This is a genomic window from Nonomuraea sp. NPDC049141, assembly GCF_040648415.1.
In the GTDB taxonomy this organism is placed as follows: Bacteria; Actinomycetota; Actinomycetes; order Streptosporangiales; family Streptosporangiaceae; genus Nonomuraea.
In genome coordinates this window covers 344056-400010 of record NZ_JBEZDR010000001.1, presented here as the reverse complement: position 1 = coordinate 400010, position 55955 = coordinate 344056, and the positions used below count along the sequence as shown (strand labels likewise).

Genomic DNA, 55955 nt, shown 5'->3' with positions numbered 1-55955 from the left:
ACAATTGCAATCCGCTGAACACTATTCCGGGCTGCGTCGACTAGCTGTCGGCTCAGCGTCGGTGCTCGGTTCGTCGCGGGGCCAGATTTGCCTGCCTCGAGGAAGATCTCTGATGCCGCCACCTTCCGGGATCATGCCCCACAGGAAGGGGATCAGATACTGAGGCGGTTCGCCCAGGAGCCCGGCCAGCTCGTCCTCGGTGACGGTGAGGGTGAATGTCGCGCCTGGCCGCCCGGAGTTCCATCCTTGTTCGACGGCTCGCCGGACGCATCCCGCGACGAGGACGGGGCGGACCACGATCGTTCGCTCTCCGTTCCAGTTGTCCGGCCGGGCGCAGGAGAGGGTCACCGTGAGAACGCTGCCCGGCTCCTGCGCTCGCTCGACGGCGAAGGTGAGGGGACTGGAGCCGGTGCCATCGCGGAACGTGGGCTTGTGGCTGACCCGCCAGCGGAAGACGGTGCCGTCGACGGTGATGAGCCGTGACCCCTTCTTGGGCATCGCCACAGCGGCCTCCAGAATCAGCGAGAGTGATGCGGGACGCCCGCAAGCCTAGGGGGAGGGCTGGGTCTTCATGGCGCGGTGGACCGCCTCGAGGAGGGTGGCGGCTCGCCGGTCCGGTACGCCCTCTTGGATGTGGTTCATGACATAGCCGAACGCGAGGCCGCTCGCCGGGTCGGCGAAGCCGAGCGATCCGCCGTAGCCGGGGAACCCGAAGGCGGTCGGGCTGTACCAGAAGGCGTCGGGTGTCGGCAGCCCGAAACCCGTGCCGATCCGGACGGGAACCCGCAGGATGCGGTCGACACCACTGACCTGCTCCGCGGTCGCCGCGGCCAGGGTCTCGGGGGAGAGGATGCGCTGCCCGTCGACCTCGCCGATGAGCGCGGCGTAGAAGCGGGCCAGTGCGCGGGCCGTGCAGATGCCGTTGGTCGAGGGCATCTCGGCGGACTGCTCGTCGGGGTCGTTGTGGTCCAGCGGCGGCGTGATGACGCCCATCAACGACCGCACGGTCAACGACGTCGGGTCGGCGAAGGCTCTCATCACCTCGCGTACGGATTCGGGAAGGGTGTCCAGGTCGAGGCCGGCCATGGCTTGCAGGTCGGGCGGGTCGGCGATGATCCGGCTGACCCGATGCTGCTCGGCTTTCGGCAGCCCGATCCACAGGTCCAGGTCGAGCGGCGCGGCGATCTCTTCGGCGAGGAACGTACCGATGCTGCGGCCGGTCACCCGGCGAACGACCTCTCCGACCAGCCAGCCGTAGGTGTGCCCGTGGTAGCCGTGTTCGGTGCCCGGCTCCCAGGACGGGCGCTGGGCGGCCAGCGCGGTCACCATCGGCTCCCAGGCGATCGCCTGGGCCGGGGTGATCGGGTGGTCGATCGTGGGCAGGCCGGCCTGGTGGGTGAGCAGCCAGCGGACGGGGATGCGGTCCTTGCCGTTCGCCGCGAACTCCGGCCAGCAGTCGGCTACGGGCGCGTCGAGGTCGAGTTCGCCGCGCTGGGCCAGCAGGTGCGCGCAGGCGGCGGTGATGCCCTTGGTGGTGGAATAGACGACCTGCAAAGTGTCGCGCTCCCAGCGGCGGCCGGTCTCGGGATCGGCGATTCCGCCCCAGAGGTCGACGACTTTGCGACCGTGCAGGTAGACGCCTACCGCCGCGCCCACTTCCTGGTTGCCGGCCAGATTGGCCGCGAACGCCGTACGCACTTCTTCGAATCCTGGTGCGGTCTCCCCGCCGATTTCGGGCATGCGTCATCGCCTTCCGGTCTTTGTGGTGGTGCCGGGAACCGCTAGCTGCGCCATTTCTCGATGAGCCAGGCGCAGAGCTCCGGCTCGGTCATCTCGGGAAACTCTTCGGTGAACGTGAGGAGCGTGCGCAGCGCTTCGCCCCGCTCCAGGCCACGCGCCGCCGCGTGCTTGAGGTACTCCTGACGTGCGGCGGAAGGACGGCCTCCGCCCGCGCCGCGGCCTGGCAGGCCGTTGCGCCACTGCACGATTTCGTCCAGTCGGTCAGCCCGCCAGCCGGGAACCCCGTCGATCTCGACGTCGGGCTCGGGAAACGGATGACTCGAATCGCTCGGATAGCGGGAGCGCCACTTGTGCACCGCGTGCCGGCTCACCCCCAGCGCCTCGGCGATGCCGACTCCGCCGAGGTAGTGCTCGGTCATGATGCACCAACTTGTCTGTACGGCCTCCTTGGGATCCCATCAGTACCACGCCTCGAACATTGTCTCTTGCGGAGACGACGATAGACCGGGCAAGGAATATCGTCAACGGCGGAGACGAAGTTTTCCGAGAGGCATGAGCGCGGGCTGAGGGGAAGATGAAGAAGCGTGATGACCGAACGCGCCGCGCTTTCCCCCTCGGAGCAGGCGACCATACGAGAACTGCTCGACGCGGACCGTCAGAAGACCACGGCCCGCGTCGCCATCCTGGACCGTGACCGGGAGGAGATCGTCACATCGTCGGCGTTGACCGCCTCCGACGACGAGCACGACCCCGAGGGAACGTCCACCGCCTTCGAGCGGGCCCACGTCCAAGCCCTCCTCGACCAGGCCCTGAACCACCTCGCCGAGCTGGACCTCGCCTTCGAGCGGCTACGCGATGGCACCTACGGGAGCTGCGCGAGATGCGGGCAACGCATCGCCTTCGAGCGCCTGATGATCCTCCCGGCCACCAAGACCTGCGTCAGCTGCGCTTCCGGCCGCCGCTGACCTGCGCCGCTACCTTGTTCTCGGCAATAGCCAAACTGTCCGTTGAGATCAACGAGACGAAAGGTGATTATCCGGACATACAGCTTCTGCTCAGTGGCCGCAACAGCGCAGGGTCCCGCTCGGTAAGGATGGCCACTTGGGCGTCGCCGAGTACGTCGTCGTGGTAGATCTGGCAGAGCCGCACTGTGTCATCACTCGTATTCAGCTGTATTAGATGGCGCCGGTATCGATGAGATACAGCTCCGTCAAGCGACCTGTGCACCATCGCCCTTGTCCAGGGCCGAGAAGTCGATCTCACCCGCCGCGACCATTGCACGCATACGAGCTACGGCCGCTGCCCGTCTGCGTCGGTCAACGACCTCTCGTAGGGCGGCGTTGACCGGGTCCTTCTTGGGTGAGGTGCCGAGCAACCTCGCGGCCTCGGCCGGTGCTTCGTCATCGAGGTCGATCAGGGTTTGGCCATGATGCCAGCTCGCCTTTAGTCAGTAGATCATGTGCGTCGGGACCTCAAGGTCTTCGCTCTCGTAGAGCTGAGCCATGGCCTCGGGGTTGTCGGCGGCGCAGGTCGTGGCGATCACGTCCATGAGCGAGTCGTAATCGGGACCGGTGGCGCCCTGGTAGGAGGCCTCCATGCGGCCCCATTCGTCCCACGGCAGCATTTCGATCTTCTGCAGGGCCGCCAGGTCGCGGATCGCGTTGCCGCGGATTTCGGCCACGCCCCACGCGTGCGCGACTCCCGTGACGCCGAACGAGTCAGGGTCGGCTGAGCCTTGTCGATAGAGGCTCCAGGCTTCGCCGCCGGTCAGGAACTCTCCGGTGGCCAGGTCTTCGGGGGCGGTGACCAGGTTTTGGCTGCCGAGGATCTCAGTATCGATACGCACCCAACGTTGTTCGTCGATACGCCAGTACTCCGTGATCCAGTGGTCGACGCTCTTGCCGGGGACGAAGTACGTGGCGAAGCCGCAGCGGGCGCGAGCGGGGATGCCCTGGAGGCGGAGAAGGGCGCAGCTGAGAAGGGCGAAGTGGCGGCATGTACCTACCACTCGCAGGTGCGCGGGCCGTGGGACATCCAGTGGGGCGGGGTCGAGGCTGGTGAGCGATCGGATGATGTCGCTTGTGCTGCGGAGGTTCTTCTCGGCCAGGCGTTCCTGGGGGACCGGCAGGGAGGCGGCATCGTGGGGTTGGATGACGAGGCCTTGGGCGATCTTGCAGATGCCGACCGGGGTGGTCGGGAGGCCTTTGGTGAGTGGTAACTGATCGGTATCAAGGCGGGTGAAGACACCTGGACCGCTGTAATCAATTGCGCTCGCTGCCATGTCGGCACTGTAGCGAGGGTCACTGACAAGCCAGTGGAGCCGCGACTGATTGTCCAAGGGAGGGAAGGGGAGGGGGAGAAAGGGAGACCATGGACATCGCGGAAACCGGGGTGCGGATCCCGGTCGGTGACGTGGCGCTGGACGCCGATGTCGCCGTGCCCGGTGAGCCGCGCGGGGTGGTGCTGTTCGCGCACGGCAGTGGCAGCGGTCGGCACAGCCCGCGCAACCGGTACGTCGCGGCGCAGCTCCAGGCCGCCGGCCTGGTCACCGTGCTGGCCGACCTGCTGACCGCGGCGGAGGAACGGCGTGACGCCGTGACCGGTGAGCTCAGGTTCGACATCGGCCTGCTCGCCGGCCGCGTGGCCGCGCTGACCGACTGGGCCGGGGCCGACTCCAGGACCGCGGACCTCGGCATCGGGCTCTTCGGCGCCAGCACCGGCGCCGCCGCGGCCTTGGTCGCCGCGGCGGAGCGGCCCGATGCGGTGCGTACCGTCGTCTCCCGAGGGGGTCGGCCCGATCTGGCCGGCGACTTCCTCGCCGAGGTGCGCCAGCCCACTCTGCTCATCGTCGGTGGTGACGACGCGGTGGTCATCGACCTCAACCGCTGGGCGCGGCAGCGGCTGCCCGGCGAGGTCCGGCTGGAGATCGTGCCGGGCGCGTCGCACCTGTTCGCGGAGCCCGGCACGCTGGAGGAGGTGGCCCGCCTGGCCACGGACTGGTTCGTCACCCGGCTGTGAAGGCCCGCCGACCGTCCGTCAACGCGGGAGGAGGCCCGCCGACGGTCCGTCAACGCGGGGGGAGGCCCGCCGACGGTCCGTCTGCGCTGGGGGAGGCCCGTCGGCGTCCGTCTATGCCGGGGCGGGGCCTGTGAGATAGCGCTGGATCGTCGGGCCGAGCCAGGCGACCGTCTCGTCGCCGGACATCTGCCGCGCGGGCGGGAAGGCGAGGATGTACCGCACCAGCGCGATGCCCAGAATCTGAGCGCCGATCAGCGCGGCGCGGGTCGGTGTCTGCTCGGGGTCGCCGGTCAGCTTGACGACCAGCGGGGCGAGCTGCTCGGCGAAGATGGCGCGCATGCGTTCGGCCACGGCCTCGTTGGTGACAGCGGTACGCAGGAGCGCCTGCAGCGCGTCGTCGGCCTCCCAGCGGTCGAGGAAGTGGCGCACCAGGGCGGCGCCCACCTGCTCACGGTCGATGCCGGTCAGGTCGGGCAGGCGCAGGTCGAACTCGGCCGCCACGGCGAACAACTTCTCCTTGCTGCCGAAGTACCGCATGACCATCGCGGGGTCGATCCGCGCGTCGGTGGCGATGGCCCGGATCGTCGCCCGCTCATAGCCGTCCGCGGCGAAGCGCTCGCGGGCCGCGGCCAGGATGAGCGCCTTGGTCTGCTCCGAAGATCTCCTCATGTCAACAAGTGTAGGCCAACGCCTGTTGACTTCCAATTCGCCCGGGGTTAGCGTTATGCCAACAAGCGTTGACCAAGGAGGAGCGATGGTTTCGGACGTACTGATCGTTGGGGCCGGGCCCGTCGGGCTGACCGCGGCGATCGTCCTGACCCAGCAGGGTCACCAGGTCACGATCGTGGACGCGCAGGCCGAGAGCCTCAACACCTCCAGAGCCGCCGTCGTGCACCCGCGTACCCTCGAACTGCTCAGGCCGTACGGCGTGGCGTCGGCGATGACCGCGCACGGCCTCCACACCCCGCGCTTCACCATCCGCGACCGGGACCGCGTGCTCGTCCCGGTGCCCTTCGACGGCCTGGACACGCCCTTCCCCTACACCTTGATGATCTCCCAGGCGGACACCGAGGCGTTCCTGCTTGCCAGGCTGGCGGAGCTCGGCGGCAAGGTGCTGCGCCCCGCCACGGTGACCGGCATCGAGCAGGACGCCGAAGGCGTCACCGCCACCCTCGACGACGGGCAACGGATCCGTGCCGCCTACCTGATCGGCGCCGACGGGATGCACAGCATGGTCCGGGAGAGCGCCGGGATCGCCTTCGACGGCGGCGCCTACGAGGAGTCGTTCACGCTCGCCGACGTGCGCCTTTCCGGTGGTGTTCCGCGGAACGAGGTCATCCTCTACTTCTCACCCGCGGGGCTGGTCGTCGTCGCGCCGCTGCCCGGCGGGTCCTACCGGATCGTCGCCACGGTGGACCAGGCGCCCCAGCGGCCCGATGCCGCGTTCGTCCAGCGGCTGCTGGACGAACGCGGGCCCGAGGCCGAGCCCGCCGTCGTGCACGAGGTCCTCTGGGGATCGCGCTTCCGCGTGCATCACCGCATCGCCGCCACCTACCGCAAGGACCGCGTCCTGCTGGCCGGCGACGCCGCGCACGTCCACTCTCCCGCCGGCGGCCAGGGCATGAACCTCGGCATCGACGACGCCGTCACCCTGGGCGAGACCCTCTCCCGCGTGCTGCGGGGCGCCTCGCCCGACCTGCTCGACGGCTACGCCACCGGCCAGCGGCCGCAGGCCGAGAAGGTGGTCGCCCTGGCCGGCACGCTCACCGCCCTGGCCACGGCCGCGTCCGGGAAGCGGCTGCTGCGTAATCTGGTCCTGAGGCTGGCGGGGAAGATCCCCGCCGTTCGGCACCGTCTGGCCTGGCAGCTGTCCGGCTTGAACCGCCGATGAGCTCGCGGGCGGCTGACCGGACGTCCGATCCGGCGAGCCGCCATGACCGGCTCCGTTGCCCGCCACCCCGGCGAGCCATGGCCGGATTCCTTGCTCGCGACTCCGGTGAGCCATGGCCGGCTTCGTTGCCCGCGACTCCGGCGAGTCATGGCCGGCTTCGTTACGCGTCCCCGGCTTCCGAGGCCGTCCCGCCCAGCCGCAGCATCACCTTGCTGCTGCCGCTCGACGGGTCGGCGGCGACGGCGAGTGCCTCGGCGGCCTGGTCGAGGGTGAAGCGGTGGCTGATGATCGGGGAGACGTCGAGGCCGTCCCGCATCGCGTCCAGGGCCTCGTCGATCTCCTCGGCGAAGCGGTACGAGCCGATCCAGGTGATCTCCCTGGTCACCAGGTCGCCCAGGGCCGCGAGGGCGGGCGTCCCTGGGAGGTTACCGACCTGGACGAGGGTGCCGCCGCGGGCCGTCGCCCGCAGGACGGAGCCGAGCGCGGCCGGCGCCCCCGAGGCCTCGAAGACCAGCTCGACATCCTCGGGGAGCGCCGCGTCGCCGCTGACGTCGAGGGTCTCGTCCGCGCCCATGGCGCGGGCGACGGCGAGGGAGGTCTTGGCGATGTCCGTGGCGATGACCGTGGCCGCTCCGCGGTGTTTCGCGGCGGCCACGACCAGTGAGCCGATCGAGCCGGCGCCGTTGACCAGCACGGTCTTCCCACGCAGATCCCCGGCGCGGGACACGGCGTGCATCGCCACGGCCAGAGGCTCGGCGAGGGCGCCGTGCTCGGTGCCGACGCCTTCGGGCAGGGGCCGGACCTGGGCCGCGCGGACCACGCGGTACTCGCTGAAAACGCCGTCGGTGTGGGGATCGAAGGCGGCCGATCCGAAGTAGCGGATCCGGGGGTAGAGGTTCGTACGGCCGGCGAGCCGGTCGGGCAGGCGGCCGTCACCGATCAGCTCGGCCGGGTGCACGGTGACCGGCTGGCCCACCGCGAGACCGCGGACACCCGGGCCGAGGCCGGCGATCCGGCCGGCCACCTCGTGCCCGAGCACCAGCGGGTGCCTGAGTACGGCGGTCCCGGAGGCCCCATGCTTCCAGTACGTGATGTCGGAGCCGCAGATCCCGCCCCATTCCATGGCGAGGAGGACCTCCGCTTCCCCGGGCACCGGATCGGGGCGTTCGTCGATCCGGAGGTCGCCGGGGCCGTGCACGACGACGGACTTCATGCTGCGTCCTCCAGAAGGACCAGGTCGCGTCCGCGGGTCTCCGGGGCGAGGATCGTGGACAGCAGGGTGATGAGGGAGTAGACGACGAGCATCGCCGCGATGGGCCACCAGCTACCGGTGACGGCGGTGAGGGTCGCCGCGACGACCGGGCCGATGGCGGTGGCCAGGATGCCGCCGATCTCCTTGGCGAGGGCGAGCTGGGTGAAGCGGGTCCGGGAGCCGAACAGCTCGGCCATCGTGACGCTCTCCAGCGAGAACAGGCTCAGGACGCCGATGTTCAGCCCGAAGATCATGCCCAGCATCAGCGCGGCCGTGCTGCCGGAGGTGATCAGCAGCATCATCGGGAACGCGAAGGCGACGGTCAGCAGGGTCACCGCGATGTACATGGGGCGGCGGCCGAACCGGTCGCCGAGCAGGCCGACCAGCGGCACGGTGGCGAACCCCAGCAACGAGCCGTAGACGATGGCGCTGGTCGGGATCGACCGGTCGACAAGCAGCGTGGTGGCGAGATAGCCGACGAGGAAGGTCTGGACCAGGCCCGAGTTGCCGGCCTGACCGAACCTCAACCCAAGGGCCAGGAAGAACGCCTTGCCCTTGCGCTGCCGGAGCCCGGCCTCGAGAACGCTCTTGTTCTCCTCCTGGAAGACGGCCTCGGCCTCGGTACGGGACATCGCGACGCCGTCCACGACGTCGGGCCGCTCTTCGAAGACCGGGCTCTCCTTGAGATTGCGGCGTACCCATACCGCGAACACCATGAGCACGAAGCTCAGCAGGAACGGCAGCCGCCACCCCCACGTGAGCAGTTGCTCCTCACTGAGGACGGCGAGCAGGATCGCCCACAGGCCCGACGCCGCCAGCGTGCCGGTGTTGGTGCCGAGCGACACCAGCGACGCGACCAGGCCGCGCCGCTTCACGGGGGCGTACTCGGCGAGCATGACCGTGGCTCCGGCGATCTCCGCGCCGGCCCCGAAGCCCTGGATGAGCCGCAGGACGACCAGCAGGATCGGGGCCAGGATGCCGATCACCGCGTAGGTCGGCAGGACGCCGATCAGCGTGGTCGACGCGCCCATCAGCAGGATGGTGGTGATCAGGACCTTCTTGCGGCCGATCCGGTCGCCCATCCGGCCGAAGTAGATGGCGCCGGCCAGCCGGGCGACGTATCCGACGCCGTAGGTGGCCATGGCGGCGATCAGCCCGATCGCCGGGCTGACGTCCGGGAAGAAGATCTTGTTGAAGACGATGGCGGCCGCCAGCGAGTAGAGCTGGAAGTCCATGAACTCCATCGCCGTGCCGAGCCAGCCGGACATGGCCGCCCTGACGAGGTCACGGGTCGTCCTTGTCACGGGGCCCGCGGGCTCCGTCTGTGTGCTGTCTTTCATGGGAACTCCGTGGTGGGTTCAGATCTCGACGCGGCCGGCCCGCAGTGCGGGGAGCCGGGCGGCGGTGCCGGAGACGAGTGCGCCGTCCCCGGCCAGGTCCGCCGCGCCCAGCACGCTGAGCAGCCGGCGGATGGTGTCTTCGTGATCGGATGTCTCGTGCCAGCAGGCCGCCAGCTCTGCGGCGGCGGGGTCCGTCGTGCCGAACAGCTGCTCGCCGCCGGCGGGCCGGGTCGCGTTCGCCCAGGCGGCGAGCGCGAGCTCGAGCGTCGGAGTGGCGGCGGAGGCGGCGCGCAGCGAGCGGAGGGCGCCGAACCAGCGTTCCGGGATCTTCCGGGAGCCGTCGGAGCCGATCTGCCGGAGCAGGTGCCGCATCCCGGGGTTGCGGAACCGCTCGACCAGGTCGTCAGTGTACGTGGCCGGGTCCGGCCCGTCGGCGGGCAGTGTCGGTGCGAGCTCCGCGCCCAGGGCCCGGACCAGCCGTTCACCCCAGCCGGTCGCCATGACGTCGGCGATCGTCGCGCAGCCCGCCGCCGCCCCGAGATAGGCCATGGCCGAGTGGGACCCGTTGAGCAGCCGCAGCTTCGTGAGCTGGTACGGCCCGACGTCGGGGACGAACAGGGCGCCGTCGAGCTCCCACGGCGGACGCGGGCCGGCGAAGGAGTCCTCCAGAACCCACTGCCGGTACGGCTCGCCGACGACCGCCACCTCGTCGCGCACGCCGAGCGCGCTACAGGCCGCCGCCCGGTCCGCGTCGGTCGTCGCGGGCACGATGCGGTCGACGATCGTGGCGGGGAAGGCGACCGAGGTGGCCAGCCAGTCGAGGACGGCCCGCCGGTCCGGCCACGACGAGGCTTCGACGAAGCCCCGGACCACCGTGCCGAGCGCGGCGCCGTTGGCGGCCATGTTGTCGCAGGACACGACGCTGATCGGGGCGCCGTTGACCCGCATCCGCGCGGCGAGCCCCGCGGCGAGCCGGCCGACGACCGTGGTGATGTCCGCCGTCCGCCGCGCCGCGAGGTCGGCGGCGATCAGCGGTGCGCCGGTGTCGAGCTCGCCGGTGCCGGGGCGGCGGTAGTGGCCGTTCTCGGTGATCGTCAGGGTCAGCACGGTGACGTCGGGGTCGGCGAGCAGGTCGTCGACCCGCTCGGCGTCCGGGCGCAGCCCCAGCGCGTCGACGATCGACCCGACCGCGCGGGTGGCGGTGGTCGCCGGGTGGCGTTCGGTCACCGAGTACAGGCAGTCCTGGGCGCGCATGGCCCTGACCACCCGCGTCGAGTTCGGGGCCACGGCGACGATGCCCCACGGCTCGCCGCCGCGGGCTGCCGCGTTCTCGGTGTAGACCGCCTGGTGGGCCCGGTGGAAGGCGCCGAGGCCGAAGTGCACGATCCGCGGGCGAAGCTGCCGGGGATCGACGGCCGGGCGCAGCTCGGGAGCGATCCGGTCGAGCGTGGCGCGGCTCAGCGAGGGCGCCGTCAAGGTCTTCACCAGTCATGCACCGAACCGTCGAGGCGCCGCGCGACCGGCAGGTAGCGGGCCTCGTAGGGGAAGCGCGCGGCCTCCTTCTCGTCGTACTCGACGCCGAGGCCGGGCTCCTCCGACGGGTACAGCATGCCGTCGGAGAGCGTCACTCCGCTGCGGAAGACCTCCGCGGTCTCGTCGGCGTGGCCCATGTACTCCTGGATGCCGAAGTTCGGCACCGAGATGTCGACGTGCACCGCGGCGGCGAGGGTGATCGGCGACAGGTCCGTCGCCCCGTGGGAACCGGTGCGGACCTGGTAGAGCGCGGCCAGGTCGAAGATCCGGCGCAGGTGCGTGATCCCGCCGGCGTGGACGACCGTGGTGCGCACGTAGTCGATGAGCTGCTCGGTGATGAGGTGCTGGACGTCCCAGATGGAGGTCAGCGCTTCCCCCACCGCGATCGGTGTCGTCGTGTGCTGCCGGATGAGCCGGAACGACTCCTGGTTCTCGGCCGGGGTCGGGTCCTCCATCCAGAACAGCCGGCAGTCCTCGACCCGCTTGCCGAAGCGGGCCGCCTCGATCGGGGTGAGCCGGTGGTGGATGTCGTGCAGGAGGTGGAAGCCGAAACCGAAGCGCTCGCGTACGGCTCCGAGATAGGTCGGCGCGAACCCGAGGTAGGCCTCGGTGTCCCAGGGCTGCTCGTCGGGCAGCGAGCTCGCGGCCGGCTCGTACACCTTGCCCTTGCGGACCCCGTAGGTGCCACCGACGTCCGGGACGGCGGCCTGGGCGCGGACCGCCTTGTAGCCGAGATCGAGGAACCGCTCGACATCGTCGAGCAGGGCGGGGACGTCCGCGCCGCTGGCGTGCGAGTAGACCATGACGCCGTCGCGGGAACGGCCGCCGAGCAGCTGGTAGACCGGCAGGCCGGCGACCTTGCCCTTGATGTCCCACAGGGCCGTGTCCACGGCGGAGATCGCCGTCATCGTGACGGGGCCGCGGCGCCAGTACGCGCCACGGTAGAGGTACTGCCACATGTCCTCGATGCGCGCCGGATCCTTGCCGATCAGCAGGGGCACGAGGTGCTCCTGCAGGTAGCTCGCGACGGCGAGCTCACGGCCGTTCAGGGTGGCGTCGCCGAGGCCGGTCACGCCGTCCGACGTCGTGATGCGCAAGGTGACGAAGGTCCGCCCCGGGGAGGCGACGAACACCTCGGCCCGCTCGATCTTGCTCACAGGTCCCACTCCTTCGGACAGCCTTCATCGTGGTCGCACAGTACTGATATACAAGCATCTGTCGCACAGATGCGCAATACCAGTTGTGCGCCCGCGGATCGGCTGCTCGCTCAGGCGTCCCGCGCCGGTAGGGTGAGCGTGTGGCCGGATCGAATCAGCGGCGGACCAGCCGACGCACTGTCTACGAGGCCCTGCGCCGCAAGGTCCTGACCCTTGAGCTCCCGCCGGGGACGGCCCTGTCGGAGAACGAGCTGGCGGCCTCGCTCAAGGTGAGCCGCACACCGGTCCGGGAGAGCTTGATCCTGCTGTCCGAGGAGGGCCTGGTCCAGATCTTTCCCCAGGTCGGTTCGTTCGTCTCACGTGTCGACCCGGCCAGGGTGGCCGACGCGCAGTTCCTGCGCGAGGCCGTGGAGATGGCCTCCCTCGACGACCTGCCCGCCGAGCTCGACGCCCAGCTGGTCGACGAGCTCCGGCGCAACCTCAGGGAGCAGCAGCAACCGGGCCTTGATCTCGAGGGGTTCTTCGAGCTCGATGAGGCCTTCCACCAAGGCCTGCTGCGGCTGAGCGGGCATGGCAGCGCCTGGACGACCGTGGCATCGGCCAAGGGCCATCTCGATCGCGCGCGCCGGCTCGGCCTCCACGAGACCCCGGCGACGGACTTCGCCGCCCAGCACGTCCAGATCCTCGACGCGGTGCTCGCCGGCGACGTCGCGCTGGCCCGCACGGCCATGCGCACCCACCTGAGAGCCGTCTTCAACGACGTCGAACGCATCCGGGAGCACTCGCCGGAGCTGTTCGCGACGGATTCGGGATCGGCTCCGGTACGCCGCAACGTCGTCGTCTGGGAGTAGCCGCCGGGCTTGAGTCTCCAGTAAGGGGAGACGCGAAGGTGAGGGCATGGACGGCGACACGCGCTACTCGATCGGTGACCTGGCCCGGCGGACCGGGCTGACGGTCAAGGCCATCCGGTTCTACTCCGATCAGGGGATCGTGCCGCCGGCCGACCGCAGCCCGGCCGGCTACCGCCGCTACGGCATCGACGCCCTCGCCCGCCTGGAGCTCGTACGGACGCTGCGCGACCTGGGGCTGGATCTTCCCACGATCCGGAAGGTCGTGGACCGGGAGATCTCGCTCACCGAGGTCGCCGCGGCGCACGCCGACGCGCTGGCGGTGCAGATCCGCACGCTTCGGCTGCGGCGCGCGGTGCTGACGGTGGTGGCCAGGCGCGGGTCCACACCTGAGGAGATGGATCTCATGCACAGACTGGCCAAGCTCTCCGAGGACGAACGCCGGCGACTGATCGGCGACTTCCTCGACACCGCCTTCGGCGGCCTCCCCGAGTTCGCCGGGGCCATGCGCTCGATGACCCCCGAGTTGCCGGACAATCCCGAGGCCGAGCAGGTCGAGGCATGGGTCGAGCTGGCCGAACTGTCCCAGGATCCGGACTTCCGCGCCGGTATGCGGCGCATGGCCGAGCAGTACGCGGCCGAGCGGGCGCAGGGCGACACCGCGGTCCTGCGCCGCGGCTCCGCCGCGATGGTCCGTGAGGAGGCCGGCCCGGCCGTGGCGGCCGGCCTCGACCCCGCCTCACCCCAGGCCGACGCGGTCGTCGCAGCGGTCACGGCTCGCTACGCGGACGTTTTCGGCTGCCCCGACGACGACGGCCTCCGGCGGAGGCTGTTGGCGCGGCTGGAGAGCGCGAACGATCCTCGCCGGGAGAGATATCTCCGGCTGCTCGCGGTGATCAACGGCTGGTCGGCCCCGGAGAGCCTGGCGCCGGTGCTCGACTGGTTCGTCCGAGCTCTGCGTGTCCGGATGCCGGAGTAGCGGAGAGCGCACGACGGATCGTCAGGGATAACCCCTCGATCCATCACTATATGCATTAATCTAGCAACCGTGAGTAACAGAGTCGATGTCGGCGCCCCTCATTTTCGCCGTACGATCATCCGCGTGCTGCACCGCATCGGCCGGCGTGGGGCCTCCCTGGCGTTCGTCGGTCTGCTGAGTCTGGCGATCGCCGCTTCTCTGGCGTACGTACCGGCTGACCAGCGGGTCGCCCCCGGATACGCCATGCTGGCCTCCATCGCTCCCCTGGGCGTGTGGGCGCTGGTCTGGTGTGCCACCGGCGCTCTGTGCCTGGTGCAGATGTTCATGCGCTCGGATCGCGTGGCCTTCGCCGTCGCCACCGCCCTGCTCATGTTGTATGGCCTGGTGTACCTGTTCTCCACCTTCACCGGTGCCAACCCGCGTGGGTGGGTCGGCGGCGCGGTCTGGCTGGCTTTCGGCGGCTGGATCTCGCTGATCGCCACCTGGCCCGAGGCCGTCGTGGTGAGCCGCTTCCCGGGTGGCGAGGCCGAGCCGGGGGCCGAGCCGGAGGCCGTCATCGTCGCCGACGGCGCCGGGGTCATCCAGTCGTGGAACCCCCAAGCCGCGATCCTGTTCGGCTGGACCATCGACGAGGCGGTCGGACGATCGCTGACGATGCTGATGCCGCCCCGCTTTCGCGCCCAGCACTCCGCCGGACTCGCCCGGGTGCGCTCCTCCGGTCGCTCGGACCTGGCCGGGCGGATCATTCCACTGGTCGGCCTGCACCGCGACGGCACCGAGTTCGCCATCGCCCTCACCGTCAACGCCTGGCACAGCGATGACGGAGTCACCTATACCGGCGTGATCCGGCCCATCGGAGGCGGCAGTGTCCAGCCTGAGTAACCTCCTGATCCAGTTCTCCGTCGGCATCGTCCCGCTCGGCGTGGCCTATCTCGCCTTCCGCTCCGCCACCGACGCCAACAAGAAGACGCAACAGACCGCGCTGCTGCAGGCCGAACGCCACGCCGAGCTGGAACGCTCCAAGGTCGACGCCGACGCCTACGTCCGCGCCAAAACGATCTACGAGGACGCGCTGACCCAGATGGAGCGGCAGGTGGACCGCCTGCAGGACCAAACCACCCAGCTCAGCGCCGACCTGGCCAGCGAACAGACCGGATCCGCGGCGATGCGCGAGCAGATCCGCCAGTTCCAGGCCCAGATCCGTGCCCTCGAACGCACCGTGGCCGCGCTGCGCGGCCAGCTCATCGAGGCGGGGCTGTCCCCCGTGTCCGGCTCCGAGACCACCGGGCCGCACATGATCGGCGGCCCGCCGCGCCCTCGACCGGCCGAATGAAGCGGCCGGATCTTGTCGGTTGCGGTCGCTAAGCTCGGCGCCACCATGAACAAAGAGACTGAGACCCTCCTCGCAGTCCTCAACAGTCAGCGCGATCACGTGCTCGGCATCCTGGACGGCCTTCCGGAGGATGCGCTGCGACGGCCGGTGCTGCCGTCGGGCTGGACGTGCCTGGGGCTGGTGCGGCACCTCGCCCTCGACGTCGAGCGATTCTGGTTCCGCGCCGTCGTCGGCGGCGAGTCGGTCGAGCTCGAAACGGGGGACGCCGCCTGGCAGGTGGCCCCCGACGTGACGGCCGAGGCGGTGTTCGGCTCATACCGGCGGGAGACGGAGCTGGCGAACGCCATCATCGCCGCCACCCCGCTCGACGCCCCACCGGTCTGGTGGCCCGATGACTTCTTCGGCGACGCGCCGCCCCGCGACCTGCGTACGATCATCCTGCATGTGATCACCGAGACCGCGTGTCACGCCGGGCACCTCGACGCCGCCCGAGAGCTGACCGACGGCAGAACCTGGCTGGTCCTGACGTAGCCGCGCCCATCTGGTTCGCCGGGGCCGGGCGATATTCGAAACGCTCGGCTGGGTGGGGTCGGTAGGGTGGCGGGCGTGAAAGATCGGCCGGCGGGGCTTGATGAGCGGGCGTTGCGCGACCTCCTGGGCGCGTGGGGGATCGGGGCTGTTTCGCTGGACTACGCGCCGGTCGGGTTCGGGGACTACCACTGGGTCGCGGCTGATGCCGATGGGCCGCGGTGGTTCGTCACGGTCGCGGATCTGACGCAGAAGGGTCTGTTCGAGGAAGGCTCCGCGGAGAGCGGGCTGCGGCAGGCCATGGACACCGCCGTCGCCCTGCGCGAGCAGGGGCTGGACTTCGTCGTCGCGCCCCTGGCCACCGGCCGGGGCGAATCACTTCGGCTGCTCGGCCAACGGCATGCGGTGAGCGTCTTTCCGCTGGTACGCGGGCGCACCGGGGATTTCGGCGAGAGCCTGGCGGCCGGCGAGCGCGCCGCGGTCGTGGAACTGCTCGCCGAGTTGCACCGTACGGTGCCGCCGGCTTCGGCTCCCGTGCGGCCCCTGCGCATTCCGGCGCGGGATCGGCTGGAGGACGCCCTCCGGGAGACGGGCGGGGTCTGGCAGGGCGGGCCGTACGCGGAACCCGCCCGAGCCCTGGTGGCCGAGAGCGCCGGGAGGTTACGGGAGCGGCTGGACGAGTTCGACCGGCGGGCCGATGAGGTGAGCGGCGAGCACCTCGTGGTGACCCACGGTGAGCCGCATCCCGGCAACCTCGTGCTGGCCGACGGCGGCCCACTGCTGGTGGATTGGGACACGGTGGGGTTGGCGCGGCCCGAGCGGGATCTGTGGCTGGTCGCCGACGGGCCGGAGGATCTGGCACGGTACGCGGACATCACCGGGCGGCGGCCCGATCCGGAGGTCATGGACCTCTACCGGCTGCGCTGGGCCATCGAGGACGTGGCCCTTTACGTGGACGACTTCCGCGGGCCCCATGAGAGCGGCACCGACAGCCGCCAGGCGTGGGAGGCGCTCACCGGCACCGTAACCGACCTCTGTGGCCAGTACGGCTAGGCCTCCAGCGTGCGCAGGGTCGGGTCGGAGATCACCAGGTCGGCGGTCGGGCGGGTGCCGGTGACCAGGATCGCGTTCCGCTGGTCGGTGCCCATCACCCAGGCCACGGCCGCGTCGTGCTCCTTGCCGAACTGTTCGTGGCGGGCGACGAGCCGCCGCACCCGTTCGGTCTCGTCGAGATCGCAGTACCAGACCTCGTCGAGCTCGGGCCGGACCCGCGCCCAGTCGCCCTGGTCCAACAGCAGGTAGTTGCCCTCGGTGACGATGAGGCGGGCGGTCCGCGGGATCGGGATGCTGCCCGCGATCGGCTGTTCCAGGTCGCGTTCGAACGCGGGGGCGTAGATCACGTCGTCCTCGTCCGCGCGCAGGCGGCGCAGCAGCGCGGCGTAGCCGGCGGCGTCGAAGGTGTCAGGGGCGCCCTTGCGGTCGCGGCGGCCGAGCCGGTCGAGTTCCACGTCGGCGAGGTGGAAGCCGTCCATCGGCACGTGCGCCACCCAGTCGAGCGCGGGCTGGTCCTGCCGCAGCAGCCGGATCAGGTGCTCGGCGAGCGTCGACTTGCCGGCTCCGGGGCTGCCCGTGATGCCCAGCACCGCGCGGTGGCCGTCGCGTACGAGGGAGCGGGCTCGGGCGGCCAGGTCGGTGAGGGTCGTCATCGAGACTGGCTCGCGTGCAGCTGACCGGCGATGAAGCCGTGGGCTTGGCGGGCCAGGTCCTCGCCGTCGGACCACAGGTTGCGCCAGACGGCCAGGTCGTTCGACAGGCCGCGCGCCACCACGGCCGAGGAGAAGGACTCGAAGGTGATCGGCCCGCGGTAGCCGATGTCGGCCAGCGCGTGGAAGAACGAGGTGAAGTCCAGGTGCCCGGAGCCGAGATAGCCGCGGTGGTTCTCGCCGATGTGGACGTAGCCGAGCCGGGATCCGACCTCGCGTACTGGCCGTACGAGATCGTCCTCTTCGATGTTCATATGGTAAGTGTCCAGGTGAATGAGGACATTGTCCTCCCCGATGTCGTCCGCGAGCCGGAGCGCGTCGTGCGCGGTGTTGATGACGTTGGTCTCGTAGCGGTTGCAGATCTCCAGGCCGAGCGTCATGCCGCGCCGCCGCGCCTCCTGCGCCAGGCCGCGCAGCACCGACACCACGTTGCGGCGCCCGGCGTCGGTGAGCGGGCGGTCGTACTTGCCCAGGGCGCTGTAGAGGGCGCCGGTGAAGTGCGTGCCGCCGAGTTCGCCGGTGATGGCGAGCGAGTCCTGCAGCAGCTTCTCGCCGCGCGCCACCACGTCGGCGTCGTCGCTGGAGACGTCGGCGTCGAAGGCGAGTCCGCGCGAACACGCCACGCCGAGACCGGCGGACCGCAGGGCGTCGCGCGCGGCCGGGACGTCGAGGTTGATGGAGTCGTGCAGCGACAGTTCGAGCAGGTCGAAGCCGGTCTCCTTGGTCTTGCGGATCGCGTGCTCCACCGACGCGGGCGTGGTGTCGCCGGCCCAGACGAGGGCGTGCACGCCGATGGGGTTGGTCGTGGTGGCGGTGAGGGTCATCGTGGTGCCTTCTGTTGATCGTTGGTGGGGGCTCACTGGCTGACGGCGCCGGTGACGAGGGAGACGATCTCCTCGCCGTTCGTCTCGGACGTACGGCGCCCGCCGACGCAGCGGCCGGCGCGCATCACCCAGACGTGGTCGCTGAGCCGCATGACCTGCGCGAAGTTGTGGCTGATGAGGAGCACTGTGTGCCCCTCGTCGCGCAGCCGCAGGATGAGCTCCTCGACCCGGGCCGTCTCCTGGACGCCGAGCGCGGCCGTCGGCTCGTCCATGATGACGAGCCGGGAGCTGAAGCCCGCCGCGCGGCAGATGGCGACGGCCTGGCGCTGCCCGCCGGACAGCCGCCGGACGCGGGACTTCACCGCGGGGACGTTGACCGCGAGCGTGGAGACCATCTCCCGCGCGCGGGTCTGCATCGCCCGCCGGTCCAGGAACGCGATGGGACCGAACCCGCGGACGAGCTCGCGGTTGAGGAAGAGGTTCTGCCACACGGTGAGGTCCTCGACGAGGGCCAGGTTCTGGTGGACGGTCTCGATGCCGGCCTTGCGGGCGTCGTCGGGGGAGTGGAAGTCGCTCTCCTCCCCGTCGAAGATGATGTGGCCGTTGTCGGGCCGGTGGATGCCGGAGATACAGCGGACCAGCGTGGACTTGCCCGCGCCGTTGTCGCCGACCAGGGCGGTGATCTCGCCTTGACGCAGGGACAGCGAGACGTCGGCGAGGGCGCGGACGTTGCCGAACGACAGGGACACGTTCCGGGATTCGAGCAGGGTGTTCGTCATCGTTGGAACCTTGTCAGGAGCGCGGCCAGCACCACGACGATGCCGACGGCGAGGGGCTGGTAGAACTGCGAGACGCCGAGCAGCGTCAGCCCGTTGACCAGCGCGATGAGCAGGAGCGCGCCGATGACCGGGCCGATGATGCTGCCGCGCCCGCCGAACAGGCTCACCCCGCCGAGCACGACCGCGGCCACGGAGTTGAGCAGGAAGGCGGTGTTGGCGGCGGGCTCGGCCGCGCCGATGCGGGCGACCAGCAGGATGGCCCCGAGCCCGGCGAGCGCGCCGGAGATCGTGTAGACGGCGATCTTCACGCGCTGGGTGCTGATCCCCATGGCCGTCGCGGACTCCGCCGCGCCGCCCGTGGCCAGCACGTGCGTGCCGAACCGGGTGTGGAACAGCAGGACGTGCCCCAGCACCGCGACGACCGCCGCGATGACGAACGACCAGCCGAAGATCCCGAGCCCGCCGGTCGACAGCCCGAGCAGCGTCGCGTCGATGATCGTCACGGGCTTGCCCTCGGAGAGGATCAGCGCCAGCCCGGAGGCCGCAGAAAGGGTGCCGAGCGTGACGATGAAGTCGGTGATCTTGCCCCGGGCGATGATCACCCCGTTGACCACGCCGACCAGGCCGGAGGCGACGACGGCCGCCAGGCACGACAGCGCCAGGCCCATCCCCATCGAGTAGACCTGGCCGAAGGCGACCGCGCCCAAGGTCATCGCGGAGGCGATCGACAGGTCGATGCCCGCGGTGGCGATGACGAACGTCTGCCCCACGCTGAGGATGATCAGGATGGCGGCGGCGACCAGCATCGACGCGATGTTGCCCGCGCTCAGGAACGTCGGGTTCAGCGCCTGGAAGACGATCACTAGGACGATCAGCCCGACGAGGGCCGCCCACTCGGCCCAGAAGCCGACGTCCTTCAGACGCGCGGTCCAGGCCTCGTGCTCGGGTGCGGCGATTGCAGTGTTTGCCATCTCTGTCCTACTGGATGAGGCTCTTGAACGGGTCGGCGTAGGTGCCGAACGGCTTGGGCGTCGCCGCCAGAGCCTTGTCCGCGTTGTCCTTGGTGACCAGCTCGACCGGGGACTTCACCGTGCCCGGCAGCGGCTTGCCCGCCGTGGCGGCCTGGCACGCCTCGATGCCCATCAGGCCCATCGCGTACGGGTACTGGGCGACGGTGCCGTCCAGCGTGCCGGCCTTGACCGCTTCGAGGGCGTCCTTGATGCCGTCGACGCTGATGACCTTCACCTTCCCCGTCTGGCCGGCGTTGGCGATGGCCCGCGACACGCCTAGCCCCATGTCGTCGTTGGCGACGAAGAAGCCCTTCAGGTCCGGGTGCGCGCGCAGGAGGTCGGTCGCGGCGGTGAGCGCGGTCTGGCGATCCCAGTTGGCGGCGACGGTCTGGACGACCTTGAGCTTGGTGCCGATGCCCTGCTGGAACCCCTCGACCCTGGCGCCGCTGGTGACGTCACCCGCGATGCCGCCGACGACCGCGACGTCACCGCCGGAGGGCACGAGCTGGCTCATCCGCTGCCCGGCCATCTTGCCCGCCTCGCCGTTGTCGGTGCCGATGTAGGTGGCCAGCTTGACGTTGGCGCTCCTGGCCGCGCCGGGGTCGACCGGACTGTCGATGTTGACGATGGGCTTGTTCTGCGCGGCGATCCTGGCCAGGCCCTGGATCAGGTTGGTGCCGGTGATCGGGTTGACCACGAAGCAGGTGAAGGGCTGCCCGCCCAGGCCGTTGAGCTTGTCCGCCTGTCCGGTGGTGTCGGTGATGGAGGTGGCCGCCTGGACCGTGAGGGCCACGCCGCCCGCCTTGGCCTGCTCGTCCATGCCCTGCTTCATCGTCTGGAAGAACGGATTGTCCAGCCCCTTGATCACTGCGGCGACGTTCGGAGTCGCGGCGCCGGCGGTCGAGACGGTCGGACCCGCGGACACGCTGGAGCCGCACGCTCCCAGGGCCAGTGTTCCGGCCGCCAGAACGGCGGTGATCGCCGTCGCTCGCCTGCCATGCGAGGTCGTGTGCATCGGATGCCCCTTTCGGCGTCGATGGGATGACCGTATGGCTACTTCCGAAGACTGACAACCCTTCTTTCGACTTTTTAAGACGAAACTTTCTTGACTTACGAGTACTCGAAGTCACCGATAGAGTGGTCCAATGGCCATAACAGGCGTGTCCGCGCTGCGGATGGGAGTCAGCTCAGGGGAGATCCTCGGCTTGTTCCGCGACATCCCCGACGGGCTCACGAAAGCCGACGTCATGCGTCACACCGGCCTGTCGCGCACGACGGTCAACCAGCGCCTCGACGGACTGCTGGCCGCGGGACTGCTCATCCCCGCGCCCACGGAGGCGCGCACGAAGGGCCGGCCCGCCGGCCAGTTCGTCGTCAACCGCGACCGGGGTGTGCTGCTGGTGGCCGACGTGGGCGCCACCGGCCTGCGCACCGCCGTGTGCGACCTGGGCGGAGAGGTGCGGGCCGAACGCGACGTCCGCGCCGATGTGACGACCGGTCCGACGGCGATCCTCACGATCGTGTCCGAGCTGTTCGCCGAGCTGCTCGAGGAGCGCGGCCACGTTCCCGGCGACGTGCTCGGCATCGGCATCGACGTGCCCGGTCCGGTCGACTTCGCCAGCGGGCGGGTGGTCAGCCCGCCGATCATGACCGGCTGGGACCGCTTCGACATCCCGGGCTGGTTCACCGCCCACTACAACTGCCCGGTGCTGGTCGACAAGGACGTCAACGCGATGGCCTTCGGCGAGCAGCGCCTGCGCTACCCCGGGGTCCCGCACCTGCTCATGGTCAAGATCGGCACCGGCGTCGGCACCGGCCTCATCGCGGGCGGCCAGGTGCACCGGGGGGCCGACGGCGCGGCCGGCGACATCGGCCACATCCAGGTGGTGGTCGACGACGTGGCCGAGCCGCCGCTGTGCCGGTGCGGCAACGTCGGCTGCGTGGAGGCGTACACAGGGGGCTGGGCGCTCGTCCGCGATCTCCAGGCGGCGGGCCGCGACGTCGCCACCGTCGACGACGCCGTGCGGCTGATCCGCTCCGGCGACCTGGTCGCCGTACGACTCGCCCGGCGCGCGGCCCGCATACTCGGTGGCGCCATCGCCGACACCGTCAACCTGTTCAACCCGCGCATCATCGCGATCGGCGGCCAGCTCGCGCACACCGACGAGCAGTTGTTCGCCGGCATCCGCGAGATCGTCTACCGGCGGTCCCTGCCGCTGGCCACCCGCAATCTCCAGATCGTCCGCAGTGATCTCGACCCCGACGCGGGCATACTCGGGCTCGCGCAGCTCCTCGTGGACGGGATCTACTCTCCCCAGAGGGTCCAGGAACTCGTCGATCGCGGTGGCGCGGGCAGTAAGATCATGCTCCCCGTCCCCGACGGAGAATGAGACATGCGGAAATACGTGATCTTGGGCGTTCAGGGCAGCGGCAAGGGCACCCAGAGCACCTTGCTGGCCACCGATCTCGACCTGGTGCACATCAGCGTCGGCGACATCTTCCGCTGGCACGTCAAAAGCCACACCAAGCTCGGCGCCCAGGTCCGCCGCCTGGTCGCGGCCGGCGAGCTCGTGGGCGACGACCTGGTCGAGGCCGTCGTCAGGGAGCGCCTCCAGCAGCACGACTGGAACTACGGCTTCATCATCGACGGCTTCCCGCGCAGCCGGCGGCAGGCGGAGTTCTTCCTGGAGAGCTACGACATCGACGGCGTGATCCACCTCGACCTGCCCGACGACGAGGTGCGGCGGCGGGTCCTGGCCAGGCGGCTGTGCTCACGCTGCGGCATGGACTACAACCTGATCGCCCACCGGCCGGCGACCGAGGGCAGGTGCGACGTGTGCGGCGGCGAGCTCGTCACCCGCGAGGACGACGCCCCTGACGCGCTCGCCACGCGGCTGCGCGAATACCACGACAAGATCGACCCGGTCGTGGAGCTGTTCCGCGGCAAGGAGTACGTCACGACGGTCGACGCCCGCGACGACAAGGTGACCGTCCAGCGGAGCATCCGCGCCCGCCTCCAGCTCCCGCCGTACGTTCCGGAAAAATCAGGGGGCGAAGTCGCGGCCGAGTAGCTGCCGGGCGACGACCAGCTTGGTGATCTGGGCGGTGCCGTCGGCGATCTGCAGCGCGATCACGTCACGCAGCCGCTGCGCCTGCCGCAGTTCCTCCGAGTAGCCGGCCTGCCCGAACGTGAGCAGCGCCTGCTGGACGGCGTCCGCGGCCATCCTCGGCACCCACCACTTGACCATGTTCGCCTCGGTCGTGTGCGGGAGCCCCTGGTCCTTGCGCCACAGCGCCTCGTAGCAGAGCGCTCTGCCCGCGCGGAGCTGCGTGGCGTACTCGACCAGGGGGAAGCTGAGCCCCTGGAAGGCGCCGAGCGGGCGGCCGAAGGCGGTGCGCGTGCGCGCCCGCTCCAGCGCGTCGTCGATCGCCGCCTGAGCGGTGCCCGTCGCCATCAACGCGATCAGCGCCCGCGAATAGTCGAAACCCCGCATGACCTGGACGAATCCGAGGCCCTCGCCGCCCACGATCGTCTCGGGCCCGGCGGACAGGCCGTCGAAGGTCAGGTGGGCGCGGCCCACGGCGCGGTTGCCGAGGTCGGTGAACGCCTCCCGCTTGGCGGCGGCCAGGTCGGCGAGGAAGGCGGTGACGCCGCGCGCCCCCTGACCGCCCGTCCTGGCGAAGACCAGGCCGTGCGTGGCGGTCATGCCGAGCATGATCGAGGTCTTCTCGCCGTGCAGCAGCCAGGCGCCGTCCTGCGGTGTGGCGCGGAACTCGATGGCGGCGGCGTCCGATCCGTGCTCGGGCTCCGTCAGGCAGATGGCCGGGATCAGGTCGCCCGAGGCCAGGGCGGGCAGCCAGTCGCCCCGCTGCTCCGGCGAGGCGTTGGCCTGGAGGATGTCGGCCACGAGCGCGGCGTTGAGCACCAGGTAGCAGCTGTTCACGTCGACGCGGGCCAGCTCTTCGAGCACCAGGCCGGTGGTCACGGCGTCGGCGCCCGAACCGCCGTACTCCCGGTGGACGCGCAGGCCGAGCAGGCCCATGCGGGCCAGCTCGCCGGGCAGCTCGGGGCGCATGGCCGCGGCGCGGTCGTCGGACTGGTAGTGCGGGGCGAGGTGCTCGGCCGCGAAGTCGCGCACCCGGGCGCGCAGCCGCTCCTGCTCGCCGTCGAACGCGAAGTCCATGCGTCAGCCCATCCGTTCCCGCAGCTCGAACTTCTGCACCTTGCCCGACGCCGTCTTCGGCAGCTCGGCCACGACCGTCAGGCGTTCCGGCCAGAACTGCCGGGCCATGCCGAGCCGTTCCAGATGCCCCTGTACGTCGGCGAGCGACGGCGGCTCGCCATCCGGGACGACGAAGGCGCACGCCCGCTCGCCGAGCCGCTCGTCGGGATAGGCCACCAGCGCGGCCTCCTTGATCCGCGGGTGCCGCCACAGCGCGGCCTCCACCTCGACCACGGGGATCTTCTCCCCGCCCCTGACGATCAGGTCCTTGGCCCGGCCGGTGATCCGGATGCCGTCGTGGCCGTCGCCCCTGGCGAGGTCGCCCGTGTCGAACCAGCCGTCGGTCGTGAGGGCCTCGCCGTACAGGTCCGGGCGCTTCCAGTAGCCGACGCACTGGTTGGCGCCGCGTACCTGCAGCCGGTCGCCGGCGATCCGGACCTGCATCCACGGCGCGGGCCGGCCGTCGGAGCGCGCGGCGAGATCCGGCGGGTCCTCGGGGCGGGTGATCGTGACCGTGGCGTTCTCCGTCATGCCCCACAGCGCGTACATGCGCACGCCGAGCACCTCGCCCGCCTCCTCCACCACCTTGGGCGGGATCGGTGACCCGCCGCAGGCGAAGGAGTCGAGGGTCTTCAGGTCTCGGGGGCGGGCCCGCTGCGCGGCGATGGCGTCGACCACGAACGTGGTGGCGCCCATGCCGAAGTTGACGCCTTCCGACTCGACCAGGCCGAGCATGACGTCCGGGTCCCACACGTCCTGGAACACCGCCCGGCCGCCGAGCTGGAGCGGCATCAGGAAGCAGTAGAGGTAGCCGGCCTGGTGGGTGAGGGGCGATCCCATGTGGACGACCAGGTCCTCGTCCAGCCCGAGGGCCTCCGCCTCGGTGCGGATGCCGGCGTACAGCGTGTTGTGGGTGTGCATGACGCCCTTGGGCTCGCCCGTCGTGCCCGAGGTGAACATCACCTGGGCCAGGTCGTCCGGGCTCGCCTCCTGCGGCCCGAGCCGGACGTCGCGGCCGGACATGAAGACGTCGTCGAAGTCGAGCGGGCCGCCGCCGATGGTCACCGCGTGCCGCAGCGTCGGCACCTCCTTGGCGATCTCCGCGAGCATCCCGGCGTGGTCGAAGCCGCGGAACGACGCGGGCGCGACGCAGACCTTCGCCTCCGTACGTTCCAGCATGAAGCCGACCTCGCGTTTGCGGAGGATCGGGATGATGGGGTTGACCGCCGCGCCGACCCGCATGCAGGCGAGCGCGAGCGGCGGGAACTGCCACCAGTTCGGCAACTGGAGCGCGACCACGTCGCCCGGGCCGACGCCCAGCTCGGTCAGGGCCCCGGCGAACCGCTCCACCAGCCGGGACAGATCCGTGTACGTCAGTTTGACCAGGTCGTCGGCGCCCGCCTGATGCGCCGTGATCGCCACGCGCCCGGGGAAGCGCTCCACGGCCCGCCGGAGATCGTCCAGGGGCGTGGTGTCGCGCCACCAGCCTTCCCGGTAGCAGTGCTCGGCGTCGCTTCGCCACTCCATGCGTCCTCCTACCGGTCGTTCAGGTGGTAGCCGTACCTGCCCATGAGCGGCAGCGCGGCCAGGGTGCTCAGCGCGACGCTCGCGGCCGGCAGGGCGGTACGCCAGGCCTCGTCGGGCCTGATGGCCACGGGCCCGGTACGCAACCGGTCGGGGTTGCCCGTCACGGTGTGGTTGACGCCGAGCCGGGCGGTGCCCCCGTCGATCACCGGGCCGGGCGGCGGGAGACCCGCCCACGCCATGACCCGGCCGATCGTCTCGGCGGGGCGGGCGGCGAAGTCCTCGTACCTGAGCCGGAGGCACCTTTCGGGGAAGGCGCTCGCGATCCACTCCGACGCCGCGTTGAAGCCGGTCCAGTACGTGCTGCTGCGCAGGGGGCTCATGGCCGGGATGTAGCCCTTGGCGCGGTGCCAGGAGTACGCGGTCGCCCTGGGGTCGCGCACCATGTGCAGGACCTGGGGGCGCAGGTCGGGCAGGCCCATGAGGTGGGCCGCCTCGGCGGGGAACTTGGAGGTGTCGACGATCAGCTCGGCGCCGAGCACCTCGCCGATCGCGGTGTAGAGCCGCCGTTTGACCTCGCCGACGCGCCGCACGTCGCGCGGCCGCGGGGCCAGGCCGCGGGCCTCGCGCAGGCGCTCGCGGGTGAAGCGGGTGCGCAGGTGGGCGTTGTGCAGCCGGATCATCTCCGTCGCGATGGCGTGGCCGTCCACCTTGAGCAGCACCTGCCGCCACACCTCGCAGTCCCGCAGGTCCTTGCCGCAGCCGCAGGTGCTGTTGGTGCCGGTGCAGAGCACGCCGTTGGACCACAGGTAGTTGAGCTCGCCCACGTGCGCGACGCCCGGCAGCTCGTTGAGCAGGTTGCCGAGGAGTGTGCTGCCCGACCTGCACCAGCCCGTGACGTAGAGCACCCGCGGCGTCATCGGCTCGCGGCCCGTCCGGCGGTGGCGGTCTCTCCCGCTGTGGCGGTCTCGGCGGCGGGCCTCCCGGCGGCGGCTTTTCTGACAGCCGCCACCAGGCGGTCGCAGTCGGCGCGGGTCAGATTGGCCGAGAGCGGGATGTCGATCGCCTCGCTGACGTAGCGCGCCGAGGCCGGGAAGAGGCTCCGCGCGGCGTGCGCGTCGTCGCCGAGCAGGAACCGCCAGTTCCAGAAGGCGCGGACGTTGACGTCGTCGCGGTCGCCGAGCGCGCGAGCGTCGACCCCCTCGGCCGCGACGGCCGCGGCGAACGCCGCGCACTCCCGCGGCGTGGCCCCGGGCAGCCGGAAGACCAGCGCCTCGCCGAGGTACGCGCCGGGCGCCACCGGTTGCCGGAGCGCGATCCCGTCGAGGTCGGCGAGCCGCTCGGCCACGTAGCCGTAGTTGCGGTGATGGGCGGCCAGCCGGTCGGGCAGCCGCTGGAGCAGGGCACCGGCGAGCGCCGCCCTGATCTCGTCCATGCGGAAGCTGAAGATGGGGAACGCCCGGTCGTCGACGTCCGGGACCTGGCCAGGGAAGTGGCGGGCCATCCGGCCTTCGTACGCGCCGCTGTAGACCACCGCGCGGGCGTACGCTTCGGGGTCGTCGGTGAGGAGGAAGCCGCCTTCTCCGGTGTTGAGCGACTTGTCGGACTGAGTGCTGAAGGCGCCGAAGTGGCCAAACGTGCCCAGGTAGCGGCCATCGAGCCGCGCGCCGAGCGCGGGCACCGCGTCCTCGACCACGAAGGCGTCGTACTCCTCGGCCAGTCGGCATATTTCCGGCATGTCGCTGGCGAAGCCGCGCATGTGCACCACCACGACCGCCTTGGCGCCCTCGTCCAGCACCCGGCGCAGGTCGCGCACGTCGAGGTGCAGGTTCTCCTCGCACTCCACGAGCACCGGCCGGTGCCCGGCCAGCAGGATCGCGCTCGGCGTGGCGGCGAAGGTGAACGCGGGGCAGGCGATCGGCGAGCCGGCGGGCAGTTGGAGCGCGAGCAGGCTCAGCGTGATCGCGGTGGTGCCACTGGCGCAGGCCAGCGCGTGCCGGGCGCCGAACACCTCGCACAGCCGCCGTTCGAAGAGCCCGGTAAATGTCTCCTCGTGCGGTCGGAAATCGTAACGGAAGAACAGCTGGGCGCGGAGCGCCTCCATGGCTGCGGCGAGGTCCTCCGGGCTGAGGAAGACATCACCCTTGTCATAAGTGGGCCAGGTGGTCAGGGGTGGATTCACCGGTCCCTCGAATCTGTTGTGCAAATAGCGTAGTGAATTGCGCGGTGGAGCTAAGAGCCGACTATCGCCTCAGATCCCGGGAAAGGCAACCCCCCTCGCGTGTGTCACAAATGCGTGATAAGCCGTCGAAGAACCCAGGCCCGAGAAAGGAACAAGCCCGTGACGGTCTCCGCACTGAACGCCGCGTGTCCCGATCGGGTGGTCGGCCCCGGCCACCCCGCTTATGACGAGTTGCGGCTGCTCTTCAACGGCATGCACGATCTGCGGCCCCGGCTGATCTGCCTGCCGCGCGACGTCGCGGAGCTGCGCGCGGTGATCCGCACCGCCCGCGAGGGCGGCCTGGTCACGGCGGTGCGTGGCGGCGGGCACAACGTCGCCGGGTACGCCTCCGTCGACGACGGGCTGGTCATCGACCTGCGGCTGATGAGCTCGGTGACGGTTGATCCGCGAGAACGCACCGCCACGGTGGGCGGCGGCGCCACCTGGAGTCAGCTGGACCTGGCCACCACGGCGTACGGCCTGGCCACCACGGGCGGCACCTTCGACACCACCGGCGTCGGCGGCCTGACCCTGGGCGGCGGCCTCGGTCACCTGATGGGCAGATATGGCCTTACCTGCGACAACGTGCTCTCCTATCAGCTCGTCACGGCCGCCGGGGAGGTGGTCGAGGTGGACGCGGAGCGCGATCCCGAGCTCGACTGGGCGCTGCGCGGCGCGGGTCACAACTTCGGCGTGGTGGCGGCGTTCCGCTTCCGGATGCACCCGGTGGGCCTGCTGTACGGCGGCTGCGTCGCCTACCCGCGCGCCGAGCTCGGCCCGGCCGTGCGCCTGTTCCGCGACCTCATGCTCGACGCGCCCGACGAGCTCAACTGCACGCTGCTGCTGAAAAGGTACGGTCCCACACACGTTCCGGCGGCGGTGATCTGCGTGGCCTACAGCGGCGAGGACGAGGGATACCGGACGGCGTTGGAGAAGCGGCTGCACGGGCCGGAGATCCTCGACTGGCAGCTCATGCCCAGGTCGTACCTCTCGCTGCAGGCCACGCTCGGCCGTCTGGCGTTCGGGCTGCGGCACTACTGGAGCGCCCGCTTCGCCGACGCCCTGCCCGACGAGCTGGCCGAGGCGCTGGTCGAACGGTTCTTGGCCGGCCGGTGGCTGGGGCCCTTCAGGGACGGGATCCTCGTCGAGGCGCTGCACGGCGCGGTGCGGCGGGTGCCCGCCGAGGCCACGGCCGTGCCCTTCCGGGGCGCGGGCTTCAACGTCACGGGCACGGCGATCTGGGCCGACCCGGCCGCCGACCAGGAGCAGATCGCCTGGGCGCGGTCCGTCGCGGAGGCCGCCGAGCCGTACGGCCGCTGGGGTGACGGATACATCAACTATGCGTCCACCGGCGAGCGGGCCAGGAAGACCTTCGGCGAGACGGCCTTCGACCGGCTGACCTCGGTGAAACAGCGGCTGGACCCGGACAATTTCTTCCGCGGCAACTACAACGTCGCGCCCTCGGCCGTCCGTTGAGCCGCGTCCACCGGCTCAACGATGCGTCGCCTCCCGGGTCATCGCCAGGTGGACGCCGTCCAGGGCGCCATGACCTTCACTGGTGGCACTCCGGTCCTTCACCGCCAAGGAGTTCTCGTGATCGTCCTCGGATACAACGGGTTCGGTAAGGTCGCCGAACTCTTCGCACGTTATTACGGGTCGACGGGAATCGACCGGCACATGCTCTACGGTCACGATTCCTCGGCGGCCCTCATGGTGGACGGAGAATTGGTCGCGGCCGTCGAGGAGGAGCGGCTCAATCGCGAGAAGAAGACCGCCAGGTTTCCGGTCAACGCCATCGAATGGGTTTTAAGGGAGGCCGGGAAGTCATTCGACGAGGTTGATGTCTTCGCGCATTCCTGGCGTTTCTCCCAGGACGTCATGAACAACATGATCGCCGAGATCGTGGACGCCGACGCGCCGGTGGACAAGAAATTCGCCAGGCTGCGGCGGCTCGACGACACCTACACCCGGATATTCAGCGAGGCGGCCATTCTCGCCGACTTCCACGAGCACACGGGATACCCGCTGACGGCCGAGAAGCTGGTCACGGTGCCGCATCACATAGCTCATCTGATGACGGGATACCACCTGTCCGGAGGTGGGGACGCGGCGTTCGTGGTCAGCGACGGCCGGGCGGAGTGGCTGTCGGCGATCCTCGGCGAGGTGCGCGACGGCAAGGTGCAGGTGTTCGACGACGCGACGGTCGATGGGGACAACTCGCTCGCCCTGATGTTCGCGGTGCTGACCAGGTATCTCGGCTTCGTCCCCAACAACGACGAGTACAAGGTCATGGGCCTGGCCGGCTACGGCCCGCCGCCGGAGCCCAACCCGCTGCTCAAGCACGTGGTGGAGCTGACGGGCGACGGCCGCTACACCATCCCCTACGCGCCGCGGGCCGTACGCGCCTACTACGCGCTGTTCGACCGGATCTTCGGCACGGACCCGGACCACCGGGAGGACTTCGACGTGCGGGTCCGGGTCGCCGGGGCCGCCCAGGAGATGGTCGAGGCGGTGACGGCTCACCAGGTACGCGCGCTGGAGGAGCGCAGCGCGCTGCCCCGGCTGCTGTTCGAGGGCGGGCTGGCGCTGAACTGCGTCAACAACACCAAGCTGCTCGAAGGGTCCAGGTTCGCCGAGATGGACGTGAGCTTCGGCGCCAGCGATCCGGGCGTGGCCATCGGCGCCGCCTTCTACGCCAGTCAGGAGGCGGGCGACACGCCGCGGGTCAGCGGCTCGCCGTACCTGGGGCCCGCCTATGGCGATGCGGAGATCCGCGCCACGCTCGACGCCCACGCGGGGCGCGTCGAATGGCGGGAGCTCGCTCCGGGCGACGTCGCGCGGGAGACGGCGGAGCTGCTGCGGGAGAAGTGCGTGGTCGGCTGGTTCCAGGGACGGACGGAATACGGGCCGCGCGCGCTGGGCAACCGCAGCATCCTGGCCAATCCGCGGTTCGGCGATATCAAGGACATCATCAACGACCGGATCAAGCACCGGGAGCCCTTCCGGCCGTTCGCGCCGGTCGTCCTCGAAGACGTGGCCCCCGAGGTGTTCGAGCTGGGGAAGAAGCGCGCCTCGCCGTACATGACGTTCGTCTTCCCCGTACGGCCCGGCTACCGCGACCTGATTCCCGGTGCCACGCACGTCGACGGCACGTCCAGGATCCAGACGATCCGTGAGGATGACAACCCGCTGCTGGCGGAGTTGCTGCGTGCCTTCACCGAGCTGACCGGGGTGCCCTGTCTCATCAACACCTCGTTCAACGTGGCCGGCGAACCCATCGTGTGCTCACCGGCCGACGCCATGGACTGCTTCCTGAAGACCGAGATGGATTACCTCGTGCTCGGACGGTTTGTAGCCACCAAATCAGCTCAGCGTTGACAACCATTTCAACGGGGAGGGACAGGCATGTCTCCTGGCGAGGAGTTCGCGTGGGCGGTGGCCGGCTCGCGGAACGGCGGTGACGTCGAGGTACCGTACCGGCTGGCGCTGACCGAGGCGTTCCCGCTGTTCAAGACCCGGCCTCGCTACACGGTCCGGCACCTGCTGAAGAGCGTTCCGGTGGGCGGCGGGCAAGTGCCCTATGTCCACGAGGCGCCGCCGTCCCGGCTGGAGCCGTCGGGGACGTCGTACGACAAGACACCCGAGTCGGCCTTCGCCTCCAGCGTCCGCGTGGCCGACCTGACCGAGGTCAAGGTCGGCGTACCCGTGCCCAAGGGCGTGCTCGACGAGCCCGGCCTGCTCGCCGCCTTCGTCGACTACCGCGTGCTCGTCCGGCTGTCCACGGTCGAGAACGAGATCCTGCTGCACGGCTCGGGCGACGGCGCCATCGACGGGCTGCTGCACCTGGCGGACTCGCGGCACGCGCCGTTCGACGGCGATCCGGAGGACGTGCTGACGGCGGCGGCGGCCGAGGTCGAGGAGACCGGCGGCTCGTGCGACGGGATCGTGACCCATCCCGGCCTGTACTGGAAGCTCGTCCGCGACGGGACGCTCGACCGGCTGGCGACGGCCGGCATCCGCGTCTCACGCACCCGCATGATCGGCACGGGGGAGGCGCTGCTCGGCGACTTCCGCGCCGCCGTGACGCTGCTCGACCCCGCGGCGTCCACGCTGCGGCTGCGCAGGGACGCCGAGGTCATCGAGGCGAGCACGCGCGTCGGGCTGGCCGTGCACCTGCCGCAGCATTTCCTGCTGGTCTCGTGAGAGGTGTCTGGTTATGGACCTTGGGTTGAACGGACGGGTCGCGCTCGTGGCGGCGGCCAGCAGCGGGCTCGGGCTGGCCGTGGCCCGCACACTGGCGGCCGAGGGCGCGCACGTCTCCATCTGCGCCCGCGAGCCCGACCGGCTGGCGCGGGCGCACGCCGAGATCGACGCCGCGGGACCGGGACGGGTGCTCAGCACCAGCGTGGACGTGCGCGACGAGACGGCCGTCGCCAAGTGGGTGCGGCGCACCGCCGACGAGTTCGGCTCGCTGCACATCGTGGTCAGCAGCTCGGGCGGGGTGCCGCACGGGTCGCTGGAGGAGTTCGACGTGCCCGTGTACCGGCGGGCGCTGGAGGACAACACGATCCCGCACGTGAGCGTCGTGCTGGCCGCCCTGCCCCACCTGGACACCGGCTGGGGCCGGGTGCTGATGCTCACCTCCGAGGCGGTACGCCAGCCGCTGCCCCTGACCGGCCTGTCGGCCGTCGCCCGGCTGGGCGTGCTGGGCTTCGCCAAGGGGCTCGTACCGAGCCTCGGCCCGCGCGGCATCACCGTGAACGTCCTCGCCCAGGGCTTCCACCGCACGCCCGCGCTCGACCACCAGTTCGGCGACGAGGCGGACGCGGCGCTGGCGCGGGTGGCCGAGGGCCTGCCCATGCGCAGGATCGGGCGGCCCGGCGACTTCGGGGCGATCGCCGCGTTCCTGGCCAGTGAGCACACGTCCTTCATCACGGGCGTGGTGCTGCTGGTGGACGGCGGAAACACCCGCGGCCTATGACCTGGGCGCGGACGTTCGCGGGGCTGGTGGCCGCGCTGTTCGCCACGTTCACGGCGTTCGGCGCGGCGGTGCCGGTGATCCCGCGACTGGTGACGGAGGAGCTGGGCGGCACCCCCTTCGCCGTCGGTGCGGCCTTCACCTCGACCGCGGCGGTGACGCTGGCGCTGCGCCCCTACGGCGGGCAGCTCGCGCAGCGGTTCGGCAGCCACCGGCTGATGCTGGCCGGGGCGGCGCTGGCCGCCGTCATCGGCGCCATGTACGCGCTTCCATGGGGCCTGCCGGGCCTCATCGCCACCCGGCTGATCATGGGCGTCGCCGAGGCGCTGCTGTTCACCGCTGGGTCGGTGTGGACGGTGCAGCTCGCGCCCGAGAGCCGCCGGGGTCAGATCGTCGGATGGTACGGCCTGGCCATGTGGGGCGGCTTCATGGCCGGCCCCGCCCTGGGCGAGTCGCTGTACCGCCTCGGCTCCTACCCGGCGGTATGGGCCGCCGCCGTGGTCCTGCCGCTCCTCGCCGTCGCGGTCCTGAGCCGGCTGCCGGCCGGCGCGCGGGTGCCCGTCGTGTCGCGCAAGCTCATCCCGGGTGCGGCGGTGCTCCCGGGGCTGGCGCTGGGGGCAGGGGCGTTCGGGTACGGCGTGCTGGTCGGCTTCGGCGCATTGGCCCTGTCCACCAGGGGGATCTCGAACGGGCCGGTGCTGCTCAGCGTCTTCAGCGCCGCCTACATCGCGACCCGGCTCGTGGCCGGGCGCCTGCCCGACCGGCTCGGCCCGATGCCGGTCATCGTCGTGTCGAGCCTCGCGGAGGCCATCGGCCTGGCCATGATCGGATTCGCGCCAGGCTGGTGGGTGGCGGCGGCGGGGGCGGTGCTCTCGGGGGCCGGGTTCACCCTGCTCTACCCGTCACTCGCGATGATCACGATCAGCCGGGCGCCGGAGCCGGAGCGGGGGGCGGCGCTGGGGGCGCTCAGCTCGCTGTACGACATCTTCTTCGGGCTCGCGGGGCTGGTCGGCGGGGTGGTCGCGGACATCAGCTATCCGGGGGCGTTCGAGCTGGCGGCGGTCGTGGTGCTCGGCTCCCTGGCCCTCGGGCCACTGGCGACGCGTCCGGTGTCTAGGTTGACATGAGGCCGGAGCGGTAGGCGAAGGAGACCAACTGGGCCCGGTCCTTGGCCTTCAACTTCGCGCGGAGCCGGTGCAGATGGGTGCGTACCGTACTGACCCCGATGTACAACTCACCCGCCACCTCCTCGGTCGACCTGCCCTGCGCGACCAGGAGCAGAACCTGCTGCTCCCGTGGCGTCAGCCCGGCCAGCGTGGGCTGGTCCAGCTCGGCGGGAGGGGGCTCGCGCTGCCTGAACCAGTCGACCAGCCGCTGCGTCACCACGGGCGAGAGCATGGTCTGCCCCCGGGCCGCCGCCCTGATGGCGGCGACGACCTCGTCCTGCGTGGAATCCTGGGTCAGCAGCCCGTTCGCGCCGGCGCGCAGCACGTCGGTGACCGTCTGATCGGTGTGGTCGACGGTGAACACGACCACGCGGGGCTCGGGGTCCAGCTTCTCGGCCCGTAATCGCTGGATCAGCTCCAGTCCGGACAGCCCGCCCAGCGTCAGTCCGGTGACCACCACCTCGGGATGATGCTTGCGGGCGAGCATGATCGCATGGACTCCGCTGTCGGTGGTCTCGATCACGTTGACGTCGTGCCGGGACGCCAAGATCGTCAATAGGCCGAACCGGGTAATCGCGTATTTATCACAGATAATCACTCTTAGTGACGCACCGCACATGCGAACTCTTTTCCGTGATTTCTGGGCAGCATGTCACATCTGTTCGGTTATGCCGTGACACGGCGCCAAAAATCAGGATTTAGGCCCTTTTTCGACTGTGAGCTGGGGGGCGCGTAAGACGCCCTGTCATGCGGAGCGTGACGGCGTCCTACTGGGCGGAGAGCAGGAACAGCGTGTAGGCCGCCAGCGTCGCGGCGTCCGCGATCTCGCCGGTGCGGATCATGGCCTCGAAGTCACCCCGCCTGAACCACCGGTGCAGCAGGTCCTGCTCCTCGACCTCCAGCTCGTTGGGCCCCGGCTCCAGCCCCGTCGCCACGAACACGTCGAAGACCTGGGACGACATGCCCTTGGCGGAGTTCAGCCGCCCGAGGTGCCGCATGTGCGCCGCCGTCAGTCCCGTCTCCTGGCGCAGCTCCTCGTGCGCCAGGTGCTCGGGGTCGCCGGTCTCTTTGTTGGGGAACGCGCCCTGCGGGAACTCCCATGAGCGGGCGCGGATCGGATAGCGGTACTGCTCCACCAGATGCAGCCCGTCGTTCTCGATCGGGATGACCAGCGCGTAGTCGGGCTTCTCGACGTAGGAGTAAATGCCTTCGGAGCCGTCCAGGCGGCGGATGCGGTCCTCGCGCATGCGCAGGTACGGGCTCTCGTACACGACCTGGGTCGAGAGGCGCCTGATCGGGTGTTCGCTGTCCGGTGGTCCGTCCATGATCCCTACTCGGTTCGCGCGGTGAAGTCGGCGAAGTCGAATCCCGGCGAGACGACGCAGCTCACCAGGACCTCCTCGCCGGCCGCCGGCCTGGCCGACTGCCACACCCCGCCCGGGACCACGGCCTGCGGCACCTGGCCGTCCTCGACCCGCGGGCCGAGGATGACGGTCTCGTCGCCGATGGTCAGGCTCAGCGGGCCGCCCCGGTGCCACAGCCACACCTCGTCGGACCGGACCACGTGCGGGACCGACTCCTCGCCCGGCCCCAGCAGGAAGTAGATGCCGGTGGCGGAGGCGCGGGCGCCGGGGTAGCCGGCGGGCAGGAAGGAGACGGGCGCCCGCCAGGTCTCGCGGAACCAGCCGCCCTCGGGGTGGGGCAGCAGGTCCAGGGCCTGGGCGATGGGCGGGCGGTCCACGAACGCGACGGCCGCGCCGGTGACGTCACGGCGCAGGAAGCGGGTGCCGTCGAGGACCAGCTGCCCGTCCAGCTCCTTGGCCAGCTCACTGGCCAGGGCCGCGGCCTCGTCGGCGACCTCGACGGACGGGCCGCTGGGGTAGATCGTCAGCTCCACGTGGGTGATCCTACGTGCTCGGTATTCGTGGCGGTCGAATGACGTCGCCGAAGCCTGACGAGCTGGTGATATGGATCTTCTTCGCGGATCCGGCGGAGCGGCGGTAATTGTCGGTCGGGCTGGCTAGTCTGCGGCAAGTGATCGAACGGTGGAGCCGTGATCAGGTGCTCGCCCTCGCCCCCGACGCCTCGTCCCAGAAGGCGGCGCAGGGCGTGGCGGCACCCGGCAAATGGACCTTGCGCGGCGTGACTGACGACGTGCTGTTCGGCGCGTGCAAGGGGAGCGGGGCCACGCCCTACCTGGCGTGTGTCGACCTCTCCGAGCCCGCATATCGGTGCAGTTGCCCCAGCCGGAAGTTCCCGTGCAAGCACGCGCTCGGGCTGCTGCTCATGTGGTCGGCGGACGGGGTGCCCGCCGCCGACTCGCTGCCGCCGTGGGCGGCGGAGTGGGTCGCCCAGCGCACCGAACGCGCCGCGAAGGCGGCGGCCAAGCTAGAGGCGGCCCGCGCCCGAGCCGCCGCCGAAGCCGCTGGCGACCCGGAGTTGGCGGACGGGCAGGCATGGGACTCGGACGCCGGGCTGGGCTCGGACGCTGATCTGGACTCGGGTGCGGCCTCGGGCTTGGGGTCGGGTTCGGGTGGTGGGCCGGATTCGGCCTCGGGTTTGGGCGAGGGCTCTGCCTCGGGCGGGGGCTCGGGTGGTGCGGCGGGCGCGGTGGCTGGTGGTGGGTCCGGTCTGGGGGCGTCGGCCACGCCGGGTGGTGGTCGGGGTGCGGGGGCCGAGTCCGTACGGCATGCGCGGGTGGCCGCCGGGCTGGCCGAGCTCGAACGGTGGCTGGCCGACCAGGTGCGGCAGGGCCTGGCGGGGACCGACGCCGACGAGTGGGACGAGCTGGCCAAGCGCCTCGTCGACGCCCAGGCGCCGGGTGTCGCCAACGTCCTCTCCCGGCTACGGGAGGTGCGCATGGCCGACGACTGGCCGAGCCGGCTGCTGGCCGAATACTCGCTGATCAACCTGCTGGCGGTCGCCTACCGGCGGCGGGCCGAGCTGCCGGGGCCGTTGCGCCAGACCGTCCTGATCCGTGCGGGCTTCCCCGTCGCACGGGAGGACGTGCTGGCCCGGCCGGCGGTGCGCGACCGGTGGCACGTGGTGGGCAGGCGTGACGAGGAACACGACCGGCTGATCGCCCGCCGGGTCTGGCTCCGGGGCCACGACACGGGCCGGGCGGCGCTGGTCCTCTCGTTCGCCGCCTCCGGCCAGCCGCTCGACGCCTCGCTGGTCACCGGCACCACGATCGACGCCGACGTCGCCTTCTACCCGGGCGCCGCACCCCTCCGCGCCCTGGTGGCCACCCGCCACCCCGTCCCTCGGAGCGTCCCCGCCGACCGGGGACATCCCGCCGATCGCGGCCTCCCCACCGACCGGAGCGCGCTCGCTGGTCGGAGGGAAGCCGTCGGCCCGAGCGAAGCCGCTGACCCGAGTGCGGTTGCCGGTCAGAGTGACGCCGCTACCCGGGGTGGTCTCGGTGGCCGGGTTCCGCCGGGGACGTCGCCGGAGGAGGCGCTTGGCGAGATCGCCGCCGCCGTCACCGCCGATCCGTGGACCGACTCCTGGCCTGTCGTGCTGGCGGGGGTGGTTCCGGGCCGGACGTCCGTGGGCGGGTTCCCGCTGCACCCGAGGTCCCGCGACCCGTGGCGGCTGATCGCCGTGTCCGGCGGGCGTCCGGTGACGGTGGCCGCCGAGTGGACGCCGCTGGGCCTGCGCCCCCTGACCACCTGGGCTGACGACGGAACGGCGGTGATCCTGTGACCTGGGAGGACCTGGCCTCGACGGCGCTGGTCGGCACCGACCGCAGACCGTACGAGGGAGAACTGCTCGAAAGCGCCGCCGTGGAGGTGGTGCGCCGGCGCGCCGGTCAGCGACTTGGCGAGACGACCGAGCAGGAGCGGGCGGACGACGAGGAGTTGCCCGCCGTGAGCGCGCGGGCGGCCGAGCGGCTGGCCAGGATCCTGGGCGGCGAGTACGACCGCCTGCTCCCCGAATGGCTGGCCGCCGCGTCCACGGCGGGCCGCAGAGTGCCCCCGTACGTCCTTCCCGAGCTGCTGGACCGGGGCAGGCGCGACCAGTCGATCAGGTCCCACCTCGGCCTGGTCGCCGGGCAGCGCGGCAGGTGGCTGGCCGCCCTGAACCCGGCCTGGGCGTACCTGCTCGAAGAGCCGACCGGTGAGACGTGGGAGCTGGGCAGCCCGGCCGACCGCCGCGCCTACCTGAGCCATCTCAGGAGGCAGGAGCCCAAGCGGGCCAGGGAGCTGCTGGAGACGGGCTGGGAGCGCGAGGAGCCCGACGACCGGGCGGCGTTCGTCGAGGTGCTGGCCGACGGACTGTCCATGGACGACGAGCCGTTCCTGGAGCAGGCCCTCGACGACCGCAGGCGAGAGGTGCGCCAGCAGGCCGCCAACCTCCTCACCCGCCTGCCCGAGTCGCGGCTGGCCCAGCGCATGGCCGTACGCGCTCGAAGCTGCCTGACCTTCACCAAGGGCACGATCTCCGTCGAGGCGCCCAAAGCGTGCGATGCGGCGATGGAGCGCGACGGCATCCGGGCCAAGCCCCCGAGGGGGATCGGCGAGCGGGCCTGGTGGCTCCAGCAGGTCGTCGCCCGCGCGCCCCTCGGGCTCTGGGGCAGGCCCGCCAAGCTGCTCCAGATGAAGATCGCCGACTGGGACGCCGAGGTGAAGGCCGCCTGGGTACGCGCGGCCGTGCTGCAGCGGGATCCGGAGTGGGCGCGGGCGATGTTCGCGTGGGACCCGATCGCGGATCTGCTGGAGGCGCTGGGGCCGGACGAGCAGCAGCGGCTCGCCGCTGATTTCGTGAAATTGCATGACCTGGACAGCCAATTGATCATGGTGCTGGGCGGCGTGTCCTCGCACTGGCGGGAGGGCCTGGCGACGGCCGTCCTCCGCAAGATCATCAAGGTGGCCACCACCCAGCCGTGGAACCTCGGCGAGCTGATCAAACTGGCCGGCGAGCGCATCGACCCGTCGCTCGCCGAGCTGGCAGAAGGCTACTCGCCCGTGCCGCCCATTCAGCAGGTCGCCGCCCTGCTGCGCTTCCGTGCCGACATGTTGAAGGAGCTCTCATGACCGTTTTGCGGCCCCATGCCGAAGACCAGTACGCCGAAGAGCTGGCGGTGCTCGCCAAGGACGACGATCGGACCAGGCCGCCCGGCTGGAAGCTGTCGCCATGGGCCGTGACCACGTACATCCTGGGCGACGGCCGCCAGATCACCCCGAAGTACGTAGGCGCCCGCCGCATCGTCGAGGTCGCCGTCGCCACCTTGGCCACCGACCGCGCGCTGCTGCTGCTCGGCGTGCCCGGCACGGCGAAGACCTGGCTGTCCGAGCACCTGGCCGCCGCGATCAGCGGCGACTCGACCCTGTTGGTGCAGGGCACGGCGGGAACGGCCGAAGAGGCCATCCGCTACGGCTGGAACTACGCGCGGCTGCTGGCCGAGGGCCCGTCCATGGAGGCGATGACCCCGTCGCCCGTCATGCGGGCCATGGCCGAGGGCCGGATCGCCCGCGTCGAGGAGCTCACGCGCATGCCCTCCGACGTTCAGGACGCGCTGATCACCGTGCTGTCGGAGAAGACGCTGCCGATCCCCGAGCTCAACCGCGAGGTGCAGGCCGAACGCGGCTTCAACGTGATCGCCACCGCCAACGACCGCGACCGGGGCGTCAACGAGCTGTCCAGCGCCCTGCGCCGCCGTTTCAACACGGTTGTCCTTCCGGTGCCCGCCACCGCCGAGGAGGAGGTCGACATCGTCTCGCGCCGCGTCACCCAGCTCGGCCGCTCGCTGGAGCTGCCCGAGACCAGCACGGGGCTGGCGGAGATCCGCCGGGTGGTGACGGTGTTCCGGGAGCTGCGCACGGGTGTGACGGAGGACGGCAGGACCAAGGTCAAATCGCCCAGCGGCACTCTGTCCACGGCCGAGGCGATCTCGGTTCTGACCAGCGGCATCGCGCTGGCGGCCCACTTCGGCGACGGTGTGCTGCGGCCTTCCGACGTGGCCGCCGGGATCGTGGGCGCGGTGGTGCAGGAGCCGGTGTCCGACCGGGTGGTGTGGCGCGAATACCTCGAAACGGTCGTCCGCGAGCGCTCCGACTGGCGCGACTTCTACCGTGCCTGCCGCGAGGTGTCGTGAGGTGCGTCAGCGGTCTCCCGACCGCCGGCGAGAGGATGGTGCACCCGTGAGCGTCTCGATCCTCGGCGTCCGGCACCACGGCCCCGGCTCGGCGCGCGCCGTGCGGGCGGAGCTCGAACGCCTCCGTCCCGACCTGATCCTCATCGAGGGACCGCCGGAGGCCGACGCGCTGGTCGCGCTCGCGCCCGAGCTGGAGCCACCGGTCGCGCTGCTCGCGCACGTGCCGGGCAAGGCGTCCAGCGCGGCCTTCTGGCCGTTCGCGGGGTTCTCGCCCGAGTGGCAGGCGATCTTGTACGGTACGACGGCCGGCATCCCGGTCCGCTTCTGCGACCTCCCGGCGTCCCACAGCCTGGCCGAACCTGAGCCCGAGGTGGTTCCCGAGCCTGCTCCTGGCCCCGAGCCCGCGCCCGATGCCGATCCCGAGGGCCTGCGGGTCGATCCGATCGGCGCGCTCGCCAGGGCGGCCGGTTACGACGACCCCGAGCGGTGGTGGGAGGACGTCGTCGAGCACCGGGGCGACACCCCGTTCGAGGTGATCGCCGAGGCCATGGCCGCCGTCCGCGAGGGCCACGAGCCCGGCGAGCGAGAGGCCAGGCGCGAGGCGTACATGCGCAAGACCCTCCGCACCGCCATCAGACAGGGCCACGACCGCATCGCGGTGATCTGCGGCGCCTGGCACGTCCCCGCCCTGACCGCCCCTCTGCCCCCGGCCAAGGCCGACGACGCGCTCCTGCGCGGCCTGCCTAAGGTGAAGGCCCAGCTGACGTGGGTGCCGTGGACGTACGGGCGGCTGGCCTCGTGGAGCGGCTACGGCGCGGGCATCTCCTCGCCCGGCTGGTACCACCACCTGTTCACCGCCCCCGACCGTCCCGTCGAACGCTGGCTGGCCGAGGCGGCGGCGGTGCTGCGTGAGGAGGGCCTGCCGGTCTCGTCCGCGCACGTCATCGAGTCCGTACGGCTCGCGCACAGCCTGGCGACCCTGCGCGGACGCCCGCTGGCCGGGCTCGGCGAGGTCACCGAGGCGGCCAGGGCGGTCTTGTGCGAGGGCGACGACCTGGCGGTGGAGCTGATCCAGCGGCGCATGGTCGTCGGCGACCGGCTCGGTCACGTCTCCGACGGCACGCCCATGGTGCCGCTCCAGCGCGACCTGCGTGAGCAGCAGCGGCGGCTCAAGCTGAAGCCGGAGGCGCTCGACCGCGAGTTCGGCCTCGACCTGCGTAAGCCGCTCGACCTCGATCGCAGCCGCCTGCTGCACCGGCTGCGGCTGCTCGGCGTCGAGTGGGGGGTGCTGGGGCAGGCCAGGGGCAAGGGGACGTTCAGGGAGACGTGGACGTTGCAGTGGCGGCCCGAGTTCGACCTGGCGCTCGTCGAGGCGGCGGCTCTCGGCATCACGGTCGCCTCGGCCGCCGCCCAGCGGGCCCGCGACCTCGCCTCGGCGGAGTCGGTGACGCTGGCCGACCTGACCGGGCTGGTCGAACGCTGCCTGCTGGCCGACCTGCCGGAGGCGTTGCCCGAGGTGCTGGCCGCCCTGTCGGCCAAGGCCGCGCTCGACACCGACGTCACCCACCTGATGGCCGCGCTGCCCGCGATGGTCCGCGCCCACCGCTACGGCGACGTGCGCGGCACCTCGGCCGAGGGGTTGGCGGTGATCGTACGTTCCATGCTCGACCGCATCTGCGTCGGCCTGCCCGTCGCGGTCACCGGCCTCGACGACGAGGCGGCGGCCGCACTCCTGAGCGGCGTCGACGCCGTCCACACGGCCGTCGCCCTGATGTCAGAGGAGCCCACCGGGCCCTCACCGGAAGCTCCCCAAGAGGAGGCCGCCGGGCAGGAGACGGCGGCGCCGGTCGTTCGTCAGGCGTCGCCGCGTAGTCGGTGGCTGGTCACGTTGCGTGGGGTGAGTGACCGTCCCGACCTGCACGGGCTGATCGAGGGACGGCTGACCAGGATCCTGCTCGACGCGGGGGAGCTCGACGACGCCGACGCCCGGATGTCGCGGGCGATGTCCAGAGGGCACGCGCCCACCAGGGCCGCTTCGTGGATCGAGGGCTTCCTGGGCGGCGGCGGGCTGCTGCTCGTGCACGATCCCAGGCTGCTGGGCCTGGTCGACACCTGGCTGACCGGGCTTGACGGCGAACAGTTCATCGACGTGCTGCCGCTGCTCCGCCGTACGTTCGGGGGCTTCGCCGCACCGGAACGCAGGGCGATCGGCGAGCGCGTCCGATCGGCGGAGCGGGCCGAGCGGGTGGGGGAGCAGGACGTGGACGAACAGCGGGCGGAGCCGGCCGCGCGGACCGTACTGGCGATCTTGGGGAGAGCGCGGATCGACGGGAGGGACCATGGCTGAGCCGATGGATGAGCGCCTGCGCAGGTGGCGGCTGGTGCTGGGCGGTGGCGACGCCGACGGCATCTGTTCCGGAGGTCAAAGCGGAGGTCAAAGCGGAGGCCAAGGCGGCGGTCTCCAGGGGGCCGACGCGGACATGGACCGGGCGCTGGCCGCCGTGTACGACCGCGACGGCGGCCTGGGCGCGTCGGCGCCCCGGGTGGCGCGGTGGCTGGGCGACATCAGGACCTACTTCCCGTCGACCGTCGTCCAGGTCATGCAGAAGGACGCGATCCAGCGGCTCAACCTCACCAGGCTGCTGCTCGAACCCGAGATGCTGGAGGCCGTCGAGCCCGACGTACACCTGGTCGGCACGCTGCTCGCGCTCAACCGGGTCATGCCCGATCAGGCCCGTGAGTCGGCCAGGGCCGTGGTGCGCAAGGTCGTACAGGAGCTCGAACGCAGGCTCGCCCAGAAGACCAGGGCCGCCGTCACCGGCGCGCTCGACCGCTCGGCCAGGACCCACCGGCCCAAGCGGGTGTCCGACATCGACTGGGACCGGACGATCAGGGCGAACCTCAAGAACTACCTGCCCGAGAAGAACACGGTCGTGCCGTCGCGGCTCGTCGGCTACGCGCGCAGGCAGCGGTCCGTGCAGCGCGAGGTGGTGCTGGCCATCGACCAGAGTGGGTCGATGGCCGCCTCGGTGGTGTATTCGAGTGTGTTCGGCGCCGTGCTGGCCTCGATGCGGTCGCTCAAGACGTCGCTCGTGGTGTTCGACACGGCTGTGGTCGATCTGACGGATCAGCTGCATGATCCGGTCGAGCTGCTGTTCGGCACGCAGCTCGGCGGTGGTACGGACATCAACCGGGCCATCGCCTACAGCCAGGGCCTCATCACCCGCCCGGCCAACTCGATCTTCATCCTCATCAGCGACCTCTACGAGGGCGGGGTGCGGCAGGAGATGCTGCGCAGGGTCGCCGCGATGACCCAGGCGGGCGTCCAGGTGATCGTGCTGCTGGCGCTCTCGGACGAGGGCGCGCCCTTCTACGACCACGAGAACGCCGCCGCGCTGGCCGCGATGGGGGTGCCCGCCTTCGCGTGTACGCCCGACGCGTTCCCGGACCTGATGGCCGCCGCTATCGAGCGCCGCGACATCGCCCAGTGGGCCGAACGGCACATCGGCCTGGGTTCTTCATAGCGAAAAGGGCCGCGACGCGAGGTCGCGGCCCTTTCCAGCGGGGTCAGTGCCCGGCGTGCTCCGCGAGGGCCTTGCGAGGCAGCAGGTACGCCAGGACGAAGGTCAGCGCCAGCAGCCCGATCTCCACCCAGACGGTGACCTGCATCGCCGAGCCGAAGCTCCACTGGCTCTTGAGCAGGTCGAAGAAGAGCGTGCCCAGCAGAGCGCTGCCGAGCGCGCCGCCGAGCTGCTGGGTCGCGGTCAGCGTGCCCGAAGCCGAGCCCGACTCGTGCGGCTCGACTCCCGAGAGCACGATGTCGAAGAACGGCGCCATGGTCAGACCCATCCCGATGCCCACGAAGGCCAGACCGGGGGCCAGCTGCCAGGGGCTGATGTCGGTCCCGGCCAGGTGGATGGTCACGCCCAGCACCGCCGCGCCCACCGCCATGACCGCGGTGCCGATCTGCAGCAGGCCGCGGCCGAGCTTCTCCTGCAGGCCCGACATGGCCAGACCGAAGCCGACCACGCCGCCGATGGCCTGCGGCAGGCCGGTGAGGCCGGCCTTGAGCGGGCTGTAACCGAGGCCGACCTGGGTGTAGAGGGTGAAGACGAGGCTGAGGCCGATCATGCCGGTGAAGAAGGCCAGCCCGGCCACCAGCCCGCCGGTGAAGGCGCGCTTGCGGAACAGGCTCGGCGTGATCAGCGGGTCCTTGCCGGATGCGGCGCGGCGGCTCTCGTACCGGCCGAACACGGCGAACACCACGATCGAGGCGGCCATCGACACGAACGTCCAGGCGGGCCAGTCCAGATCGCGGCCCTGGATGAGCGGGAAGATCAGCAGGAACGCGGCGGCCGACACCAGCAGCATGCCGACCAGGTCGAGCCGGGTGGCGTTGGAGAGCCTGAACTCCGGCAGGAACCGGATCCCGGCCAGCGCGGCGGCCAGCCCGATGGGCAGGTTGATCAGGAAGATCATGCGCCAGCCGGTGCCGAACAGATCGGCGTCCACCAGCCACCCGGCCAGGATCGGGCCGCCCACGGACGAGATCGTCATGACCGGGCCGAACATGCCGAACGCCTTGCCCATCTCCTTCGGCGGGAACATCTCCTTGATCAGGCCGAGCCCCTGCGGCAGCATCACGGCGCCGAACAAGCCCTGCACGACCCGGCTGGCGATCAGCATCTCCGGGTTGGCGGCGATCCCGCACAGCAGCGAGGCGGCGGTGAAGCCCAAGGCGCCGATCACGAACATGCGCTTGCGGCCGTAGAGGTCGCCGAGCCGGCCGCCGGTGATCAGGCCGACGGCCATGGCCAGCGTGTAACCGGCCACCAGCCACTGCACCATGCTCGACGAGCCGCCCAGATCCTTCTGGATGGTCGGTGCGGCGATGGAGGTGACCAGCGCGTCCAGCAGGTCCATGACCTCGGCGGCCAAGATGACGAACAGCGCGACCCAGCGCCAGCGGTAAGGCTGGACCTCCGAGGCCGCTTGGGGGGCGGTGACGGTCATGTGGACTCCTTGGCTAGAACACCGTTCTTTCAACGAACATCGTTCGCTACGAACACCGTTTTAGTGGCGAACGACGTTCGTGTCAAGTACAGTGTTCGTCATGGGAAGCAACGAAGACGTCCCGACCCCGCCGTGGCGCAAGGCGCGTAAGCCGGTCCAGCTCAAGCCGCAGCTGAGTCAGGACCTGATCGTCGAGACGGGGCTGCGGATCATGGACGCCGAGGGCCTCGACGGGCTGAGCATGCGCCGCGTCGCGCAGGAGCTCGACACCGGGCCCGCCTCGCTCTACGCGCACGTCGCCAACAAGGAAGAGCTCCTGGAGCTCATCTACGACCGGGTGCTCGGCGAGATCCGGCTGGCCGAGCCCGACCCGGCCCGCTGGAAGGAGCAACTACGCGATTACGCGATGGAGTGGTACCGGGTGCTGGGCAGCCACGCCGACGTGGCCAGGGCCGCGCTGGCCAGAATCCCCACCGGCCCGAACGCGCTGCGGATCAGCGAACAGGTCTTCGGCCTGCTCCTCGATGCGGGCATGCCGCCCCGTGACGCCGCGTTCGCCGTCGACCGGCTCGCCCTCTACGTCTCCGGCGACGCCTTCGAGGGCTCGCTGCACTTCGCCAAGATCCGCGCTGCGGGCGTCAGCATGGAGGAATACTTCAGGACGTTCGTCGGCACCATCGAGAGCTACTACCGCTCGCTGCCTCCCGAGCGGTTCCCGCACATCACCAAGCACCTCGACGCACTGATGGGCGGCGACGGTCGCGCCCGCTTCGAGTACGGCCTCGATCTGCTCCTCGACGGCCTGGAGGCCCGGATGCCTTAGGCCCAATGGCCTAGGGCCGCCGCCCGATGTGCTGACCAGGGTGTCCGCCATAGCGTGCCGGACATGACCACAACTGTTGAAGCACCTCCCGTCAGCGTGGTGTCGGCGAAATATCGGGCGCTCAGCGTGGGGCTGGTGGCGCTCGTCATGCTGGTGGCGTTCGAGGCGATGGCGGTGGCGACGGCGATGCCCGTCGTGGCGCGCGAGCTCGGCGGCATGCACCTGTACAACCTGGCCTTCAGCGCCACCCTCGCCGCCAGTGTGATCGCCACCGTGCTCGGCGGCAGATGGAGTGATGTGAAGGGCCCGCTGGTGCCGGTCGGGTCCGGCGTGGCGGCCTTCGTGGCGGGGCTGCTGGTGGCCGGGCTCGCGCCGAACATGGAGGTGTTCGTCGCCGGGCGGTTCATCCAGGGGCTCGGCGCGGGCCTCATCCAGGTGTCCCTGTACGTGCTCGTGGCCAGGGTCTATCCGGGTGAGATGCATCCCAAGGTGTTCGCGCTGTTCTCGGCCGCCTGGGTGGTGCCCTCCATGGTCGGGCCGGCCATCGCGGGGTTCGTGGTGGAGAACGCCGACTGGCGGTGGATCTTCCTCGGCGTCTCCCTGATCGTCGTGCCCAGCGCGCTGCTGCTCTGGCGCGGCACCGCGGGCGCCGGCCTGAGCGGCGGCAACGCCGAGCCCGCCCCCGGTCTCGGGCGCAAGCTGATCTGGGCCACGCTGACCGCCGTGGCCGCCGCGTTGATCCAGTACGGCAGCGCGCTCCAGCTCCGCGGCCTGCCCCTGCTCGCGGCCGGGATCGTCCTGCTGGCCGTGTCCCTGCCCAGGCTGCTGCCCCGCGGCTCGCTCAGGGCCGCCCGCGGGCTGCCGACCGCCCCCGTGCTCCGCGGCCTGGCCTACGGCTCGCTGATGGCGGCCCAGGTCCTCATCCCGCTCATGCTGATCAACGAGCGTGACCTGACGCCCACCGGCGCGGGCATCGTCCTGACCGTCGGCGCGCTCGGCTGGTCCACCGGGTCCTGGGTCAAGGGCCGCGGCGTCATCAGCCACCTGGCCGCCCTGCGCGGCGGCGCCATCATGATCGCCACCGGCATCGCGCTGATGTCGCTCGTGCTGATCGACTCCGTGCCGATCGCTCTGGCGTACGTGGCCATGGCCATCTCCGGGCTCGGCATCGGCGCGCTGCACCCCACGGTGTCCGTACTGGTGCTGGAGATGTCCGCGTCGGGGGAGGAGGGCCAGAACACCGCGGCCCTCGGCGTCGGCGAGTCCGTGTTCACCGTCGTCGCCGTCGCGGTCACCGGAGCCCTGTTCACGGCCACCGGCGAGACCTATCTGGTGGGCCTGGCCTTCACCTTCGCCCTCGCCGTGCTCGCCGCTGCCGTGGCTCCGCGTTTTGCCCAGCACACGAAGGCAGGCACACTGGAAGGAGTCGATGCGTAGAAGTGGGGTTACATGCCGCGAGTGCGGGAGCTAGAGGTCTTCCGGCTGGTTCTGCCGTACGGCAGGCGGACGGAGAGCCTGCTCGTCAAGCTCACCGACTACGCCGGCATGACCGGCTGGGGTGAGGCGCTGGCCCCCCAGCCCAAGACCTGGACCCAGTTGGAGGAGTCGCTGGGCGCCCAGCTCATCGGCGTCGACTGGGAGCACCCCGACGCCGTCCCGATCAGTGACCCGGCCGTCGACATGGCCTGCTGGGACCTGTGGACCAGGATGCGCGGCGTCCCGCTCGCCGAGGCGATCGGCGGCACCCGCACCTCCCTGGTGGCGACCGTCCGGCTCGAACCCGATCCCTCCCTGGAAAGCCTGGTCTCACGGGTCAACCAGCAGGTCTGCGCGGGCTACGGCCACGTGACGCTCGACGTCCGTCCCGGCTGGGACGTCGAGCCGGTACGGGCCGTACGGCTCGCCTATCCGGCCCTGACGCTGGCCGTCGACGGCGGGTGCGCCTACTCCGAGGGCGGCCAGCTCGCGGCCCTCGACTCCTACGGCGTCGAGGTCATCGAACGGCCCTTCCCCATCGGCGACGTCTACGCGCACGCCGCGCTGCAGGACCAGGTGGCGGCGTCGGTGGCGGTCGAGGTGCGCTCGTCGGCGGAGCTCGACGACTACCTGACGCTGCGGGCCGGGCGGGTGCTGCTGCTGCGGCCCACCGCCTTCCGCTCGCTCAGCGAGGCCCGCCGGGCGCACGACCGGGCCGCCGCGGCCGGCTGGGACATCCAGTGCGCGGGCGGCCAGGGCGCCGGGCTGGCCCGGGCGGCCACGGTGGCGGTGGCCAGCCTGCCGGGGTGCACGCTGCCGTGCGACGTGACGCAGCCGCCACGCAACAACCAGATCGTGACCCCGATCGTGGGGGCGAACGGCGGGGTGGTGGCGGTCCCGCTGACGCAGGCGGGCCTGGGACACGTCATCGACGAGACCCGGGTACACCGGATGGCCAAGGACTCCTTTCGCGCGTGACGGCTACGTGATCTAGCCCATCTACCTTTATCCCGAAATTTCGCGATAGAGGGACTTGTAGTGCTGTTGGCGGTGCCGACCCTCGCCACATGCCTGATTGCCGGAGCCATGGCCTGGTGGCCTCGGGGCAGGTGGAGATACCCGCGCTTGCCTCTGGACGATCATCCGCGGCTTCGTCGCGTCCTCGACTCGGCGTTCGAGGAGGCGGGCTGGCGGCCCACCTCGGTCAAGGTCCGCCTGAGCGCCTGGCCCGCGCCACGCGGCGCGCGTTGATGGTCGACAAGGCCTTCTACTGGCATCTCCGCCGATACGCGCTCCCGGCGATGTCGCCTGACTGGGGCTACGTCCCCGACATCTATCGGACCTTCCTATGGAAGATCAAGGAAGACGGTCTGCTCGCGCGGATGCAGCCCAACGTCGACGTCTACCTGGCCGAGAAGATGGACCGGTACGAGGCGAGCCTGTTCCAGGAGCTCGGATGGAGCGCCGGCGAGCTCGTCGACCCGGTGGTCGATCCGGTCGTCTCCGGCGTCGCGGAGAAGCTGGAACGTCGGCTCGGGCAGGTCGTCCTGTGGGAGAGCACCAAGGCCGCCAACCCCCGCATCCCGCCCCTCTCCCTGCATGACGTGCCCTGGGAGTCGTGGGGCTCGATACACGCGCACGACCGGGAACAGATCATCGCCGCCGCGCGCACGCTGCTCGGGCGGGAGGCCACCACACGCGACGTCGTCCAACTGGCCGTCGACGGCAGGGCGGGCGAGCTCTCCTGGGGGCACGCTGAGCCGTGCCCTCATCCCAGCCCGGCCGTCTGCGTGCTGATCCCGTGCTTCGACGGCGCGCTGCGGCGGATGGGCTACGTGGCAGAGGCCCTCCAGCACCGCAGCCTTGTCGGGCCTCTGGGCGATACGGTCGATGTGGTGGCACTGGCTGATAGAGCAGGGCAGGGATTGCCGTACGGACTCGAACTTGGAGGATCTGTGACGGAAAGAGACCCGGACGCGGATTCCCGGCGGCTGGCGGCGGAGTCGCTGGCGGCCGGCGATGCGACGGGCTGGTTCGAGCGCCTGTACGCGGAGTCGGAGACGGGCGAGGCGATCGTCCCGTGGGATTCGCAGAGCCCCCACCCGCTGCTCGTTGAGTGGCTCCCAATGGAACCGGGCTCGGGCTCGGAGGCGGGAGCGGCTCGTCGAGTGCTGGTGGTCGGGTGCGGGCTCGGTGACGACGCCGAGTACCTGTCGCGGTTCGGCTACGACACGGTCGCCTTCGACGTCAGCGAGTCGGCCGTACGCCTGGCCAAGGAGCGCTTCCCGGCCTCCACGGTGGACTACCGCGCCGCCGACCTGCTCGCCCCGCCTGCCGAGTGGCGCCACGCGTTCGACCTGGTGGTGGAGATCATGACCGTCCAAGCACTGCCGGAACACCTCCACGCACCGGCCATCGCCTCGGTCGCCGGCTTCGTCCGGCCGGGCGGCGCGCTCCTGGTGATCGCCTCGGCCCGCGAGGAGGGCGGCCCGGTGTTCGCCCCGCCATGGCCCCTCACCCCGTCCGAGATCGCGTCCTTCGCATCCGACGGCCTGGTAGAGGACCACATCGAGGACCTCCGCGACCCGGAACGCCACCGCTGCCGCGCCACCTTCCACCGCCCCGCCGCCGCCTGACGCAGGTTCCGTCGCGGCGGCGGAGCGAAGCGTCGACCGAGCCGAAAATCAGAAGCGATTCTGGAAACGCAAGCATGCCGGGAATCGCCGTCCGACACGAGTAGGCTGCGACGCCGTGAGTACGGGCAACAACCCCGAGGCGGCGCTAGGTCAACGGCACCGGGCGGTGGGAGTTCGAGCACCTGGCACGGATGGTGGAGAGCACCTTCCGCCCGGCCGCCGACGGCCCCCCGCCCAGCGTCTTCGTCCCGCGCGGCTGACCCGTCTACCACGGGCCGCCTAGGCCAGCGCCGCCTCCAGCAGAAGCGCTCCGGCGCCCAGGAGGGCGGCGTCTCGGCCGGCGCGGGCCGGGGCGATCTCCAGGTCGCGGGTCGCCAGGGGCAGGCAGCGTTCGTAGACCGCCGCTCTGATGGCGGTGATCAGTGGTTCCGCGGCCGACAGGCTGCCGCCCACCGCGATCACGTCCGGGTTGAAGAAGTTGACCAATACCGTGAGGACCTCGCCGATCCGCCGGCCCGCGCCCCGTACCAGGCTGGTGGCCTCGGGGATCGCGTCGTTCACCAGGCCCACGATGTCCGCCGGGCGCGCCACCTTGATCCCGGCGTCCGCAAGGGCCGACATGAGGGCGGCGCCGCTGGCGTACGCCTCCAGGCAGTCGGGGTGGCCGCAGGCGCACAGGACGGAGGAGTCGGAACGTACCCGCACGTGGCTGATGTCGCCCGCCGCGCCCCGGCCCCGGTGCAGGTGGCCGTTGACGATCACGCCGCAGCCGATGCCGGTGCCGGCCTTGAGCACCATGAGGTTGTCGCAGCCGGGCCAGTGCCTGGCCTCGCCGGCGGCCATCAGGTTGGCGTCGTTCTCGACGAGGATCGGCAGATCGTAGCGGAGCCCCAGATGGTCGGCGACGGGGAAGTTGTTCCAGCCCGGCATGCGCGACGGCGTGACCACCCGGCGCGTCGCCGGGTCCACCGGGCCGGGGATGCCGGTGCCCACCCCGCGTAACGGCACGTCATCGGCCACATGTACGGCCAGCAGCTCGTCGAAGGCGTCCGACAGGAGGTCGAGCGTGGCCTCCGGGCCCCGGGCGATCTCGCAGGGGCGTTCCTCGATCACGAGCGGAGTGCCGCTGAGGTCGAGCAGCCCGAGCCGGGCATGGTGCGCGCCCAGGTCGGCGACCGCCAGCACCCCCGCCGACGCTGACAGGCGCAGCCGCCTGGGCCGCCGCCCGCCCCGCGACGTGCCCGAGCCCTCCTCGCCGAGCAGCCCCAACGCGATCAGCTCCTCGACCCGGAGCGACACGCTGGAGGCGGCCAGGCCCGATAAGCGGGCGAGGTCGGCCCGGGACTCGGCCTGGCCGGTGGCCACGAGCCGCAGCAGGTCCCCCTGTGCCCCGCTCACGGGCAGCCGCTGATCCATGTGAGAGGAATACCATGTCCAGACTTCCTGCGACAACGTATTGACTTAGTACGAAATCTCCCACTACGTTCCGCTTCATCTTCGATTTCGAAGGAAGTGGATGCTCAATGAAGAGACTGGTCGCTGCCGTCGCCGTTTCCCTGTTAGGCCTGGCGGCCTGCGGCGAGACGAGCAGCCCCGCCGTACCCGGAGCCGTACCGGAACAGGCCACGGCGAAGGATGACGTGCTCGCGCAGGCACCTGTCGCCGCCGCCGCGGACATCCTGCCCGGCTCCACCATGGAGAAGATCAAGCAGCGCGGCGAGCTGATCGTCGGCGGCTCGCTGGACGCGCCGCTGCTCTCCCAGCAGAACCCGGCCACCGGCGAGATCGAGGGCTTCGACGCCGATCTGGGCAAGGCACTGGCGAAGTACATCATCGGCCAGCCCAAGGTGAAGATCGTCAACTCGGCCTCGGAGACCCGCGAGGCGCTGCTCGCCAACGGCACCGTGGACGTCGTCTTCCAGACGTACACGATCACGCCGGAACGGGCGAAGCAGGTCGCGTTCGCCGGGCCCTACTACACCTCCGGTCTGACCATCGCGGTGAAGAAGGGCGCGACGGGCATCGCCAAGCCCGAGGACCTGAACGGCAAGAAGGTCCTCGCGGGTGCGAACACGCCGGCCATCCCGGCGATCAAGAAGTTCGCGCCGCAGGCCGAGATCATCACGTTCGGCAGCGACCCGGAATGCCTTCAGGCGCTCAAGCAGGACCGCGGCGTCGCCTACGTCCAGGACGAGACGCTGCTGATCGCCGACGCCAAGAAGGACCCGTCGATCCAGATCGTCACCAAGCCCTTCACCGTCGACCCGTACGGCATCGGGCTCAAGCACGGTGACGAGCAGTTCAAGACGTTCACCAACGCCTGGCTGAAGAAGATGCAGGACGCCGGGGCCTGGCAGAAGATCTGGAAGAACTCCATCGGCACGGTCGTCGTGGGCGATGCTCCGCAGCCGCCCCAGATCGGTTCCGTGCCGGGGTCCTGATGTCCGTGCTCCTCGACCACCTGCCCGAGCTGTGGCAGGGACTGCTCGTGACGTTCCAGCTCACCGCCGCGTCGTTCCTCGGCGCGGCGGTGCTGGGCGTGCTGGTCACCGCCCTGCGGGTGAGCCCGGTGCGAGTGCTGCGCGCCCTCGGCACCGCCTACGTGGAGACCTTCCAGAACCTGCCGCTGCTGGTCCTGCTCGTCCTGGCGTTCTTCGGCCTGCCGGAGATCGGGATCCAGGCCGACCTGCGGGTGACGGCCATCGCGGTGATCGCCGTGTACGAGGCCGCCTACATCGGCGAGGCGCTGCGGTCCGGCGTGAACTCGGTGGCCAAGGGGCAGGGCGAGGCGGCCCGCGCGATCGGACTGACGTTCGCCCAGTCGCTGCGGCACGTCATCCTGCCGCAGGCGCTGCGTACGGTGGTGCAGCCGATCGGCAACATCTTCATCGCGCTCACCATGAACACCGCGCTCGCGGCGGCCGTCGGCGTCGTCGACCTGACCGCGGCGGCGAACCGGGTGAACCTCCTCGAAGCCCAGCCCATCCCGATCTTCGTCGGCGCGGGCGCGGCGTACGCGCTGATCGCCGCCTGCGCGGGCTTCGTGACCGGGCGCCTCGAACGACGACTGGTGATCCTGCGATGAGTACCGCTCTGTTCGACGAGCCGGGCCCTCGGGCGCGGCGGCGCATCCGGATCGCGACCGTCGTCGGCACCCTCGCCGCCCTGGCGCTGCTCGCGCTGGCGGTCCGGCAGTTCGCCGCCAACGGGCAGCTCGACGCCGCGCGCTGGCAGCCGTACGCCACCTGGCCCATGTGGCGATATCTCCTGACCGGGCTGTGGTCCACCGCGCTGGCCGCGGTCGTCTCGGCCGCGCTCGCGATGGCGTTCGGGCTGGTGCTGGCCCTGGGCCGGCTGTCACGCCACCGTTTCCTGCGCGTCCCCGCCGCCGCCTACGTCGAGGTGGTCAGGACCATCCCGGCCCTGCTGCTGGTGTACGTGGTGCTGTTCGCGCTGCCGAAGTACGGGCTGGACCTGCCGCTGTTCTGGAAGCTCGTGGTGCCGCTGTCGGTGTCGAACGCGGCGGCGTTCGCCGAGATCTTCCGCGCCGGGATCCGCTCCATCGAGCGCGGCCAGGGCGAGGCGGGCCTGGCGATCGGCCTCACCCACGGCCAGGCCATGCGCCTGATCGTGCTGCCGCAGGCCGCCCGCCGGGTGCTGCCCTCGATCGTCAGCCAGTCGGTCGGGCTGCTCAAGGACACCGCGCTCGGATACGTCGTCAGCTACGCCGAGCTGCTCTACAGCGGCAAGGTCCTGGCCGCGTACAACGGCTACCTCATCCAGACCTACCTCGTCGTCGCGCTGGTCTACCTGGTGGTCAACGCGTCGCTGTCCAAACTGGCCCGTACGCTGGAGGCCCGCCGGCGAGCGGGCCCCGGCATCCCCCGAAGGAGATTCACCCGTGCCTGAACTCGCCCTCCTCGCCGAGGTCGTGCGCTCCGGGTTCGTCGAGAGCGTCCACTACGGCAGCGCCGTCGGACTGGACCCGTCGGGTAAGCCCGAGGTCGCGCTCGGCCGGGTGGACACGCCGGTGCTGCCCCGCTCGTCGGGCAAGCCGTTCCAGGCGCTCGCCTGCCTCGTCGCGGGCGCCGCCCTTGCCGGACCGAGCCTGGCGATCGCCGCGGGCAGTCACACGGGCGAGGACTTCCACGTACGGCTGGTCGGCGAGCTGCTGGCCGACTACGGCCTGGACTTCGGGGCGCTCGGCTGCCCGGCGACCTGGCCGGAGGACGAGGCCACCCTGCACGCGCTGATCAGGCAGGGCCAGGGCGTCTCCCGCGAGCGGATGAACTGCTCGGGCAAGCACGCCGCGATGCTGGCCGCCGCCGTGGCCAACGAATGGGACGTGGACTCCTACCTGGCCGCCGAGCACCCGGTGCAGCGCAAGGTGCGCTCGATCACCGAGGACCTGGCGGGGGAGAAGGTCGCCCACGTGGCCGTGGACGGCTGCGGGGCGCCGGTGTTCGGGCTCTCGCTGACCGGCCTGGCGCGGGCCGTGCAGGCGCTCGTGCTCGCCGCGCCGGGCAGCGCGCCCCGCCAGGTCGCCGACGCTATGCGCGAGCACCCCGAGTACGTCGGCGGGACCGGCCACCAGAACACCGAGCTCATGCGTGCCCTACCCGGCTCCTTGGCCAAGGGCGGCGCGGAAGGGGTGCTGGTCGTGGCGACGGCCTCCGGGCACTCGGTCGCGGTCAAGGTCATCGACGGCAGCCCGCGCGCCACCACGGTCATCGCCCTGGCCGTGCTCCGCGAGATGGGCTGCGAGGTGTCCTCGGCCGCCGCGTTCGAGAGCGTGGCCGTGCTCGGCGGTGGCGCGCCGGTCGGCCGGATCGTCACGCCGAGCCGCAGCCCTCGGTAAGGGTCTTGGTGGGGTCGCTCTCTTTCGGCTTCTTGGGAGCCTTCGACGGCGACTTCGACGGCGACGGCGACGAAGAGGGCGCCGCGGAGGCCGTGGCCGCGACGGGACGGCTGGCCGCGGAGTCGCGGATGGCCTTCTCGGTGATGGTGCGGATCTTCGCCCAGTCGGGGTAGGCGGTGCTGATCAGCGGCGGTACGAACTGGACGCTCGTCACCTTGGCGTTCTTGACGGTCAGCGCCAGCGGCACCAGGTGCTTGAGCATCGGCCGCGGGATGTCGGTCTTGATCAGCTCCTTGGTGGCGAACGCGATCTTGTTGAACCGGGTCAGCACCGTCGCCGGATCGGCCTGGTCGAGCAGCGCGCCGATCACGCAGCGCTGACGGCGCATCCGCGTGAAGTCATCGCTGAAGGTGCGCGAGCGGGCGTACCACATCGCATCGGCGCCCTTCAGCTTGCGCGTGCCCGCCTTGACCAGGCCCTCGTTGTACTTGCCGAACACCACGTCCTGCTCGACCGTGATCCGGACCCCGCCGATCGCGTCGATCAGCCGGGCGAACCCCCACATGTTGACCAGCGCGTACCAGTCGACCTTGAGCCCGAGCGTGTAGCCGATCGTGTCCATCAGCACCCGGGGGCCCTGGTGCTGCTTGCCGCCGAAGATCTCCGGATGCGCGTCGGCGTACTCCCAGACGCTGTTGAGCAGGTCGCTGCGGCCACCGCCGGGATCGGGCGGCAGCCGGAACCCGTTCGGGAAGTGCTGGGCCATCGGCGTGCCCGGCCGGAACCGTACGTTCTCCAGGTTGCGCGGCAGGCTGACCAGCACGGTGTTGCCGGTCTTCACGTCGATGGTGGCCAGGTTCATGCTGTCGGTGCGCACGCCGATCCTGTTGTCGTCGGCGTCGCCGCCGAGCAGCAGGATGTTCACCCTGGTGCGGCCCGCCCACG

Annotated in this window: 56 protein-coding genes (2 of these 56 only partly in view); 31 read left to right on the top strand and 25 right to left on the bottom strand. The window is 70.8% G+C overall.

The genetic code is table 11. The features are described 5' to 3' along the window. Positions 1–44, top strand: partial view of a hypothetical protein gene (locus AB0B91_RS01820; RefSeq protein WP_358313698.1) — the end only. The gene continues 427 nt to the left of window position 1, outside the view; only the last 44 of its 471 coding nucleotides appear in the window; its start codon lies beyond the left edge, outside the window; its stop codon occupies positions 42–44. On the opposite strand, the gene AB0B91_RS01815 is transcribed toward AB0B91_RS01820, so the two are convergent. From AB0B91_RS01815 to AB0B91_RS01805, 3 genes are read right to left on the bottom strand one after another with little or no spacing between them, the layout of a single operon-like run. Beyond that, a complete protein-coding gene (locus tag AB0B91_RS01815) occupies positions 22–504 on the bottom strand; it encodes a hypothetical protein (protein ID WP_358313695.1) in 483 nt (160 codons plus the stop codon). The genes AB0B91_RS01820 and AB0B91_RS01815 overlap by 23 nt on opposite strands. Before the next feature lie 45 nt (positions 505–549). Further along, positions 550–1740, bottom strand: coding sequence for a serine hydrolase domain-containing protein (locus AB0B91_RS01810; protein ID WP_358313692.1), 1191 nt, complete (start codon positions 1738–1740; stop codon positions 550–552). Between the two features lie 41 nt (positions 1741–1781). After that, positions 1782–2159, bottom strand: a complete 378-nt coding sequence (locus tag AB0B91_RS01805) for a hypothetical protein (RefSeq protein ID WP_358313689.1) — start codon at positions 2157–2159, stop codon at positions 1782–1784. Positions 2160–2327: 168 nt separating this feature from the next. Here AB0B91_RS01805 and AB0B91_RS01800 point away from each other — a divergent pair, with 168 nt between their 5' ends. Next, positions 2328–2705 (top strand): TraR/DksA C4-type zinc finger protein, encoded by a 378-nt coding sequence (locus tag AB0B91_RS01800; protein WP_358313687.1) that lies wholly within the window; start codon positions 2328–2330, stop codon positions 2703–2705. 245 nt (positions 2706–2950) lie between these two features. Here AB0B91_RS01800 and AB0B91_RS01795 read toward each other — a convergent pair whose 3' ends face one another. Both AB0B91_RS01795 and AB0B91_RS01790 read right to left on the bottom strand, forming a co-directional pair. Then, positions 2951–3154 carry a type II toxin-antitoxin system VapB family antitoxin gene (locus AB0B91_RS01795; protein WP_358315658.1) on the bottom strand — a complete coding sequence of 68 codons (204 nt, stop codon included), beginning with the start codon at positions 3152–3154 and terminating at the stop codon, positions 2951–2953. A 33-nt stretch (positions 3155–3187) separates the two neighbouring features. After that, complete coding sequence (locus tag AB0B91_RS01790; protein ID WP_358313684.1) at positions 3188–4021, bottom strand: transglutaminase-like domain-containing protein; 834 nt, start codon at positions 4019–4021, stop codon at positions 3188–3190. Positions 4022–4110: 89 nt separating this feature from the next. On the opposite strand from AB0B91_RS01790, the gene AB0B91_RS01785 reads away from it, so the two are divergent. After that, entirely contained in the window at positions 4111–4758 is a 648-nt protein-coding gene (locus AB0B91_RS01785) for a dienelactone hydrolase family protein (RefSeq protein ID WP_358313681.1), read from the top strand. Positions 4759–4869: 111 nt separating this feature from the next. On the opposite strand, the gene AB0B91_RS01780 is transcribed toward AB0B91_RS01785, so the two are convergent. Further along, a complete protein-coding gene (locus AB0B91_RS01780) occupies positions 4870–5427 on the bottom strand; it encodes a TetR family transcriptional regulator (protein ID WP_358313678.1) in 558 nt (185 codons plus the stop codon). Between the two features lie 85 nt (positions 5428–5512). Here AB0B91_RS01780 and AB0B91_RS01775 point away from each other — a divergent pair, with 85 nt between their 5' ends. Then, positions 5513–6649, top strand: coding sequence for an FAD-dependent oxidoreductase (locus AB0B91_RS01775; RefSeq protein WP_358313675.1), 1137 nt, complete (start codon positions 5513–5515; stop codon positions 6647–6649). Positions 6650–6809: 160 nt separating this feature from the next. Here AB0B91_RS01775 and AB0B91_RS01770 read toward each other — a convergent pair whose 3' ends face one another. From AB0B91_RS01770 to manD, 4 genes are read right to left on the bottom strand one after another with little or no spacing between them, the layout of a single operon-like run. Beyond that, positions 6810–7862, bottom strand: a complete 1053-nt coding sequence (locus tag AB0B91_RS01770) for an L-idonate 5-dehydrogenase (RefSeq protein ID WP_358313672.1) — start codon at positions 7860–7862, stop codon at positions 6810–6812. Beyond that, on the bottom strand, positions 7859–9241 hold the full coding sequence (locus tag AB0B91_RS01765; RefSeq protein WP_358313669.1) for an MFS transporter: 1383 nt from the start codon (positions 9239–9241) through the stop codon (positions 7859–7861). The genes AB0B91_RS01770 and AB0B91_RS01765 overlap by 4 nt, the downstream gene beginning before the upstream one ends. Before the next feature lie 18 nt (positions 9242–9259). Continuing rightward, positions 9260–10726 carry a mannitol dehydrogenase family protein gene (locus AB0B91_RS01760; RefSeq protein WP_358313667.1) on the bottom strand — a complete coding sequence of 489 codons (1467 nt, stop codon included), beginning with the start codon at positions 10724–10726 and terminating at the stop codon, positions 9260–9262. Then, complete coding sequence (gene manD / locus AB0B91_RS01755) at positions 10723–11931, bottom strand: D-mannonate dehydratase ManD (protein ID WP_358313664.1); 1209 nt, start codon at positions 11929–11931, stop codon at positions 10723–10725. Before manD ends, AB0B91_RS01760 begins: the two co-directional genes overlap by 4 nt. Positions 11932–12071: 140 nt before the next feature. On the opposite strand from manD, the gene AB0B91_RS01750 reads away from it, so the two are divergent. From AB0B91_RS01750 to AB0B91_RS01725, 6 genes are all read left to right on the top strand, one after another. Continuing rightward, complete coding sequence (locus AB0B91_RS01750; protein ID WP_358313661.1) at positions 12072–12782, top strand: GntR family transcriptional regulator; 711 nt, start codon at positions 12072–12074, stop codon at positions 12780–12782. 46 nt (positions 12783–12828) lie between these two features. Then, on the top strand, positions 12829–13758 hold the full coding sequence (locus AB0B91_RS01745) for a MerR family transcriptional regulator (RefSeq protein WP_358313658.1): 930 nt from the start codon (positions 12829–12831) through the stop codon (positions 13756–13758). Positions 13759–13827: 69 nt separating this feature from the next. Continuing rightward, on the top strand, positions 13828–14640 hold the full coding sequence (locus AB0B91_RS01740; RefSeq protein WP_358313655.1) for a PAS domain S-box protein: 813 nt from the start codon (positions 13828–13830) through the stop codon (positions 14638–14640). Next, positions 14624–15091: a hypothetical protein gene (locus AB0B91_RS01735; protein WP_358313652.1), complete on the top strand. Its 468-nt coding sequence runs from the start codon at positions 14624–14626 to the stop codon at positions 15089–15091. Before AB0B91_RS01740 ends, AB0B91_RS01735 begins: the two co-directional genes overlap by 17 nt. A gap of 45 nt (positions 15092–15136) precedes the next feature. Continuing rightward, positions 15137–15622 carry a DinB family protein gene (locus tag AB0B91_RS01730; protein WP_358313649.1) on the top strand — a complete coding sequence of 162 codons (486 nt, stop codon included), beginning with the start codon at positions 15137–15139 and terminating at the stop codon, positions 15620–15622. 75 nt (positions 15623–15697) lie between these two features. Continuing rightward, complete coding sequence (locus tag AB0B91_RS01725) at positions 15698–16672, top strand: phosphotransferase (protein WP_358313646.1); 975 nt, start codon at positions 15698–15700, stop codon at positions 16670–16672. Here AB0B91_RS01725 and AB0B91_RS01720 read toward each other — a convergent pair. Genes AB0B91_RS01720 through AB0B91_RS01700 form a run of 5 tightly spaced genes read right to left on the bottom strand, consistent with a single transcriptional unit; the run spans position 16669 to position 21010 of the window. Then, positions 16669–17325 carry a nucleoside/nucleotide kinase family protein gene (locus AB0B91_RS01720; RefSeq protein ID WP_358313643.1) on the bottom strand — a complete coding sequence of 219 codons (657 nt, stop codon included), beginning with the start codon at positions 17323–17325 and terminating at the stop codon, positions 16669–16671. The genes AB0B91_RS01725 and AB0B91_RS01720 overlap by 4 nt on opposite strands. After that, positions 17322–18206, bottom strand: coding sequence for a sugar phosphate isomerase/epimerase (locus AB0B91_RS01715; protein ID WP_358313640.1), 885 nt, complete (start codon positions 18204–18206; stop codon positions 17322–17324). The genes AB0B91_RS01720 and AB0B91_RS01715 overlap by 4 nt, the downstream gene beginning before the upstream one ends. A 32-nt stretch (positions 18207–18238) precedes the next feature. Beyond that, the gene (locus AB0B91_RS01710) at positions 18239–18985 is read right to left on the bottom strand and encodes an ATP-binding cassette domain-containing protein (protein ID WP_358313637.1); all 747 of its coding nucleotides are present in this window, start codon (positions 18983–18985) and stop codon (positions 18239–18241) included. Continuing rightward, positions 18982–19956 carry an ABC transporter permease gene (locus AB0B91_RS01705; protein WP_358313634.1) on the bottom strand — a complete coding sequence of 325 codons (975 nt, stop codon included), beginning with the start codon at positions 19954–19956 and terminating at the stop codon, positions 18982–18984. Before AB0B91_RS01705 ends, AB0B91_RS01710 begins: the two co-directional genes overlap by 4 nt. A 7-nt stretch (positions 19957–19963) precedes the next feature. After that, the gene (locus AB0B91_RS01700) at positions 19964–21010 is read right to left on the bottom strand and encodes a substrate-binding domain-containing protein (RefSeq protein WP_358313631.1); all 1047 of its coding nucleotides are present in this window, start codon (positions 21008–21010) and stop codon (positions 19964–19966) included. 130 nt (positions 21011–21140) lie between these two features. Between AB0B91_RS01700 and AB0B91_RS01695 the strand changes: the two genes are divergently transcribed. Beyond that, the gene (locus tag AB0B91_RS01695) at positions 21141–22385 is read left to right on the top strand and encodes an ROK family protein (RefSeq protein ID WP_358313628.1); all 1245 of its coding nucleotides are present in this window, start codon (positions 21141–21143) and stop codon (positions 22383–22385) included. Positions 22386–22388: 3 nt separating this feature from the next. Next, entirely contained in the window at positions 22389–23066 is a 678-nt protein-coding gene (locus AB0B91_RS01690) for a nucleoside monophosphate kinase (protein ID WP_358313625.1), read from the top strand. On the opposite strand, the gene AB0B91_RS01685 is transcribed toward AB0B91_RS01690, so the two are convergent. From AB0B91_RS01685 to AB0B91_RS01670, 4 genes are read right to left on the bottom strand one after another with little or no spacing between them, the layout of a single operon-like run. Then, entirely contained in the window at positions 23040–24179 is a 1140-nt protein-coding gene (locus tag AB0B91_RS01685; protein ID WP_358313622.1) for an acyl-CoA dehydrogenase family protein, read from the bottom strand. The genes AB0B91_RS01690 and AB0B91_RS01685 overlap by 27 nt on opposite strands. Before the next feature lie 3 nt (positions 24180–24182). Then, positions 24183–25745, bottom strand: a complete 1563-nt coding sequence (locus AB0B91_RS01680) for an AMP-binding protein (RefSeq protein ID WP_358313619.1) — start codon at positions 25743–25745, stop codon at positions 24183–24185. 8 nt (positions 25746–25753) lie between these two features. Continuing rightward, a complete protein-coding gene (locus AB0B91_RS01675) occupies positions 25754–26650 on the bottom strand; it encodes a sulfotransferase (protein WP_358313616.1) in 897 nt (298 codons plus the stop codon). Positions 26651–26658: 8 nt separating this feature from the next. Next, the gene (locus AB0B91_RS01670) at positions 26659–27924 is read right to left on the bottom strand and encodes an aminotransferase class I/II-fold pyridoxal phosphate-dependent enzyme (protein WP_358313613.1); all 1266 of its coding nucleotides are present in this window, start codon (positions 27922–27924) and stop codon (positions 26659–26661) included. 159 nt (positions 27925–28083) lie between these two features. Here AB0B91_RS01670 and AB0B91_RS01665 point away from each other — a divergent pair, with 159 nt between their 5' ends. From AB0B91_RS01665 to AB0B91_RS01645, 5 genes are all read left to right on the top strand, one after another. Next, positions 28084–29439, top strand: coding sequence for an FAD-binding oxidoreductase (locus tag AB0B91_RS01665; RefSeq protein WP_358313610.1), 1356 nt, complete (start codon positions 28084–28086; stop codon positions 29437–29439). A gap of 117 nt (positions 29440–29556) precedes the next feature. After that, positions 29557–31341 carry a carbamoyltransferase C-terminal domain-containing protein gene (locus AB0B91_RS01660; RefSeq protein WP_358313607.1) on the top strand — a complete coding sequence of 595 codons (1785 nt, stop codon included), beginning with the start codon at positions 29557–29559 and terminating at the stop codon, positions 31339–31341. 27 nt (positions 31342–31368) lie between these two features. Continuing rightward, the gene (locus AB0B91_RS01655; RefSeq protein ID WP_358313604.1) at positions 31369–32166 is read left to right on the top strand and encodes a family 3 encapsulin nanocompartment shell protein; all 798 of its coding nucleotides are present in this window, start codon (positions 31369–31371) and stop codon (positions 32164–32166) included. 13 nt (positions 32167–32179) lie between these two features. Further along, entirely contained in the window at positions 32180–32944 is a 765-nt protein-coding gene (locus tag AB0B91_RS01650) for an SDR family oxidoreductase (RefSeq protein WP_358313601.1), read from the top strand. Further along, a complete protein-coding gene (locus tag AB0B91_RS01645; protein ID WP_358313598.1) occupies positions 32941–34068 on the top strand; it encodes an MFS transporter in 1128 nt (375 codons plus the stop codon). Before AB0B91_RS01650 ends, AB0B91_RS01645 begins: the two co-directional genes overlap by 4 nt. Here AB0B91_RS01645 and AB0B91_RS01640 read toward each other — a convergent pair. The 3 genes from AB0B91_RS01640 to AB0B91_RS01630 all read right to left on the bottom strand — a co-directional run bounded on the left by AB0B91_RS01640 (position 34055) and on the right by AB0B91_RS01630 (position 36004). After that, positions 34055–34726, bottom strand: coding sequence for a response regulator transcription factor (locus AB0B91_RS01640; RefSeq protein ID WP_358313595.1), 672 nt, complete (start codon positions 34724–34726; stop codon positions 34055–34057). The genes AB0B91_RS01645 and AB0B91_RS01640 overlap by 14 nt on opposite strands. Positions 34727–34874: 148 nt before the next feature. After that, a complete protein-coding gene (locus AB0B91_RS01635) occupies positions 34875–35432 on the bottom strand; it encodes an NUDIX hydrolase (RefSeq protein WP_358313592.1) in 558 nt (185 codons plus the stop codon). A gap of 5 nt (positions 35433–35437) precedes the next feature. Then, complete coding sequence (locus AB0B91_RS01630; protein ID WP_358313589.1) at positions 35438–36004, bottom strand: cupin domain-containing protein; 567 nt, start codon at positions 36002–36004, stop codon at positions 35438–35440. Between the two features lie 137 nt (positions 36005–36141). Between AB0B91_RS01630 and AB0B91_RS01625 the strand changes: the two genes are divergently transcribed. Genes AB0B91_RS01625 through AB0B91_RS01605 form a run of 5 tightly spaced genes read left to right on the top strand, consistent with a single transcriptional unit; the run spans position 36142 to position 43728 of the window. After that, entirely contained in the window at positions 36142–37812 is a 1671-nt protein-coding gene (locus tag AB0B91_RS01625; RefSeq protein WP_358313586.1) for an SWIM zinc finger family protein, read from the top strand. Then, positions 37809–39143, top strand: coding sequence for a DUF5691 domain-containing protein (locus AB0B91_RS01620; protein ID WP_358313583.1), 1335 nt, complete (start codon positions 37809–37811; stop codon positions 39141–39143). The genes AB0B91_RS01625 and AB0B91_RS01620 overlap by 4 nt, the downstream gene beginning before the upstream one ends. Further along, positions 39140–40204, top strand: a complete 1065-nt coding sequence (locus AB0B91_RS01615) for an AAA family ATPase (protein ID WP_214642654.1) — start codon at positions 39140–39142, stop codon at positions 40202–40204. Before AB0B91_RS01620 ends, AB0B91_RS01615 begins: the two co-directional genes overlap by 4 nt. A gap of 46 nt (positions 40205–40250) precedes the next feature. After that, positions 40251–42551 (top strand): DUF5682 family protein, encoded by a 2301-nt coding sequence (locus tag AB0B91_RS01610; RefSeq protein ID WP_358313545.1) that lies wholly within the window; start codon positions 40251–40253, stop codon positions 42549–42551. Further along, a complete protein-coding gene (locus AB0B91_RS01605) occupies positions 42544–43728 on the top strand; it encodes a VWA domain-containing protein (protein ID WP_358313542.1) in 1185 nt (394 codons plus the stop codon). Before AB0B91_RS01610 ends, AB0B91_RS01605 begins: the two co-directional genes overlap by 8 nt. A gap of 43 nt (positions 43729–43771) precedes the next feature. Here the strand turns inward: AB0B91_RS01605 and AB0B91_RS01600 are convergent, their stop codons facing one another. Next, entirely contained in the window at positions 43772–45217 is a 1446-nt protein-coding gene (locus AB0B91_RS01600) for an MFS transporter (protein WP_358313539.1), read from the bottom strand. Positions 45218–45317: 100 nt separating this feature from the next. On the opposite strand from AB0B91_RS01600, the gene AB0B91_RS01595 reads away from it, so the two are divergent. The 5 genes from AB0B91_RS01595 (at position 45318) to AB0B91_RS01575 (ending at position 50152) form a co-directional block, all read left to right on the top strand. Then, positions 45318–46040, top strand: a complete 723-nt coding sequence (locus tag AB0B91_RS01595) for a TetR/AcrR family transcriptional regulator (protein ID WP_358313536.1) — start codon at positions 45318–45320, stop codon at positions 46038–46040. Between the two features lie 63 nt (positions 46041–46103). After that, entirely contained in the window at positions 46104–47477 is a 1374-nt protein-coding gene (locus tag AB0B91_RS01590) for an MFS transporter (protein WP_358313533.1), read from the top strand. 12 nt (positions 47478–47489) lie between these two features. Beyond that, positions 47490–48494 carry an enolase C-terminal domain-like protein gene (locus AB0B91_RS01585; RefSeq protein ID WP_358313530.1) on the top strand — a complete coding sequence of 335 codons (1005 nt, stop codon included), beginning with the start codon at positions 47490–47492 and terminating at the stop codon, positions 48492–48494. A gap of 147 nt (positions 48495–48641) precedes the next feature. After that, the gene (locus AB0B91_RS01580) at positions 48642–48767 is read left to right on the top strand and encodes a hypothetical protein (RefSeq protein WP_358313527.1); all 126 of its coding nucleotides are present in this window, start codon (positions 48642–48644) and stop codon (positions 48765–48767) included. Next, a complete protein-coding gene (locus tag AB0B91_RS01575; RefSeq protein WP_358315656.1) occupies positions 48767–50152 on the top strand; it encodes a class I SAM-dependent methyltransferase in 1386 nt (461 codons plus the stop codon). Before AB0B91_RS01580 ends, AB0B91_RS01575 begins: the two co-directional genes overlap by 1 nt. Before the next feature lie 279 nt (positions 50153–50431). Here AB0B91_RS01575 and AB0B91_RS01570 read toward each other — a convergent pair whose 3' ends face one another. After that, positions 50432–51568, bottom strand: a complete 1137-nt coding sequence (locus AB0B91_RS01570) for an ROK family protein (protein WP_358313524.1) — start codon at positions 51566–51568, stop codon at positions 50432–50434. A gap of 107 nt (positions 51569–51675) precedes the next feature. Here AB0B91_RS01570 and AB0B91_RS01565 point away from each other — a divergent pair, with 107 nt between their 5' ends. From AB0B91_RS01565 to AB0B91_RS01550, 4 genes are read left to right on the top strand one after another with little or no spacing between them, the layout of a single operon-like run. After that, positions 51676–52593, top strand: a complete 918-nt coding sequence (locus tag AB0B91_RS01565; RefSeq protein ID WP_358313521.1) for a glutamate ABC transporter substrate-binding protein — start codon at positions 51676–51678, stop codon at positions 52591–52593. Further along, positions 52593–53237 (top strand): amino acid ABC transporter permease, encoded by a 645-nt coding sequence (locus tag AB0B91_RS01560; RefSeq protein ID WP_219536288.1) that lies wholly within the window; start codon positions 52593–52595, stop codon positions 53235–53237. The genes AB0B91_RS01565 and AB0B91_RS01560 overlap by 1 nt, the downstream gene beginning before the upstream one ends. Next, entirely contained in the window at positions 53234–54061 is an 828-nt protein-coding gene (locus AB0B91_RS01555; RefSeq protein WP_358313517.1) for an amino acid ABC transporter permease, read from the top strand. Before AB0B91_RS01560 ends, AB0B91_RS01555 begins: the two co-directional genes overlap by 4 nt. Further along, complete coding sequence (locus tag AB0B91_RS01550) at positions 54054–55010, top strand: asparaginase (protein WP_358313514.1); 957 nt, start codon at positions 54054–54056, stop codon at positions 55008–55010. Before AB0B91_RS01555 ends, AB0B91_RS01550 begins: the two co-directional genes overlap by 8 nt. On the opposite strand, the gene AB0B91_RS01545 is transcribed toward AB0B91_RS01550, so the two are convergent. Next, on the bottom strand, positions 54985–55955 hold the 3' portion of the coding sequence (locus AB0B91_RS01545; RefSeq protein WP_358313511.1) for an LCP family protein. Its footprint extends 493 nt past the window's final position; 971 of the gene's 1464 nt are visible here — the last part of the coding sequence; its start codon lies off the right edge, out of view — the gene reads right to left on this strand; it ends in the stop codon at positions 54985–54987. The two genes, AB0B91_RS01550 and AB0B91_RS01545, sit on opposite strands and share 26 nt — an antisense overlap.

Coding starts and splice junctions, on each gene's coding strand:
- AB0B91_RS01810 (WP_358313692.1), bottom strand. CDS start 1,740: ATGCCCGAAATCGGCGGGGAGACCGCACCAGGATTCGAAGAAGTGCGT.
- AB0B91_RS01805 (WP_358313689.1), bottom strand. CDS start 2,159: ATGACCGAGCACTACCTCGGCGGAGTCGGCATCGCCGAGGCGCTGGGG.
- AB0B91_RS01800 (WP_358313687.1), top strand. CDS start 2,328: ATGACCGAACGCGCCGCGCTTTCCCCCTCGGAGCAGGCGACCATACGA.
- AB0B91_RS01790 (WP_358313684.1), bottom strand. CDS start 4,021: ATGGCAGCGAGCGCAATTGATTACAGCGGTCCAGGTGTCTTCACCCGC.
- AB0B91_RS01785 (WP_358313681.1), top strand. CDS start 4,111: ATGGACATCGCGGAAACCGGGGTGCGGATCCCGGTCGGTGACGTGGCG.
- AB0B91_RS01780 (WP_358313678.1), bottom strand. CDS start 5,427: ATGAGGAGATCTTCGGAGCAGACCAAGGCGCTCATCCTGGCCGCGGCC.
- AB0B91_RS01775 (WP_358313675.1), top strand. CDS start 5,513: ATGGTTTCGGACGTACTGATCGTTGGGGCCGGGCCCGTCGGGCTGACC.
- AB0B91_RS01770 (WP_358313672.1), bottom strand. CDS start 7,862: ATGAAGTCCGTCGTCGTGCACGGCCCCGGCGACCTCCGGATCGACGAA.
- AB0B91_RS01765 (WP_358313669.1), bottom strand. CDS start 9,241: ATGAAAGACAGCACACAGACGGAGCCCGCGGGCCCCGTGACAAGGACG.
- AB0B91_RS01745 (WP_358313658.1), top strand. CDS start 12,829: ATGGACGGCGACACGCGCTACTCGATCGGTGACCTGGCCCGGCGGACC.
- AB0B91_RS01730 (WP_358313649.1), top strand. CDS start 15,137: ATGAACAAAGAGACTGAGACCCTCCTCGCAGTCCTCAACAGTCAGCGC.
- AB0B91_RS01720 (WP_358313643.1), bottom strand. CDS start 17,325: ATGACGACCCTCACCGACCTGGCCGCCCGAGCCCGCTCCCTCGTACGC.
- AB0B91_RS01715 (WP_358313640.1), bottom strand. CDS start 18,206: ATGACCCTCACCGCCACCACGACCAACCCCATCGGCGTGCACGCCCTC.
- AB0B91_RS01710 (WP_358313637.1), bottom strand. CDS start 18,985: ATGACGAACACCCTGCTCGAATCCCGGAACGTGTCCCTGTCGTTCGGC.
- AB0B91_RS01705 (WP_358313634.1), bottom strand. CDS start 19,956: ATGGCAAACACTGCAATCGCCGCACCCGAGCACGAGGCCTGGACCGCG.
- AB0B91_RS01700 (WP_358313631.1), bottom strand. CDS start 21,010: ATGCACACGACCTCGCATGGCAGGCGAGCGACGGCGATCACCGCCGTT.
- AB0B91_RS01695 (WP_358313628.1), top strand. CDS start 21,141: ATGGCCATAACAGGCGTGTCCGCGCTGCGGATGGGAGTCAGCTCAGGG.
- AB0B91_RS01690 (WP_358313625.1), top strand. CDS start 22,389: ATGCGGAAATACGTGATCTTGGGCGTTCAGGGCAGCGGCAAGGGCACC.
- AB0B91_RS01685 (WP_358313622.1), bottom strand. CDS start 24,179: ATGGACTTCGCGTTCGACGGCGAGCAGGAGCGGCTGCGCGCCCGGGTG.
- AB0B91_RS01680 (WP_358313619.1), bottom strand. CDS start 25,745: ATGGAGTGGCGAAGCGACGCCGAGCACTGCTACCGGGAAGGCTGGTGG.
- AB0B91_RS01655 (WP_358313604.1), top strand. CDS start 31,369: ATGTCTCCTGGCGAGGAGTTCGCGTGGGCGGTGGCCGGCTCGCGGAAC.
- AB0B91_RS01650 (WP_358313601.1), top strand. CDS start 32,180: ATGGACCTTGGGTTGAACGGACGGGTCGCGCTCGTGGCGGCGGCCAGC.
- AB0B91_RS01645 (WP_358313598.1), top strand. CDS start 32,941: ATGACCTGGGCGCGGACGTTCGCGGGGCTGGTGGCCGCGCTGTTCGCC.
- AB0B91_RS01640 (WP_358313595.1), bottom strand. CDS start 34,726: ATGTGCGGTGCGTCACTAAGAGTGATTATCTGTGATAAATACGCGATT.
- AB0B91_RS01635 (WP_358313592.1), bottom strand. CDS start 35,432: ATGGACGGACCACCGGACAGCGAACACCCGATCAGGCGCCTCTCGACC.
- AB0B91_RS01615 (WP_214642654.1), top strand. CDS start 39,140: ATGACCGTTTTGCGGCCCCATGCCGAAGACCAGTACGCCGAAGAGCTG.
- AB0B91_RS01605 (WP_358313542.1), top strand. CDS start 42,544: ATGGCTGAGCCGATGGATGAGCGCCTGCGCAGGTGGCGGCTGGTGCTG.
- AB0B91_RS01600 (WP_358313539.1), bottom strand. CDS start 45,217: ATGACCGTCACCGCCCCCCAAGCGGCCTCGGAGGTCCAGCCTTACCGC.
- AB0B91_RS01595 (WP_358313536.1), top strand. CDS start 45,318: ATGGGAAGCAACGAAGACGTCCCGACCCCGCCGTGGCGCAAGGCGCGT.
- AB0B91_RS01590 (WP_358313533.1), top strand. CDS start 46,104: ATGACCACAACTGTTGAAGCACCTCCCGTCAGCGTGGTGTCGGCGAAA.
- AB0B91_RS01585 (WP_358313530.1), top strand. CDS start 47,490: ATGCCGCGAGTGCGGGAGCTAGAGGTCTTCCGGCTGGTTCTGCCGTAC.
- AB0B91_RS01575 (WP_358315656.1), top strand. CDS start 48,767: ATGGTCGACAAGGCCTTCTACTGGCATCTCCGCCGATACGCGCTCCCG.
- AB0B91_RS01570 (WP_358313524.1), bottom strand. CDS start 51,568: ATGGATCAGCGGCTGCCCGTGAGCGGGGCACAGGGGGACCTGCTGCGG.
- AB0B91_RS01565 (WP_358313521.1), top strand. CDS start 51,676: ATGAAGAGACTGGTCGCTGCCGTCGCCGTTTCCCTGTTAGGCCTGGCG.
- AB0B91_RS01560 (WP_219536288.1), top strand. CDS start 52,593: ATGTCCGTGCTCCTCGACCACCTGCCCGAGCTGTGGCAGGGACTGCTC.
- AB0B91_RS01555 (WP_358313517.1), top strand. CDS start 53,234: ATGAGTACCGCTCTGTTCGACGAGCCGGGCCCTCGGGCGCGGCGGCGC.